We start from the raw sequence: 55907 nt of genomic DNA, 5'->3' as shown, positions 1-55907 counted from the left end.
CTGCCGTGCATCGAACGGATCGCTGACGTTGAAGCGCTCGGCGGTGTCGGGCATCAGCTGCATCAGGCCCTGGGCGCCGGCAATGGAAATGGCGTTGGGCTGGAAGGCCGATTCGGCATGGATCACCGCGCGCACCAGCGCCCGGTCGACGCCATAGCGCACCGATGCAGCCTCGATTTCCCGACGATAGGAGCGGGTGTCCAGGCGCAGTGTGGCGACGTTGAAATCCTTTGGCGCCATGCACAGGTAGCAGCCCTTGATGTAATACACATCGATCACATCGACCCGCGCTGAAATGCCGACGGGGCGGCGGCTCACATACTGGCGAACGCCCTTGTGGACGAAGGTGTAGACCCGAACCCGCCCTGCACCTGGCTCGTCCCTGCGTGCTGACGCTGGCGCGGCCTTTGACCGGGCGCCGGCAGTCGTGCCCGCCTTGCCGGTCTGAGCCACTTTGCCGCCTTGAGGAACGCAGTGGGCGCCGGCAACGGCGTGGCTGGTGTGGCTGACGGTCCCGTCGTGGGCCTGGCATCTGAACAGGGCGTTGGCGTAAAGCGGCGCGACCAGCAATGCCAGTCCGATGCAGCCAGGAAGGCTCCTGCGAGCCCATCGCCAGGTTCTGGAACTCATCAAACCGCTCCGCGCCGCGGGCGCCGATCAGGCTGGGGCGCCTGATCCGGGCAAATGGGGAATGCCAATAGGGGCGGCTGTTGCAGGGTTTATCCCGGGCAGCTCGCCGTTTCGGTTCGCTAGTTATAGCCCTTTCCACCTGCAGCGGAGTTTGTGCAGACGTACGGCCTGCCGGTACTGCGGAAGGCGGAACAGATCGAGGTGTTTGACGGCAGCCATTTAGTAGGAGCGGACTCTGTCCGCGATGGAATCCCCCCGGCTCCCGGGTCGACCAGAGTGGCGGTGAGTCGATCGCGGACGGAGCCCGCTCCTACGGCGCTTGCCAAGCGGCTGTAGGACCGAGGGGGACGCCTAGTCCTTGCTCGCGAACCTATGCAGCAGCGATTCAACCGAGAATGAAATACACCTTGCGCACCGGCGTGAGGTTTTCCCAGGTGCCCTTGAAGCCCGCTGCCACGACGAAGGAATCCCCCGGGCCGAAGGTCTTCGCCACGCCGTCGGCGTCGGTCAGGCGCACGGTGCCCTCGAGGATGTGGCACAGCTCGTCGTAGTCGCACTCGCAGCGTTCCAGGTGCACGCCGGCTTCCCAGATGCCGGCGATGGCGTTCTTTTCCGGGGCGCTGAAGTGCCGCCAGCTGCGGCTCTGGTAGGGCGCATCGACGATGGCCGGGTCGTTGATCTCGCGCTCCTGCGGGGCGAGGTCGGGGTTGGCGAAGTCGATGACGTGGCGGGGCAGGGTGGACATGAAGTTCTCCATCAGGAATCGAAACCGACGCCGAAGGCATCGAAGGTCTTGAGCAGCAGGTCGCGGCGACCGGTGCGGTCTTCCTTGGCCAGCGAGCGTTGCGCCAGGCGCACGCCGAGGTAGCGCAGCGGCTCGGGCGGGAAGGGGAAGGGTTTTTGCGAGGTCATGCGCAGCCGGGTGCGTTCAGTGCTTTCGCCGCCCAGCTGGTCGAGCATGTTCAGCGCCGCGAAGCGGCTGGCCGCCACGCCCTGGCCGGTGAAGCCCAGCGCATAGGCGACGCGGCCGTTGAGCACGCAGCCGGTGAACAGCGTGGTGCGCGCCGAGGTGTCGATGATGCCGCCCCAGGCATGGCTGAACTCGACCGGGCCGAGCTGCGGGAAGGCCTCGCGGAACTGCCCGGCCAGGCGCTCGAAGCTTTCCGGGCGCTGGGTCAGGGCTTCGTCGCGGCGGCTGCCGAAGTGGTAGATGGCGTCGAACCCGGCCCAGAGGATGCGGTTGTCGGCGGTCTTGCGCAGGTAATGGAACTGGTTGCCGGCATCGGCGATGCCGTAGTGGTCGACCCAGCCGATGGCGCGCAGCTGGTCGTCGGTGAGCGGCTGGGTGACCAGCGAATAGTCGTACACCGGGATCACGCTGGAATTCAGGTGGCCGAGCAGCGGCGGTGCGATGTTGGTCGCCAGGGCGATCTGCCCGGCCTCCAGCTCGCCACGGTCGCAGCGCAGCATCAGGCGATCGCCGCGCTGGTGCAGCTCGTGCACCGGGGTGTTCTCGAACAGCTCGACGCCCTGCTCCAGGCAGACCCGGCGCAGCTCGGCGGCCATTTTTGCCGGGTTGAGCAGCGCATAGTTGGGCTCGAACACGCCGGCCTGGTAGGCGGGTGAGTCCAGTTTGTCGGCCAGTTGCGCCTTGTCGAGGAACTCCGAGGCGATGCCAAAACGTTCGTAGTTGCGCTGCATGCTGCGCAGGCCGTCGACCTGCCAGGGTTGGGCGGCGACGCTGAGCTTGCCGCGGCGCTCGAACTCCACGTTCATGCTGAAGCGCTTCAGGTCTGCCTCGAACTCATCGAGGTTCTGACGACCCAGACGTACAAGAGTCTCGGCTTCTTCCGGCCAGCGGCGCAGGGCATTGCCTACGCCGTGGGAAATGCTCGGTGCGCAGAAGCCACCATTGCGCCCGCTGGCCTCGCCACCGCAGCGACGCGCCTCGACCACCGCGATGCTCGCGCCGGGCCAGCGCAGCCGGGCGTGCAGGGCGGTCCAGAGACCGGTGAAGCCGCCGCCGACCACCACCAGGTCGAAGCGGCGATCCGCTTCCAGCGCCGGTGTGGCGGGAGCAGGGTCGAGGGTATCGAGCCAGAAAGGTCGGGGAATGGCGTGCGCAAGAAGGGCGGATGTCATCGGAAAACTCCGGCAGAATGTCGGAAGAAAAAGCGGTCTTCGGGCCGCGTCGAGATTTTGTAATCGTTCCGGGGTGCCCAGGCATACGGCTTGCCGCTCTTTGCGGGCACGCCCGGAGCAGGAAAGGCCGGCCGAGACCGGCAGGGGAACGCAATGATCGAAGAACAGGGCTGGAGCACCTCGCTCGAAGGTACGACTCACCAGCCCGACCCGGCCAGCGCCGCTACTCACGCCGTGGTGATGCGCTATCACCAGGCCTGGCGCCGACATGACATCGAGGCGCTGATGGCGCTGTTCGACCCGCAGGTGGAGTACAACGATTTCTTCCAGGGGCGTCGGATCGCGCCGAGCGAACTGCGCGAGTACCTGCAGACCAGCATGCCGGCCGCGGGGGATGAATCGCAGGTCTACACCGATCGCCTGCGGGTGGACGGCGACACGGCCTTCCTGCAGTACCAGGTGACCCTGCGCGGCACGCAGGGGCTGGTCTCCTTCCGCACCACCGAGGCCTATACCGTGCGCGATGGCCGGATCATCCGGGTCAACGAGCACGCCGCGTTGATCGGCCAGCCGCAGAAGGCGGCCAGTGAGCCGCAACCGCGCATGGCCGATAGCCGGCTGGGGCTTTCAGCGCGGCAGCTCAGCCAGTTGGGCGGTGATATCCAGCAGTATTTCCAGCAGACCCGGCCGTTCCTCAATCCCGACCTGGACATGCCCCAGGTCGCGGCGGCCACCGGCTACACGCGCAACCAGATTTCCTACTTCCTCAACCAGGTGCTGGGCCTGAGCTTCTACCAGTACCTGAACCAGTTGCGCCTGCGCCACCTGCTCGGCCAGCTCGACGGCGCCACCAGCGTCACGCGCATCGATGAACTGGCGCGGGCCGCAGGATTCCGTTCGCTGTCGACCTTCTACCGCTGCTTCCGCGAAGAGACGGGGCTGTCGCCCAAGGCCTATCTGGAACAACAGCGGACGTGACGTTCGTGTAGGAGCGGGCTCCGTCCGCGATGGTCTGGAGCCGCTTCAAGTCATCGCGGATGAATCCGCTCCTACGGGAGTGGTCCTGATATCGCAGCGCGGCCGATTACCTTGCTGCCGCTCCGCGCGTGCCCGCATGCAGGGCGAGCGCGTTATCAACCCCGTGCTCATTTCCCTATGCTCGGCCGACAAGCATTCCAACAAGCTCAGGAGACCTTCGCATGCGCGACCAGCTCTATATCGATGGCCAGTGGCAGGCGCCCGCACAGGGCGGCCGCTTCGAGGTTTACGAACCGTCCAGCGAAGCGGTGCTGACCGAGGTCGCCGCCGCTACCGGTGAGGACGTGGATCGCGCCGTGCAGTCTGCGCGTCGGGCTTTCGATGAAGGCGAATGGGGCCGGAGCACCGGCAAGGAGCGCGCCGGCTACCTGCGTGCCATCGCCGACAACCTGCGTGGCCGCCGCGAAGACCTGGCCCGCCTGGAAGTCCAGGACAACGGCAAGCCGCTGCCCGAAGCGCAGTGGGATATCGACGACGCCATCGGCTGCTTCGACTACTACGCCGAGCTGGCCGAAGGGCTGAACGGCGAGGGCGAAGTGGTCGCGCTGCCGGACGAGCGCTTTGCCTGCCGGGTGCTGCGCGAGCCAGTCGGCGTGGCGGGGCAGATCATCCCGTGGAACTACCCGCTGCTGATGGCGTCGTGGAAAGTCGCTCCGGCGCTGGCTGCCGGTTGCACCGCCGTGCTCAAGCCTTCGGAACTGACTCCGCTGACGTCCCTGGAGCTGGCCGCTGCCGCTGATGCCGTGGGCCTGCCCAAGGGCGTGCTCAACGTGGTCACCGGCCTGGGCCGCGACGCCGGTTCGCCGCTCTCGGCGCATCCGGGCGTGGACAAGCTGGCCTTCACCGGCAGCGTGCCGACCGGGCGCGCGATCATGCAGGCGGCGGCCCAGGACATCAAGAACGTCAGCCTGGAGCTGGGCGGCAAGTCGGCCTTCATCGTCTTCGATGACGCGGATGTCGAAGCGGCGGTGGAGTGGATTCTCTTCGGCATCTTCTGGAACCAGGGCCAGGTTTGCAGCGCCACCTCGCGCCTGCTGGTGCAGGACGGCCTGCATGACCGGCTGATCGAACGCCTGGTGGAAGAAACCCGCCGCATCACCCTCGGCAACGGCCTGGAGCCGGGTGTACTGCTCGGCCCGCTGGTCAGCGCCGGCCAGCACGCCAAGGTGCTGCAGGCCATCGAAGCCGGCGTGCGCGATGGAGCGAAGCTGGCCACCGGCGGCAAGCGCCCGGCGCACCGCGACAAGGGCTGGTTCGTCGAGCCGACGGTGTTCATCGATGCGCCGCTGGAAAGCGCCGTGTGGCGTGAGGAAATCTTCGGTCCGGTGCTTGCCGTGCGCCGCTTCAAGGACGAAGCCGAGGCTCTGCGCCTGGCTAACGACAGCCAGTTCGGCCTGGCGGCAGCGGTAATGTCCGCCGACCCGGCGCGTTGCCAGCGCGTGAGCCGTGGCCTGCGTGCGGGCATCGTCTGGGTCAACTGCTCGCAGCCGACCTTCACCCAGGCGCCCTGGGGCGGCTACAAGCAGAGCGGCATCGGCCGTGAACTGGGCGTGTGGGGCCTGGACAACTACCTGGAGACCAAGCAGGTCACCGAGTACCTCAGCGACCAGCCGTGGGGTTGGTACATCAAGTGATGTGAAGCGCGGCGCGGCGTCGGCCGCGCCTTGCACCCCGGCCTCGACCTGTCGAATGGCCATTGTTCGCGAGCAAGCTCGCTCCTACAGGAAATACTCCGGCGCACACCTGTAGAAGCGAGCTTGCTCGCGAACCCGTCCGGCGCCGAAGTGCGAGTCGGTGCAGGAAGTCGATGGGTATCGCTGCGTTGTTCTGTCATTCGGATTGCCTGGGCATGGCCTGTCCGGGCCTCAGACGCTCAGTGCAACCCGCCCCTTGCCGCGCAGATACAGGCCGTAGACCACACCAACCGCCAGCCAGACGCTGCCCATGGTCAGTGCATGCACGTCCATGCCGTCGAGCACCGTCAGCACTACCGCGATACCAACGATGGGCACCAGCCAGTGGGCGAACCAGCGGCGGCTGCGCCCCTGGATGCCGAGCTTGACCAGTACCGACAGGTGCAGCAGGACGAAGGCGGTGAGCGCGCCGAAGTTGACGAAGGAGGCGAGGGTGTCGATCTTCTCCCGCATCACCAGCGCAATCCCCAGCGACAGCAGCGTCGACAGCACCAGCGCGACATGCGGCGTGCCGTGCCTGCGATGCAGGCGAGCGAACAGCGACGGCAATTGGCGGTCGCGGCTCATGGCGAACAGTACGCGGGACACGCCGACCTGCATCGGCAGCGCGTTGGTCAGGCCGACCATCACCGCGATCACCCAGGCAAGCACCAGCGCGAGCCAGGGGCCGATCTGCGTCGAGGTCAGCTCGTAGATGGCGGCGGAGGCATCCTTGATGGTCACGCCCGGCATCAGGTTGCCCAGCACCCAGGTGGTCACCACGAACAGTGCCGCGCAGATGAACAGCACGGTGAGGATGGCGCGCCCCACCAGCCGGCGGTCGTTGTCCTTCACCTCCTCGGCGAGGGTGGAAATGGCATCGAAACCCAGGAATGACAGCACACAGATGGAGGTCGCGGTGAACACCTTGGCGACATCGAAGGCGCCGCTGTCGAAGAACGGCGCAGCCGTCAGCGTGCCCGCGCCCTTGCCCTGGGACAGCGCGAACAGCGCCAGGCCCAGCAGGCCGAACATCGCGGTGAACTGCAGCACCACCGAGACCATGCTGACCCGCGTGGTGACGGCAACGCCGAACCAGTTGATGCCCAGCGACACCGCCACCAGCACGACCAGGCAGAGCGCGCGGTCCAGGCCGGGGACCAGGACCTGCAGGCCCACCGACATGATCAGGAACACCAGCGCAGGGATCAGCAGGTAGTCCAGCAGGATCAGCCAGCCGGCGACGAAGCCGGGCAACTCGCCCAGGCAATGGCGGGCGAAGCCGTAGACCGAGCCGGCGCTCTGCACTTCACCGGACAGCGTGGCGTAGCTCTGCGCAGTGAAGTACATGCAGATCGCCCCCAGCAGGTAGGCCAGGGCGATCAAGCCGCCTGATGCATCCCAGACGAAGCCAAAGGTGGTGAGGGGCGCCATCGGCGCGATGTAGGCCATGCCATAGGCCACCAGGTCTTTCAGGCCGAGGGTGCGCTTGAGTTGTGCTCCGCTCTGCAGGTTTGCAACGCCCATGATCAGGCTCCGATCTTGTTGTTCTTAAGGGATGCCCGCCCATGCGGCGGGCGCAGTGGCGACGAGGCTCAGCCGGTGAAGGCGGCGTCGCGGTGGACTTCGCGGCCCTCGAGCAGGGTCAGCAGGACCTGGGTCTGGCCGATCTCGTAGGGCGAGATTTCGTAGAGGTCGCGGTCCAGCAGGATCAGGTCGGCGTACTTGCCGGGCGTCAGGCTGCCGGTGCAGTCGTCGCGCCAGGCGGCGTGGGCGGCGTTGATCGTGTAGCCCTTGATCGCGTCGTCGATGCCGATGCGGTGCTGGGCGGTCTGCACCAAGCTGTCGCTGCCCAGCGCCGGGTTCTGCCGGGTGAGGGCGCACTGGATGATCTGGAACGGGTCGTAGCCGGTCACGCCCCAGTCGCTGCTGAGCATGCAGGTCACGCCCTGGCGGACGAACTCGCCCAGCGGGTAGATGTACTGGCTGCGCTCGGGGCCGATCATGGCTTCGACGATGGCGTCGGCTTCCGGGTTGGGCTGCGCCCAGAGCGTCTGGTAGTTCGCCAGCGCGCCCAGTTGCCGGAAGCGCGGGATGTCCTCCGGTGCGACAACCTGCAGGTGTGCCAGCTGGTGGCGCGAATCCCATACGCCGTTGCGTTCGCGGGCGATCTCCAGGCCGTTGAGCGCCGCGCGCACCGCGCCGTCGCCGATGCTGTGCACGTGGATCTGGAAGCCTTCCTTGTCGAAGGCCGTGAAGAACTCGTCGATCTGCTCCTGGCTGAACATCAGTTCGGCATTGCCGCCGGTGTCGCTGCGCGGCGCGGCCAGCACGGCGGTGCCGTTCTCCAGTACACCGTCGAGGAAGAACTTCGCGGAATGCAGGCGCACGCGGTCGCCCTGATAGGTGGCGCGCAAGTCCTTGAGTTCGGCCATCTGCTCGGCCAGGGATTTGTGCGCGAAGACTTTCGAGGTCGCGCAGACGCGCAGGGTCAGGTCGCCGCGCTCGTAGGAAGCCTGGTAGTTCTTCAGGTAGTTGCGCGCCGCCATGGCGTCCAGCACGCCAGTGATGCCGCGGGCGTTGAAGGCCTGGCTGTAGTGCGCCATGGCCTGCAGGTAGTCGTCGTCGGTGTAGCCGGGGGCGATGCGGTTCATCGCCCAGATGGCGTCTTCCACCAGCCAGCCTTTTGGCGTGCCGTCCGCCAGGCGCAGGTACTCGCCATTGTCCGGCTCGGCGCTGCCGGGGCGCACGCCGGCCTTTTCGAAGGCGGCGCTGTTGGCCCAGCCGTTGTGGTAGTCGCTGGCGAACATCAGGGCCGGGCGCCCGTCGGTGACGCTGTCGAGCAGTTCCCTGGTCAGTTGCTCGGGCGTGAAGCGCGCGGAGGAGAAGCCGACGCCGCGAATCCACGGCTTCTCCGGATGCGCCTCGGCAAAGGCACGAATGGTCGCCAGCAGCTCGTCTAGGGTGCTGGCCTCGTACAGCGAGGCGTTGTGGTAGAGGTCGGCGGCGCTCAGCTGGAAGTGCACGTGGGTGTCCTGGAAGCCCGGCAGCATCAGGCGGCCGCCGGCGTCGATGCGCCGGGTGGCGACATCGGCCAGGGCTTCGATCTCGGCATTGCTGCCGACGCGCTGGATGCGCCCGTCGCGGATGGCGATGGCCTCGGCGCGCGGCTGGCGGTCGTCGAGGGTGCGGATGTCGGCGTGAGTGATGATCAGCTCGGCAGGGGTGGGCATAGTGGCTCCAGGCAAGGCGGAAGTTGAGTGGGCAGAGGCGACATCGCGGAGGCCGCGTATCGCCTGGATGGTGGTCAGTCGTCCAGGGTGCTTGGGATGGGCGGGGCGGCTCGGGCTGGACTTGCCAAATCCGTCACCCATTGGTGCGGATGGCAGGGCGGGAATGGCGCGCGGGGACGGAAGGGGCAGCTCATTTTCATTTTCGAGTTCAAAATGCAGGGCGCGGCGTGCGGCGGGATGACCTGGCGTCAGCGCCCGTCGAAAGGCCTTGCCCTTGATTCTTGTTGGTGTGTCGCAGAGGCTAAGTGCCTGGCGAGCGACGAGTAAGCGGCGCGCCGGCACAACACTTGGGAAAAATCGGACTCAATCGTGGACAAGCTCAACAGCCTGCAGCTCTTCGTCATCAGCGCCGAACTCGGCAGCTTCAGCCGTGCCGCCGAAGAGTTGGGCAAGACGCCCTCCGCCGTGGCCAAGTCGGTCGGGCAACTGGAACAGGAGGTGGGCGCGCGGCTGTTCGAGCGCACCACGCGCAGCATGGCGCTGACCGAAGCCGGGCAGCTCTACCTGGAAACCGCTCGGGAAGTGCTGGAGCGCATGCGCGAATCCGAGGAGGAAATCGCCCAGTTGCACCACAGCTTGAAGGGGCGGCTACGGATCAACGGTCCGCTGGCATTCGGCCGGCCGTTCCTCAATGGCGCCTGTGCGAGCTTCCTGCAGAAGCATCCGGACATGCGCCTGCAGGTGGACCTGAGCGATGCCTACATCGACATGCTCGACGGCCGCTACGACCTGGCGCTGCGCCTGGGCCACAGCGACCTGCCGGGGCTGATCGCGCAGCCGGTCGGCGCAAGCCGCATCGTGTTCTGTGCCAGCCCCGACTATCTGCAGCGCCACGGCGAGCCGCAGCGGCCGGAGCAACTGGTGGAGCACGAGTGCCTGGTCTATCGCCACCCGGCGCTGGGGGACAGCTGGCTGATCGAACGCGGTGGCGAGCGCGTATTGCTGCCACGCAACGGGCGCTTGAACAGCGATAACCAGGAACTGCTGCTGGAGGCCTGCCTGGCCGGGCAGGGGATATTGCCGTCGCCTTACTGGAGCGTGCTGCCCCACCTGCGCGACGGGCGACTGCGGACGATTCTCGATGACTGCCATTTCGATCCGAAGGCGCTCGGGTCCGAGTTGCTGGCGGTGTATCCGAGTACGCGGCGGGCGACGCGCAAGATCATCGCGTTCATCGAGCACCTCCGGGATTACCTGCGCCAGCAGCGGTTGGTCTGAGGCCGTTCGCGAGCAAGCTCGCACGGTGCGCTTGCAAGAGCGATCCTGCGCGCGAATGAGCTGCCGGTCAGTGCGCAGAGTTGATGGTTGTCACTGTGCTCCCGATCTTTCGTCGCTCCGCCGTTCCCGCTTGCGTAGGAGCGGACTTCGTCCGCGATTGACTTCGCCGCTGCGCCATTGGCGAGATCAGACCAGCCCCTTCCCCTGCAAATGCTCGCGCAGGTAGTCGATGAACACCCGCACCTTGCGCGTGCTCCTTCGATGCGGCAGGTAGAGCACATGCACCCACGGGCCGAATGCACTCTGGTCGCGCCAGCAATCCGGCAGTTGCTCCACCAGCTCGCCACGTTCGAGGTAGGGCAACGCGCTCCACTGCGGCAGGAATTGCAGGCCCTGGCCATCCAGCAGGCAAGACAGCAGGAAGTCGTAGTTGTCGCTGGCCACGCGCGGTGTCGGCTGGCGGATACGGATGCGCTCGCCATCACGCTGCACCCACCAGAAATTCCGGTTCAGCAACGGGTGGCGGAAGATCAGCCAGTCGTGCTGCTCGTAGTTCTCCAGGGTCACATCCAGCCCCTTGCGCGCCAGGTATGCCGGGCTTGCGCAGAGCAGCAGGCGGTTTTCCAGCAGCGGTTGGGCGATCACGTCCGGGAGGTCGATGGGGCCGTCACGCAGGGCGAGGTCGTAGCCGCCTTCCACCAGGTCGGCGAACTCGTCGGCGAGGTCCACCTCCAGGCGCACTTGCGGGTGTTCGCGCAGGAAGCGGCAGCACACGGCATTGAAGAAGGCCGGGGCGAAGGAGGGCGGGGCGGCGATGCGCAGGCTGCCGCGCAATTCCGTCTGCAGCTGCTCCACTTCCTCCTCGGCCCGCTGCAGTTGCACCAGCGCCTGGCGCGCACCTTCCAGGTAGATGTGCCCGGCTTCGGTCAGCGCCATGCGCCGGGTGGTGCGTTCGAACAGACGCTGACCCAGCTCGGCCTCCAGCTGCGCGACGCCCTTGGTGATCGCCGAGGGCGTCTTGCCCAGCTGTTCGGCCGCACGGCTGAAGCCGCCATGGTCGGCGGTGGCGACGAACATGGTGAGGGCGGTCATCTTGTCCATGGATTGCTTCCTGACAGGAACAGAAGTTGTGCGGGAAGTCGGTGTTAAAGGCGCCGGGGCTTTTGCTTAACCTTCTTCGCAGACCAACAATAACGAAGGCTCTGCGATGAAACTACTGATTCCGGCGCTGGTATCCGCCGCTTGCGCTTTTTCCTCGATGGAAACGATGGCCGCCGCCGACCTGATCCTCCATGGCGGCAAGGTCTACACCGCCGAGCCCGGCCAGGCGCTGCAGCAGGCGGTGGCGGTGGAGAACGGCCGCATTCTTGCCGTCGGTTCCGACGCGCAGATTCTCAAGCTCAAGCAACCGGAAACACAGCTCATCGACCTGCACGGCCAAGTGCTGATGCCCGGATTCATCGATTCCCATACCCACCTGGTCAAGGGCGGCCTGCAGATGCTCCAGGCCAACCTGGACAACCAGGACCTGCCCCTTGCCGAGTTCGAGAGCAAGCTGCGCCAGTGGCGCGAGGATGGCCGCGCGCGACGGGGCCAGTTCCTCTATGTCGGCGGGGTGCCCACGGCGTACTGGGACGAAATCGGTGAGCTGCAGCAGCGCTTCGACCAGGGCGAATGGGCCGATCAGCCGATCCTCCTGGCCGGTGGCGACTACCACACCGGCTGGGCCAACCAGGCGTTGCTGAAACTGGCCGGCATCGATGCCGCCAAGGTCAAGTCACTGCAGGGCGAGGAGCAGGCCACCATCGGCCACGGCGCCGACGGCCAGCCCAACGGCTTCCTGGTGGATGCCGGGCTCTACCCGGTGCAGGCACTGCTGCCGCTGCCGACCGACGAGGAGCTGCTCAAGGCGCTGAAAGGCGCGCAGAGTTATTACCACGAGCTGGGCATCACCGGCTGGATGGAGCCCCTGGCGAACGAGAACCCCGGCGGCGACATCCACAACGACTCTGTTGGCGTGCTGCCGGCCTACAAGCTGCTGGCGGAAGAGGGCGGGCTGACCGCGCACGTCGCCGCCCTGCTGATGGCCGACTCCAAGGCGACCCCGGCCGACCTCGACGAGCTGGACAAGGTGCGCCAGCAGTTCATCGATGTTCCCAACCTGACGCTGCCGGGCATCAAGGTCTTCGCCGACGGCGTGGCCGAGGTGCCGGCGCAGAGCGCGGCGATGCTCGAGCCCTACAGCAACTCGAAGAAGTACGGCGAACTGCTGATCGATCCCAAGCATTTCGGCGAACTGGTCAGCGCCGCCGACGCCCGCGGCTGGCTGGTGCACATCCATGCCATCGGCGACCGCGCGGTGCGTGAATCGCTCAACGGCATCGAGCAGGCGCGCAAGGATCGCCACAGCGGCATCCCGCACTCCATCACGCACCTGCAGATGGTCAACCCGAAGGATTTCCCGCGCTTCAAGGCGCTCGACGTGATCGCTGCCATGCAGCTCTATTGGGCGGCCGCCGACGAGAACAGCGTCGATCTGGTCAAGCCCTACGTCAGCGCCATGGCCTTCCTGCACATGTACCCGGCGCGCTCGCTGCTGAAGAACGGCGCGACCATTTCCGGCGCCAGCGACTGGCCGATCACCACGCCCGACCCGTGGAAGGCCATCTACCAGGCGATCCAGCGCGTCGGCCCGAAGGGCGTGCTCAATGCCGCCGAGGATATCGACCGGCAGACCATGTTCCAGGCCTACACCCTCAACGCCGCGCGCACCATCCGCCTGGAGGACCGCATCGGTTCGCTGAAGCCGGGCAAGCAGGCTGACCTGATCCTGCTCGACCGCGACGTGTTCACCGTCAAGCCGGAGGCGCTGCGCGACACCCGAGTGCTCAAGACCTGGTTCGCCGGCCGCGAAGTCTATAGTCGTTCGAGCGACAAACTCTGATCCAGCCAGAGCGCCGCGGCGCTCTGGCTTCTTGAAACAAAGCAATTGCAGGAGCCTTGCCGTGATCCTTCACACCTTCACCACCGACATCCGCGACCCGCTGCAGCGTGGCCGGCAGATCGGCGAAACCTTTGCCGAGCAGATCCGCCAGAGCGTGGCGCTGTACCTGGACTTCTTCCCGCGCGTCGGCGTGGAGATCGACAAGGCGCGGACCATCGGCGAGGGCAGCCTCGCGGCGCTGGCCGACTGGTGTCCGGCCCTGGCCAAGGAAGTCGAAGGCCTGGCCCTGGGCGTCGACCTGCCGCTGTGGCAGCTGGCGGCGCTGAATGCGCGTACCGAAATTCTCGCAGTGATGCCGCAGCAACCGGTTGAAGGTGAGTGCTCCACCTCCGTCTACGCCCCGGCCGGCGCCCTGGCGCCGCGCAGCCTGCAGACCTGGGACTGGCACGACAGCCTGGTGCCCCACGGCCTGCTGCTGGGCTTCACCGGCAGCACCGGCCTGACCGCCAAGCTGTTCACCGAGTTCGGCATGCTCGGCAAGATCGGGGTGAACAGCGCAGGGCTCGGCGTGCACTTCAACATCCTGCACCACGCCAGTGACGACGGCAGTGCCGGCGTGCCGGTACACGCCATCGCCCGTCGCGTGCTGGAAGAAGCCACCAGCGTCACCGAGGCCATCGACCTGGCGCGGTCGGCGCGGGTCAGCGCCTCCACCGTGCTCAGCGTGTTCACCCGCGACGACGTGCGTGCCCGTGCTGCCAGCATCGAGATGAGCCCCGCGCACACTGCCGTAGTGGTGCCGCGTGAGGATGGCTGGCTGCTGCACACCAACCACTTCCTCGACGGCGAACTGAGCTGGGGTGAGCGCACGGCGGACGTATCCACCACCTACGCGCGCCTGGAACACCTCAAGACCGCCACCGTCGGCATGACCGGCAAGGCCCTGCGCGAGCGCGCCGACGCCTTCTGCGGCGCCGACGGCGACCAGGCGGTGGTGTGCTTCCACCCGGACATGTCCGAGCCGGATACCGAGCGCTGGGAGACCCTGCTGAGCATCGGCCTGGATACCGTCGGCTGCGCGCTGGAATACGTGGCTGGTACGCCGAAGAAAATGGCCGATGAGGGGTTCCTGCGGTTCTAGAGGCAAACGGGTGGGAGCCCCTCACCTTGACCCTCTCCCAAGGGGAGAGGGGGCTGATCGGCAGAGGTTGAAGCGACAGTGTCAGCCGGCACATGCGGCTCCCTCTCCCTCTGGGAGAGGGCTGGGGTGAGGGCAATGTCCGAGCGCTGAAGTTCGCTTCAGCGCCGATCGTAAAACGTCACAACGCAACTTCTCAATTTCAGAACTTACGCCCCCGTGGCAGCCCACCGGCCGCCGCGCGGGTTTCGTATTGCCACAAAAACAAGAGTGAACCGCCATGATCGACCACACGCCCACAGCTCCCGGCTCGCGCTCGGCCTTTCGCACCTTCTGCGTCTCCGGCATGGGCACCGCGCTGGAGTTCTACGACTTCGTCATCTACGGCTACGCCGCCGCGCTGATCTTCCCGCAGCTGTTCTTTCCCGGCATGGATCGCCTGACCGCCGTGCTGGTCGCCTTCGCGGCGTTCGGCGCCGGCTTCTTTGCCCGTCCGTTGGGCGGCGTGGTGTTCGGTCACCTGGGTGACCGCTACGGCCGGCAGAAGGCGCTGGTCACCACCCTGGTGCTGATGGGCCTGAGCACCTTGCTGATCGGCTTCCTGCCGACCCACGCCAGCATCGGTGCCGCCGCGCCGGTGCTGCTGGTGCTCCTGCGCCTGGTGCAGGGCTTCGCCGCCGGTGGCGAGTGGGGCGGGGCGGCGCTGTTCGGCATCGAGGTCGCGCCCAGGGGCCGCCGCGGCCTGTGGGGCAGCTTCACGAGCATGGGCATCGGTATCGGTGGCATCTTCGGTTCGGCGGTGTTCGCCATCGTCAGCTTCGCCTTCGACGATGACCTGAGTGGTATCGCCTGGCGCATCCCGTTCTGGCTCGGCGGCCTGCTGGTGCTGGTCGGTCTCTATGCGCGCCTGCAGAACACCGCGGCGCAGCCCAAGGCCGCGCCGAAAAGCGAGGCGCGCATGCCGCTGATGGAAGCCTTCCGCCGTCGCCCGCGCGAGCTGCTGCTGTGCATCGGCATCGCCTTCGGCTACGTCACCATCGCCTATATCGGCAGCACCTTCTTCCTCGCCTACGCGACCGACATCGGTTACAGCAGCAGCCACGCCCTGCTGTTCGACTTCTCGCTGTCGGTGGCCATCGTCGCGTCCGCGCCATTCTTCGGGCATCTCTCGGACCGCTTCGGCCGGCGTGCGGTGATGATCTTCGGCGCGGCGATCATGGCGCTCGGGCTGTTCGCCTTCTTCCCGCTGATCGGCCTGCACAACCTGCCGCTGGCGCTGTTGGCGTATATCGCCGTGGGCTTCTTCATGGGCGCGACCCAGGGGCCGATCCCGGCGTTCCTCGCCGAGCAGTTCCCGCGGGAAATGCGCTACTCGGGGATTTCCTTCAGCTACCAGATCGGCGCGGCACTGGGCGGCGGCACGGCATCGAGCATCGCTACCGCCATCCTCATCGCCACCGGGCGCAACCCCTTCGGCGTCGCGCTTTACGGTGCGGCGGCGCTATTGCTGGTGGCGGTGTGTTCCTGGCTGTTGCGCGAAACCTCGCATCTGCCGATGGAGCTGATCGACCGCGACGATGCCTCGCCGGGTGTCGCCCAGGCGCAGGTCGGTTAAGTCACGGCGCGGGCCTTGGTGCCGGGCACCAGGCCGAGCACCAGGGCGCAGCCGATCAGGATGATCAGCGCGCCCACGCCCTGCACCAGCGACAGGCTTTCGCCCAGCACCAGGGCGCCGACCAGGACGGCGACCACGGTGACGACAAACTCCACGCTGATGGTTCTGGTGGCGCCGATTCGCGAGACGAGCTGGAAGTAGACGACGTAGTTCACCGCGCTGAATATGCAGCCGCAGATCAGCAGGAAGAGCACATCGATCGGTTGCGGTGTGCCGGGCACAGGCACCCAGATCAGCAAGGGCAGGGTCAGCAGCCCGCCGATCCCGAAGGCGCCGCAGGTCACTTCCCAGGGGCCGGCGGTGCGCAGCTTCAGGCTGGCGTAATTGCTGCCGAAGGCCGCGCAGACGGCGCCGAACACGGAGGCTGCGCTGCCGAGCATGAACTCGTGGGTAATCGGCACCGCCGGGAAGCCCACCAGCAGCACCATGCCGAAGAAGCCCAGCACCAGCCCGCCGAGGCCGCTCCAGGTGATGCGTTCCAGGCCCCAGAGGCGGCCGATGAGCATGGAGAACAGCGGAATCCCGGCGACGAAGATCGCCGCCATGGCGGTGCCGATGCGCGGGGTGGCGTAGGTCATGCCGATCAATTGGCCGGCCACCGTGGTGGCGCCGATAACGCACAGCGGCTTCCACAGCCCTTCGAAGTTCAGCTTGCGCCCGGACAGCCGCGCCACGGCGAACAGGGTGAAGCTGGCGATCAGCGCGCGGAAGCTGACCGCGCCGACCCAGCCGAAGCCGGCGATGGCCTTGAGCAGCACGAGGAAGGACAGCCCCCAGCCGATGGCGAGGAACAGGTAGGCGGCAAGGTCGCGCGGTTGCATACGACTCCGGTGGCACAAGGCAGAAGGGGGCCGCCAAAGCGTGGCGGCGAATGCCGCTATCTTGCCGGGCACGCTTGACGCTTGGGAAGGCAGCACGCCGAGGTTTTTCCGCCGGCCTGTGCCGCCCTGGGCTGGCGGTGGCGGCGCCAGGAGGCGGGTACTATGATTTTCAGGTCCTCACTTCAGCACTTCGCTGTCCTGCCACTCCCGCCAAGCGAGCCTTGTGAAGCCTTCGACCATCTGTGCAGCCTTGCTCTGTTCTTTGCTCAATGCCGGGGCCCGGGCAGGGGACTATCGGGTCGTCACCGAAGAGTGGGCGCCGTACAACTACGTCGAGAATGGCCAGCTCACCGGGATGGCGACGGACATCGTCAAGGCCATCATGGGGCTGACCGGCGATGATTTCGCGATCGAGCTGCTGCCCAGCATGCGCACCAGCCTCGCCCTGCAGTCGCAGCCGAAGACCATCATGTTTTCCATGTTCCGCACGCCGGCGCGCGAGCCGTTGTACCAATGGGTAGGCCCGATCGTCGAAGAGTCGATCCATCCCTATCAGTTGGCCAGCGCGCGTCAGCCGGCGAATACCCTGAGCGACCTGCGGGGCGCCCCGCGCATGACCACCCGGCATGCCGGGCTGGTCCCGGAGACGTTGCAGTCCATGGGCTTCGACAATCTCGACAAGCGCGCCACCGGCAGCCCGCAGCTCTATCTCATGCTGCTGGCCGGGCGCACCGACATCATCGTCGGCGACACCGATGCGGGCGTCGCGTATTACAGTCGCCAGCTGGGCCTGTCGCCCGGCACATTGCGCCGGGTGCCGGTCGAGCTGTTTCGCTCCAGCCTCTACATCGCCTTCAGCCGCGACAGCGACGACCAGCGAGTCGCCGCCTGGAGTCGCGCGCTGGAGCAGTTGCGCGAGTCCGGCGAGCTGGCGCGCATTCAACGCCGCTACGAGAGCCTCGACCGTCAGTGAGAGGGGCCGGGTACCCGGCTGCGCCTCGTCCGGCGATGCTTGAACGGGCCTGGGTGTGCGGGAGGCTCAGCCCGCGATGTCCCGATTCGGCGGCACCTCTTCGAAGGAGATCGCCGTTCCACTCACGATCGGTGCATAGATGGCCTGGATTGCTGGCGCATCCTCGGGGCGCGCCTCCCTGGTTTCGATGGGCATGATCACCTCAGATCGAGCGTTGATTCACACGGGCGGACAGCTGCTCGGCGCTTTCCTTGCGCTCCGAGTAACGATCCACCAGGAACTCCTGGCGATCGCGCAGCAGCAGGGTGAACTTCACCAGCTCCTCCATGACGTCGACCACGCGGTCGTAGTACGCCGAGGGCTTCATCCGGCCCGCCTCGTCGAACTCCAGGTAGGCCTTGGGTACCGAGGACTGGTTGGGGATGGTGAACATGCGCATCCAGCGGCCAAGTACGCGCAACTGGTTGACCACGTTGAACGACTGCGAGCCGCCGCAGACCTGCATCACCGCCAGCGTCTTGCCCTGGGTCGGGCGCACGGCGCCAAGGGCCAGGGGAATCCAGTCGATCTGTGCCTTGAACACCGCCGAGAGTGCGCCGTGGCGTTCCGGCGAGCACCAGACCTGGCCCTCCGACCACTGCACCAGGTCACGCAGCTCCTGCACCTTCGGATGCTCCACCGGCACGTCGTCCGGCAGCGGCAGGCCCGAGGGATTGAAGATACGCGTCTCGGCACCGAAGTGCTGCAGCAGCCGTGCGGCTTCCTCCACCAGCAGGCGGCTGAAGGAGCGCTCGCGCGTCGATCCGTAAAGCAGCAGGATGCGCGGTTTGTGCTCGCTGGCATCGGGGGGGGTCGGTAGCGGATCGATCAGCGACAGATCGAGGTTGGGCAGTTGTTCGGACATGTGTCCTCCTGATCAAAGAGCGCCGATACGATCCAGCTCGCGCTTGAGTTCGTCGCGGCCGAGGGTGGCGAAGGGCAGGGCGAGGAAGGCCCGGCAGCGCAGCTCGATGCGCGCCAGCGTGGCGCGGAAGGCCGCGTCAATTGCCGACTCGTCACCAACGACATCGGAAGGGTCTTCCAGCCCCCAGTGGGACTTCAGCGCCGGACCGAAGTACACCGGGCAGGCTTCGCCGGCGGCCTTGTCGCAGACGGTGATGACGATGTCCGGCGGGTTGCCTTCGAAGGCGTCGTTGCCCTTGCTGCTCAGGCCTTGGGTAGAGATGCCGGCCTGTTCCAGGGTTACGAGGCTGCGGGGCAATACCCGGCCCTTGGGAAAACTGCCGGAGCTGACCGCCTCGAAGCCTTCGGGCGCCAGGTGATTGAACAGCGCCTCGGAGAGGATGCTGCGGCAGCTGTTGGCCGTGCACATGAACAGGACTCGCATGGAAGGCTCCTCCGCTTCTGGGCGGGACGTCAGAGGCTCAGGCGCAACGCCAGGGCCGAAAGGGTGATCAGCAGCACCGGCAAGGTCAGGAGGATGCCGACCTTGAAGTAGTAACCCCAGGTAATCCGCACGCCCTTGCGTTCCAGCACATGCAGCCAGAGCAGCGTGGCGAGGCTGCCGATGGGGGTGATCTTCGGGCCGAGGTCGCAGCCGATGACGTTGGCGTAGATCATCGCCTCGCGCACCAGGCCTTCCGCGCCGCTGGCCTGGATCGACAGGGCCCCGACCAGCACGCTGGGCATGTTGTTCATCACCGAGGACAGCAGCGCCGAGAGCAGGCCGGTGCCGAGGGCGGCGCTCCACAGACCCTGTGCGGCAAGGCGGTCGAGCAACTGGGCAAGGAAGTCCGTGAGGCCGGCGTTCTTCAGGCCGTAGACCACCAGGTACATGCCGAGGGAGAAGATCACGACCTGCCAGGGCGCTTCGCGCAGTACGCGGCGGGTGGAGATGCGCTGGCCGCGGGCGGCGACGGCGAAAAGGAGCGCGGCACAGGCGGCGGCCACGGCGCTGACCGGGATGCCCAGCGGCTCCAGGGCGAACAGGCCGACCAGCAACGCCAGCAGCGTCCACCCGCCGACGATGAAGGTGGCGCGGTCATGGATGGCGGCCCTGGGTTCCTTCAGCGCATGGAGCGCGTATTGCCTCGGGATGTCGCGGCGGAAGTACAGGAACAGCACCAGCAGGGTGGCGGCAGTGCTGGCGAGGCTCACCGGCAGCATCACCGAGGCGTATTCGGCGAAGCCCAGGTCGAAGTAGTCCGCCGAGACGATGTTCACCAGGTTGGAGACCACCAGCGGCAGGCTCGCGGTATCGGCGATGAAGCCGGCGGCCATGACGAAGGCCAGGGTCGCGGCGGGGGAGAAGCGCAGGGCGAGCAGCATCGACATGACGATGGGCGTGAGGATCAGTGCCGCACCATCATTGGCGAACAGCGCCGAGACGGCCGCGCCGAGCAGCACGCAGAAGGCGAACAGGCGCTGGCCGCTGCCGTTCGCCCAGCGCGCCACGTGCAGTGCGGCCCACTCGAAGAAGCCGGCCTCATCCAGCAGCAGGCTGATGATGATGACCGCGATGAAGGTGGCAGTGGCGTTCCAGACGATGGCCCAGACGGTCGGGATGTCGTGCAGGGAAACCGCACCGGCAGCCAGGGCGATGATCGCGCCCAGGGCCGCGCTCCAGCCGACGCCAAGCCCCTTGGGCTGCCAGATGACCAGGACGAGGGTAAAGACGAAGACGCTAACGGCGACCAGCATGGAGGACTCGCTCGAAGGGATCAGCAGCAGGCGGCGTCACGGACGGGGCGGCCGTCCATGTTCTGCAGGCGCAGGGTGTTGTCGGCCAGCCACTGCTCGTTGGCCAGCAGGGTGACCTGCAGCAGGTCGTGCACCCAGGCGGGCAGCTCGGGGTTGAGGCGGTAATACACCCACTGGCCCTGGCGGCGATCCAGCAGCAGGCCGCTGCTGCGCAGTTGTGCCAGGTGGCGACTGATCTTCGGCTGGCTGTCGTCCAGCGCGCACATCAGCTCGCAGACACACAGCTCGCCCAGGCTGGCGATGAGCAGGGTGGCGCGAGCGCGAGTCTCGTCGGCCAGGTTCTTGAAGACTTCGGGTGGAGTGATCATGGCTTCACCTTACATATGGATAATCGAATATACGGATTTCCATATGTAAGGTAAAGCCTCGTTGCATTCGAACGTCCGCTGATGGCCGCTGATGGCCGCTGGCGGACGCTGTATTACCGAATCCCCAGGGCGCGATCCAGCGACCAGTTGCCGGCTCCGCGTCCGATCACCAACAGCAGCAGGCCTGCCCATACCAGGTGGGTGGGCCAGGCATCCGGGTAGACGAATACCTCGATCACCGTGGTCATCCCCAGCAATGCCAGGGCCGAAAGGCGGGTGCACAGGCCCAGCACCAGCAGCAGTGGGAAGAGGTGTTCGGCGTAGGTCGCCAGGTGAGCGGCGATCTGCGGAGGCACCAGCGGCAGCATGTACTCGGTGCGAAACAGCTCATAGGTGCTCGGGGTGATGGTCAGGAGGCCTTCGACCTTGGTCCGCCCGGAAAGGAAGAAGGTTGCGGCAATCCCGACGCGCGCTACCAGGCAGAGAACCGAGTCGCCGAGCAGCTGCTGCAGCAAGTCGGCCATACGATTCCAGCGTTGGCGCAGGCCGGTGCCGGTGGGAGTAGTGCGAGCGATGTCCATGTTGGCCCCTCACGCGAGGTTGATGGGACGGAAAACGCCGGCGCCGAGGAGGCGGCCGAACAGGTCGTGGAAGTCGAGGTCCGGATGCGCCTGCAGTGTCAGCGCCGACGCCTGACCGAGGTCGCTACCCTTCGCGCAGGCATCGAGGAAGGCGCAGCCCCCAGCTTCCAGCGCGTGCCAGGCAACGCCCTCGGCATGGCCGACCAGCAAGGCTCCTTCACTTTGCCAGGGCAGCTCCTCCGGTATCGGCAGGGCCTCGCGGTTGTAACGCCAGATGCTGTAGATCGGCTGCTCGGAAAACCAGCGCCAGCGTACGCAGGCGCGCGGTTGCAGGTAGCCGGCGGCAAGGTCCGAGGCGGTCATGCCAGCCAGGCTGGCAAGGTCCAGCATCGCTTCCTGGGGCGCGACGAAGGCCTCTGTCCACAGTCGGTCCAGACGCGCCACGGGGCCAAGGTAGGGCAGCTCACGTGCGGGTTCGAAAGTCGTGAGGAAATCGGCAAAGCTCTCGCCATAAAGGATCAGGCGAGCGTCATCCGGGGGAACCTCGCGGGCGTGAATTGCCGCCGCTGCGCGGATCCAGTCCGTCCCGACCAGGCGTTCGACGGTTGGGAAGTTGTCGCACAGTGCGTCGACACAGCCCTTGAACACGGTGTTGCGATAGACCTCGAAGGCCGCCTGTGTGGTCACGCCTTGCAGCGCAGGAGCAGGGCGCCGGTAGAGCGCTTCGACGAAGGCATCCTGGAAGGTGCCGAGTGAGGTTTTCATGGTTTCACCTCTGCCAGGTTGAGGATCGCCTGCGCGATCTCGCGCTCGGCCAGCAACTCGTCGAAGGCAGGCAGATGGTCGTCGCGCTCGATCAGTGTCGGCCTCGGGCCGATGCGCTGGATCAGGTGCTCATAGAGTGCCCAGACGGGCTCGGCGACCGGCGCATCGTGGGAGTCGATCAGCAGTTCGCCGCCCTCGTCGTGGCTGTATCCGGCCAGGTGGATCTCGAGGACGGCCGCCGCGGGGAAGCGGTCGAGGTAGCGCCTCGCATCGAAGCCGAGGTTTTGCGAGCTGACGTGCACGTTGTTGACGTCCAGCAGCAGGCCGCAGCCGGTGCGTAGCGCAAGCTCCGTGAGGAATTCGATTTCGTCCCAGTCGTGGCCCTCCAGGCGCAGGTAGTGACTGGGGTTCTCGATGGCGATGCGCCGGCCCAGGGCTTCCTGGGTGCGCTGGACGTTCTCGGTGATGCGCGCCAGGGCCGCATGGCTGCGCGGGAAGGGCAGCAGGTCCGGCAGGTACTGGCCGCGCCAGGTCGACCAGGCCAGGTGCTCGGAAATCAAGTGCGGTTGCACGCGCTCGACCAGCGCGCGCAGGTGCCGGAGGTGTGCCTCGTCAGGTGCCGTGTCGGCCGCCAGGGACAGCGAGACCCCGTGCAGCGACAGCGGGTGTCGTTCGGCGATTCGTTCCAGCCAGGCAAGGCGGGGACCGCCGACCATGTAGTTCTCCGGATGCACTTCGAACCAGAGACCCTGGGCGGAGCAGGCCAGGGCCTGGGCGTAGTGTTCGCCCTTCAGCCCCAGCCCGGCGCCCGGTTGATGGAATGCGTTCATGGTCGGCGGCCTTGGCTCAGGCTTTGCTCGGCGTCAGCGAGCCCATGCCATTGGGCGTCTTGATCGTGGTGCAGGTGCCGGCCGGGACGTTCTTCCAGTGCATGCCGTCGTAGTCCTTCTTGGCGCTGCCTGCGCAGGTGGTGCCCGCACCGGCCTTGCAGTCGTTCTTGCCGGCCATGGCGACGCCGTAGCATTTCTCCATGGCCGCGCCATTGCTGGCCTTGGTGTTCATGTCGTCGGCCAGGGCGCTACCGGTGATGGCGGCAAGCGCGATGGCGGCGGTGGCGAGGGTCAGGGTTTTCATGGTGCGGTCTCCCGTTCGATTGAGGGGCCGTGGAAGGCTTTCCGGCGGCTCGATGAGTAGTTCGCCGGGGGAGCTGATCCGGTTACAGCGCGACGAAATTTTTTTGAGAATTCTTCGGCGTGGCCCTAACGTATTGAACGACGGCCTGTTTTCTCCGCAGGCCAGCAGCACGCCAGCAGGCTGGGGCGGGACCGGGAAAGAATTCACCTTGGGTGTAACCAGGACGGCCGATGCAACGAACTACCAGCCAGGAACTGTTGATCGCGCGCGAGGCGCAGCTGCAGGCGTTGCTGCTGCGTGGCATGGACGGCGATGGTCAGGCGTACCGTGAGTTTCTCGGCGCACTCGGCACGCACCTGCGGGCTTTCCTGGGGCGGCGCCTGAGCCAGCGCCCCGGCGAGATCGAAGACCTGCTGCAGGAGGTGCTGCTGGCGGTACACAATGCCCGCCACACCTACCGTGCCGATCAGCCATTGACTGCCTGGGTGCAGGCCATAGCGCGTTACAAGCTGGCGGACCATTTCCGCGCCTTCGCGCGGCGGGAGGCGCTCCACGATCCGCTGGCGGATGACGAGGGAGAGCTGTTCGCCGCCGAGGATGGCGAGCCTGCACAGGCCAGCCGCGATCTCGGCAAGCTGCTGCAACAGCTCCCCGACAAGCAGCGCCTGCCGATTGTCCATGTGAAGCTGGAAGGTCTGTCGGTGGAAGAAACCGCCAGCCTGACCGGGCTTTCCAGTTCCGCCGTAAAGGTCGGCATCCACCGCGGGCTCAAGGCCCTGGCGAAAATCATTCGAGGGTTGCGAAGCGATGAAGACCAATGAACTGATCGACCTGCTGAGCGCTGGCGAGGGCGCGGTGGACCGTCATGCTCTGGCTAAGCGCTTCGCCGTCGCCTTGCTGGCTGGCACCTTGGGCGCGCTGCTGCTGATGACTGCGATCTTCGGCGTACGGCCCGACCTGGGCGAAGTGGCACGCACGCCGCTCTTCTGGGCCAAGGTGGCGCTGCCTGGCAGCCTGGCTCCCCTTGCCCTGTGGCTGAACAGCCGCGTCGCGCGGCCAGGAGTGGGCGGCGGCGCGGCCTGGGCGCTGCTGGCGCTGCCCGTGCTTCTGGTCTGGATAGGCGGCGCCGTGGAGCTGGCCGGCGTGCCCGCCGAAGCCCGCGCCGGCCTGGTCCTGGGCAAGACCTGGCGCACCTGTCCGCTGAACATTGCGCTGCTCTCGGTGCCGACTTTCATCAGCGTGTTCTGGGCGCTGCGCGGCCTTGCGCCAACCCGTCTGCGCATTGCCGGCGCTGCCGGCGGGCTGCTGGCGGGAGCCACGGCGACATTGGCGTACTGCCTGCACTGTCCCGAGATGGGCATTCCGTTCTGGGGCGTCTGGTACTTGCTCGGCATGCTTCTGCCAACCGGGCTGGGCGCGGTGCTCGGGCCACGACTGCTGCGCTGGTAACTGGACGGCAACCGATCCGGGAGCTGTGTTTTCCATGCCGGGCCCGGATCGCCTTCGCCGCATTTGATTGCCTTCAGGTCCTTGCCTTCGTTCCGCGGCCGCTTCGAAGACAGCGGGGCCTTCCCAAGACATATCCTGCTTCCGTTTCCTGGACGTCCAGAACCTGACTACGCTTGATTCAGTTTGTTCTCGGCCGGTTGGCTGTGCTTCCAAGGAGCGATGGGATGGGGTGTTGGATCGGCGCAAGGCTCAGTTTGGTGCTCGTTGTGTTGGGGTTGGTCTGTGCGGCTGCGGTCAGCGCCGAACCTGCGGCGGGCACCGATGCAACCGAGGGCGTCGCCGCTGACCCCGTGGAGTTGAAGATTGCCAACCGCAGCATCGTCGTGTTCCGCGCGACCTTGCTGGGCGAGACGCCGGCGGGCCGGCAGCAACGGGCCAAGGCAGTGATCGAGGATGTGCTGCAAGGGACTGACGACCTGCAAGTCAGCACTGCCCCCATCCTCCACAGCTACATGGTGCTGCTGGGCGGCCGGCGTGCCTTTATCGTTTCGCCACTGGACGTCGATTCGCCGGAGGGTTCCGTGCAGGAGGCCGCAGCACGGGCTGCCGCGAATCTCAAGGTGGTGGTGGAGGAGACCGGCCAGGCTCGCAGCCTTCGATTCCTGCTCAAGGCCCTGGGCTACTCGGCCGTTGCCACCGTCCTGTACGTACTGCTGCTGAGACTGGTGCATTTCCTCAGGCGCAAGCTGCGTGGGCGGCTGCCTCAATTGATGCGCGAGCGGGCCCGACAGATCAGGTTCGGGCAACTTCAGCTGTTCGACATGCAGTACCTGTACTACCTGGCGGACCGACTGATCTGGCTGTTCTTCTGGGCAGTCGTGTTTCTGCTGAGCTATGAGTGGCTCAGCTACGTGCTGTCACAGTTCCCCTATACCCGGCCCTGGGGGGAAAGCCTCGACGTCTACCTGTTCCGGCTGCTGGATTACCTGCTCAGCGGGATCGTCAGCGCGATACCGGGCATTGCGGTCGCCGTGATGATCTTCTTCATCGCCCGGGGCATCAGCGGATTCAGCAAAAGGCTGCTGGAGCGACTGGCTCGGCCCGGCACCATTCGCTGGTTGACCCAGGAAACCCTGCAGCCCACGACGCGCCTGACCTCGCTGGCCATCTGGCTGTTCGCCGTTGTGATGGCCTATCCCTATCTACCTGGCTCGGGTACCGAGGCGTTCAAGGGGCTTTCGGTGCTCGTGGGCCTCATGATCTCGCTGGGGGCTTCCAGCGTCGTGGGGCAGGCTGCCTCCGGCCTGATCCTGACCTACTCGCGGACGCTGCGTGCCGGGGAGTTCGTGCGCATTGGCGACCACGAGGGCACGGTGACGGAAGTCGGTATGTTCAACACCACTATCCGCACTGGCCTTGGAGAGGTACTGACGCTGCCGAACTCGATGATTACCGGATCGGTCACCAAGAATTACTCACGGATAGTCCAGGGGCAGGGTTACGTCGTCGACACCGTGGTCACCATCGGCTACGACACGCCCTGGCGTCAGGTGGAAGCGATGCTTGTCGAGGCCGCCCGGCGCACGGATGGCATCTTGCAGGTTCCACCGCCTTGCGTGTTCCAGACGGCCCTGTCGGATTTCTATCCCGAATACCGACTGGTCGCCCAAGCCATCCCCAGCGAGCCGCGTCCACGGGCGCAACTGCTGAGCCTGCTGCATGCCCACATCCAGGATGTGTTCAATGAATACGGCGTGCAGATCATGTCGCCGCACTACCTGGGAGATCCTGCCGCGGAGAAGGTGGTGCGCCCGGAGAACTGGTACAGCTCGCCGGCCAGTCGCCCGGCGGCAGACGTCGATGATATCGACTCGCCGGCTTCCTAGAGTGGATGAAGGGACGGCGCGTCGTTATCCGATACGAACCGCCTAGCCTGTCATGACCGTAACGATGATCGGGCCGCACACGGCCAGAAGGACATTGGAAATGGCGTAGCAGACGGTGAATCCGATTACGGGCGTGTTACTCCCGGATTGCTCGATGATCTTGTTCATCGATGCCGCCTCGGTCTGGGCTCCCGCCAGCGCACCAAGCAGGATCAAAGGGTGCAGGCGCAGCAGGTAGTGTCCGACATAGAGCGTCACCAGCGGCGGAACGATGGTCACGAATGCGCCTGAAATGACCAGCGCCAGACCTTGGTCGCGGATCGCCACCAGCGCCGCTGGGCCGGCCAGCAGACCAACCACCGCGCCAAAGGCTGTGAGGCCGAACTCAGAGAAGGCCCATTGTGCGGCAGGGGGGAGATTGCCGCGCTCGGGATGGCGAGAGTTGAACCAGCCAATCAGCAAACCGGTGAGCAGGACACCGCCACCAATTCCCAGCTCCACTGGAATCATGCCGATGTGGGTGGAAAGCATGCCCGCCAGCGAACCGAACACCAGCCCCAGGGTGTGGACGGCAATGTCGCTCTTGTAACTGGTCTCCCTGATTCGGCCGATCTGAGCGGCCAGGGCTTCCACGCTGGCGCGGCGGCCAACAAGGGAGATGACATCGCCTCGACGCAGGACTGTATCCGGCAGCAGCGGAAGATCGAGGTCCTGGCGTGTCAGTCCGGTGATGTAGCAGCCCATGCGCTCAGCGCCAACCAGCTCGCGCTTGATCTGATGCAGAGTCTTGCCGGCCAGACTGCGCGAGGTAAGTACGATGTCTGCCGTGCGGGTAGGAAAGGACAGGCTCTCCGAGTGGTCGACTTCCGGCCCGATCCAGTCGCGTAGACCTGCTACCGCTTCACGCAAGGCGTAGAGCCCCACCACATCGCCGCTCTCCAGGCGAAACCGAGGGTCGCGCTCGATGACTCGGTCGCCACGCACCACGCGCTCAACACTGAGCGCAGGATGCAGTCTTTCGATATCGGCAATGCTCATTCCCCCGCACGCCAGTTGATGAGCACGAACGACCACGCGGGTGTAGGGGATGCTGATGGCGAATTCTTCCCGTTCGATACCGAGCTCGCGTTCCAGCTCGCGGGCCGAAGCACGCAGATCGACGCGCAATAGCTTGGGCGCGATGCTTCCGACGAAGACAATCAGACCAATAGTCCCGAACAAGTAAGTGATTGCGTATGCCACAGCCATATGGCTGTTGAGTTGAGACTTCGCGGACTCCTCGAGCGCCAGCTGTGCAATGGCGCTGCTGGCCGTCCCCATGATTGCGGTGTCGGTCAGTGCTCCAGCGCCGAGCCCCGCGGTGAATCCAGCATCGAAGCCGTAATAGCGCCCGGTCACAAGGATGGTGACCAGCGCGGTAGCGCAGAGCACTACGGAAAGCAGCACCAGCTTGAGTGTGCCTCGGTTCAGGCTGCCGAAGAACTCCGGGCCGCTCTTGAAACCCACCGCATAAATGAACAACGCGAAGAAGATCGACTTCAGCTCATGAGGCACCTCGATGCCGATCTGTCCGATAAGCAGGCCCATGAGCAGCGCTCCGGCGACGGAGCCCAGGTGGAAACTCCCCAGTTGGATTCGACCCAGCAATACGCCCAGGCTGATTGCCAGAAACACGGCAATTTCCGGGTTGGCACGCAATGCATGCAGCACGAAGTCAAGCATCGACGTTCTCCCCGTCGAGTGTCGGTCAGGCGTTGGTGAACATGAAGTATGGCCGCAGGCAGCCAATTCGCCCGGCAGGCCATGAAATGAGTGGAATGCTTGGCGAAGCCCGGGTGCTGCTTCGACTGCGTCGCCTTTGCACCAGTCATGGGCCGACCTAATGCCAGGTGGCGGAGTGTCTGCCTCCCATACCCATCATTGGCAGGTCCGGAGGCTCCTGGAGCAGCGACTTTCCGGCGTACCGCGTTCTCGACGAGCCCTTCGATCCGGCGATGCTGCACGACATCGTTGCCGTGATGCCCAGCGAGAAGACCAAGATCAGACGCTTGACGTTACCGGCCTGCATGGCCTCGATCGCGCTGTGTGCCCGTTCCTCCAGAACGTCGCCGCTGAGCATCGCCTAGACAACGTCCCGGCCAGCCATGACTGCTCGTGGCAGCGCCTGATCCAGCACGTTGCCGATACCACTCGCGCATTGCCGGGCTCCGTGCCGGAGAGCTTTCCGGGGGCTAGTAGCTGTTGCGTCTGCTGCACCTCGTCCAGTTGCCCAAGCCCTCGGACGATCCACGAAGCGATCTTCCCGGTGGCACCGAGGATGAGGGCATTGTTCATGAGGCGCTTCGCGTCTGCGATTCGCGAGGATTACAGGTATTCCTTGAAGAAGGGCGCGACCTCCGCCATGACCAGGGCCACCGGTTCCGGCTTGTTTTGGAGGTCGTCGCGTGACCAGCCTTCGGCGAGGAATAGCTGCTTGGCCGCCGACGCTGCCCGACCGTGGATCTCCCAGCCGTCGCGGTAGGCACCAAGGCTCCGGGCTTGTCACCGCTCACCACCAGCAGCGGTTGGGTCAGCAGCGTTTCGGCATGGGCGAATGCACCCCAGGCCATCGCTGCGCTGTTGCAGGAGAACAGGCCGCTGGTGGCACCATTGGGATGGTATAGGCACCGCCGCCGCAGATGCCGATGGCGCCAATGCGTTAGGTATCCACGCGCGCGCAGAGGCCGGCCAGGGTAGGGGCGCTGATCGACTTTCTGGTGGAGAACGTGGGGGCCTGGGCCGAATCGGGCAGGGCTGCCCGATCTCCGCGCCTGGCCGAAAGCTGCCTGCGGTCAGCGGCAGCTTCTGGCCTGAACGGGCTGCCGCATCGGACAGTCACCCAGCCGGGTGATGGCCGATGCGGTGCAGTACGCGGCCAGGTTCAGTCCGAAGACTGAGCCTCGGTGGTATCGGAGGTGACGGTGGTATCGGCGGCAGCGGCGGGAGTGCGGTTTTTCAGTTTCTCGCGATTCCGGCGCTCCTGGCTGCGTTGCCGGGAAGCCTGCTGCTTGGCGTGCAGCGCCTGGGCGGCGGTCACGGTGCCGACTGGCTGGCCGTTCAAGTCCAGGCGCGGCGCGTTCTCCACCATGCTGGCCCAGTATCGGGCGCCCTTGCACCAGGCCGCGACGCCCAGTTTGAGCTGCTCGCTGGTAATCCCGAGTTGCGCCAGGTGTTGCTCGGCATCCTTGAGAATCCCCTCCTTGAGCGGAACCTTGGGCGCCGGATTCACCGGGAAGGCCAACGGAAAATGCCGCTGCAAACGCCAGATCGCTTCCAGCGCAGGATCCTGCTCGCGAGGTTTCTCCTGCGGTGTGGTCTTCGGCTTGCGGCGCTTCTCGTTAGCGGCCTTTGCCTGCTCTTTTTCAGCCCGCAGGCGGTCACGTAGCCCAGCTAGTTGTTCAAAACCCATCGTTCAATTCACAGCTTCGAGGTTGATTGCGTGGTGCAAGGTTATTCCATACAGCCCTCGGGTTCACCTGTATCAGCACAAATCGTCTCTGTTTTCGTCGGCAAAGGTGGAATCCGCAGCCGGCAGATGCTCTGCGCAATGCGTTTCCGAGGGCCGAGATAACTGATTCCGAAGCCGTCGCCGGGGCGCAGTTCGTCGTGAATACTAAATTTAAATTGAATTTAGAGTTTGCCTGCGTCAGTCTGATCGACATCGTTCTTGCGCCCAGGAAAAGCCATGGCCTCCCGCGAATCCCGTAAAGACGGCGAAGCGACCCGTATCCGCATCCTCGAAGCCGCTGGCGAGCTACTTGCGACCCTCGGCTTCGCCGAGACCAGCAACAAGGCGGTGGCAGCGAAGGCGGAAGTGGACCTGGCCTCGATCAACTACCACTTCGGCAGCCGCAACGGCCTTTACCAGGCGGTGCTGGGGGAAGCCCGGCGGCGCTTTCTCGATATTGCCGACCTGCAGCGGATCATCCAGGCCGAGCAACCGGCGCCGGACAAGCTGCTCGCGTTGACCGAGCTGGTGGTACGCAAGGCGTCGCGCGGACGGGAGAGCTGGCATCTGCGCGTGCTCGCCGCCGAAGCCCTGGCGCCCAGCAGCCACGGCCAGGAGGTGCTGCATCCGCAGAAGGCGCTGAAGCTGACGCTGCTCAAGCAGCTGTTCAGCGAAATCACCGGGATACCGGCAGACGATCCCTCGCTGGTGCCCTGCATCCTCAGCGTGACCGCGCCTTGGGCGATGCTGCTGATCGGCCCGCGCGGCGGGCAAGGCGCCCTGCGCGACATCCTCGACATGCCCGGTGAAGTGGTCACCGCGCAGCTGTACAGCTTCACGCTGGCCGGCCTGCGGGAGGTGGGCCGGCAGTACCAACTGCGGGCCGCAGCGGCGGACTCCTGAGCCCGCTGTATTTCTGTTCAACGACATTTCCTCTCTTCAGGTCAGCCCCATGCAACCGGCTTCCGATCAAACCCTGGCCAGCCACGCGAATCCCGCAGCCGACGCCGGGGATGCACAACCCTCCATTCCCTTGTTGCTGGCGGCCTTGCTGCTGGTGATGTTTCTCGCGGCGCTGGACCAGACCATCGTGTCCACTGCCTTGCCCACCATCGTCGGCGAACTGGGCGGCCTGCACCTGCTGTCCTGGGTGGTGACCGCCTACCTGCTGGCGTCCACCGTCGTGGTGCCGCTGTATGGCAAGTTCGGCGACCTGTATGGCCGCAAGCTGGTGCTGCAGACCGCCATCGTGCTGTTCCTGGCGGGTTCGGCGCTCTGCGGCCTGGCGCAGAACATGACCCAGCTGATCCTCCTGCGCGCGCTCCAGGGCCTGGGCGGGGGAGGTCTGATGGTGGTGGCGATGGCGGCCATCGGCGACGTCATCCCGCCGGCCGAGCGCGGTCGCTACCAGGGGCTGTTCGGTGGTGTGTTCGGCCTCGCCACCGTGGTCGGCCCACTGGTGGGTGGCTTCCTGGTCGAGCAGTTGTCCTGGCGCTGGATCTTCTACATCAACCTGCCGCTGGGACTGCTCGCCCTGCTGGTGATCGGCAGCGCGTTCCGCCCCCATGTGGCGCGGGTGAAGCACGTCATCGACTACTTCGGCGCCTTCTTCCTGACCCTGGCGCTGGCCTCGCTGGTGCTGATCACCAGCCTGGGCGGCAGCACTCTGAAATGGACCTCGGTCGACATCATGGTCCTGGCGCTCTTCGCCGTCGTCGGGCTGGTCGGCTTCGTCCACGAGCAGCGCATCGCCGCCGAACCGATCATGCCGCTGCACCTGTTCCGCCACCGCACCTTCGTGCTGGCGGGGCTGATCGGCTTCACCGTCGGTGTTTCGCTGTTCGGCTCGGTGACTTTCCTGCCGCTCTACATGCAGGTGGTCAAGGACGCCACGCCGACCAGCGCGGGCCTGCAGATGCTGCCGCTGATGGGCGCGATGCTGGTGGTCTCGGCGATCACCGGCCGGCTGATCAGCCGCTGGGGGCGCTACCGGGTATTCCCGATCCTCGGCACCCTGCTGCAGGTCGTCGCCCTGGGGCTGCTCAGTCGTCTCGACCTGCAATCGTCCATGCTCCAGCTGAACCTCTACATGGCCTTGCTGGGCGCCGGGTTGGGCATGGTCATGCAGGTGCTGATCCTGGCGGTGCAGAACAGCGTCGAGTTCCGCCACATGGGCGTGGCCACCTCGGGCGCCACCTTGTTCCGCTCAATCGGCGGCTCCATTGGCGTCTCGGTATTCGGCGCGCTGTTTACACACGAACTGACGAGCCGGCTCGCGAGCAGCTTCCCGGCTGGCTCCGGCTCCGCGGCCAACCTGTCGCCGGCCGATGTGCATGCCTTGCCGGTGGCCCTGCAGCAGCTCTACCTGGGGGCTTTCTCCGGGGCGATGCACTGGGTTTTCCTGGTGGCGTGCCTGGTCAGCGGCGTGGCCTTCGCGCTGTCGTGGCTGCTGCGGGAAGTGCCGCTGCGCACGGCCTGACCGGGCCGTGCTGCTGGCTACCGGTCAGGGATAGGGCGGAGGGCGGCGCTCCGCCGCCGCAGGAGGGAGACGGCCAGCGCATAGGAACCTGCGGCGGGTAACCCACAGATCAACACGGCGCGCCAGACATAGTTCAGCGCCGGGAGGAGGCTCATCGTCTTGCTCTGCATGGTGTAGGGGACCAGGCCGAGACTGCCGCACGCGGTGAACCCGGCGACGGCGCTGACCATGTACAGCAGAAGAATCAGCAGCTGCCCGCGCAAACCCTTCGCCGCGTGGTTCATCAGGAGGAGGGCGTAAGCGAGGGATATCAGGAGCAGGCCCAGTAGCCCCGCCATCAACGGCAGGTGGTTGGTGCGGACCCCGATGAGCAGGTTTATCGCGCCCAGCAGTGCGCTGATGACTGCCACTGCAAGCATGACCACGAGATTTACAGTACGCATGACACTTCCTTGTGCGGCGATTCTTTGTACGGCGACAGGTACTTGAAACGAACTGGGCGGCCGTTCGTGGTGAGCGTTGCTGCGGTTCCTGGAGCAACCCTCGCCGACACGCTTGCCGATGATTCACGACAGCAGCCGGTTGCGCGCAGCTTATGCAGTCAAGGGCCGCGAAGGCATTGGCCGAGCCGCCGGGGACTCAGTCGGCCAAGGCCTGGTTCCCGCCGCCCGCGTCCTTGCGAAAGTGCATAGCGACTTTGCCCGGCCGCCAATAGCCTTGGTGCCGACGCTGGCATATAGTCGCGCCCCCCAGCGAAACCGCCAGTGCCCTCAGGGCCTGTTGCCGGCGACGCAATCACTCAAGGCGCGAGGAGCACGCCAGTCATGAAAACAGAACAGGGCATCCTGCGGCTTTCCATCATCGTCACCGTCCTGCTGGCCGGTTTCGGGATCATCGTCGGCCTGCTTTCGGGATCCTTTTCCATCGTCTTCGACGGCGTCTATTCCCTGGCCGATGCCAGCATGAGCGGCCTCGCACTGATGGTGGCCACCCTGATCCGCCGCCATACCACCGAGGGCGACGCCAGCCGGCGCCTGGCCGAGCGGTTCAACATGGGCTTCTGGCATCTGGAACCCATGGTGCTGGCACTCAACGGCACGCTGCTGTCGGGCGTCACACTGTACGCGCTGATCAACGCCATCGGCCGGCTGCTCACGGGCGGTCATGCGCTGGAGTTCGGCTTCGCCATTCTCTATGCAGCGGTCGCCACGCTGGTCTGTTTCGCCCTGGCGGCGGTGCAGTTCCGCGCCAACAAGCGCATCGGCTCGGACTTCGTCGCCCTCGACGCGAAGTCCTGGGTGATGTCCGGCAGCATTTCCCTGGCCTTGCTGATCGCCTTCCTGGTGGGCGACGTCGCCACCGTGAGCGGCTATGCGCACATCGGTCCGTATGTCGACCCCGCGGTGCTGGCGCTGATCTGTCTGGTGATCCTGCCGATTCCCTTCCTGACCATCCGCCAGGCCTTCAAGGACATCCTCCTGGTCACCCCGCCGGAGCTCAAGGAGCACGTCGACGAGGTGGCGGCGGCCACCGTTTCGCAGCACGGCTTCGTGGCGTACCAGGCCTACGTCGCCAAGGTCGGGCGCGCGCAGCAGATCGAGCTGTACTTCATCGTCCCGCCGAACTGGCCGGCGCAGACGCTCGCCGAATGGGACAAGCTGCGCGACGAGATCGGCGAGGCCATCGGCGGCGAAGGCCCCAACCGCTGGTTGACCATCGCCTTCACCACCGATCCGCTCTGGACCCGCTGAGCGGATTACGCCCCGCCGATCGTGGCGGGGCGGGCCGCGCTCAGCCTTTGCGCAACCGCGCCTCGCGCCAGGCTCCCGGACTGCTGTCGTACCAGCGGCCGAAGGCCCGGGAGAAACTCTGCAGGTCACCGTAGCCGAGCAGGTCGGTGATCTGCGCGAGCGACAGCGCCGCATCGTCCAGCAGATCGAGCGCCCTGTAGCGGCGCTGCTCGTCAAGCAGCTCGCTGTAGCGCCAGCCTTGGCTGAGCAGCCGCCGTGCGGCAGTGCGCTCGGTCAGGTGACGCGTCCTGCAGAAGGACTGGAAACTCGCGCCTTCTGCCAGGGTGGCGGCGATATGGTCGGCGGCTTCGTCCAGCAGGGTTCGCTGGGTCTGCCCGAGCGCCTGCTCGACGATGCCGACCAGGGTGGCTTCCAGCTCGGGGTTGGCGGGAGAGAGCGGGTGGCGGAACAGCGCTGGCTGCAGTTGCAGCACCATCTCCGACGCATCGCTGCGCCAGTGCAAGGGCGCGCGCAGTGTTTGCTCATAGCGTTCGGCGTTCGCCGGCGCGTGGCCGGGTAACTGGATGCCGAGCAGCGGGTCCTGGGCAATGCCGCTGGCCAGCAGCTTGCGCCGCAGCAGGCTTAAGATGCCGACCAGGGTGTACTCGCGGCTCTGCCGGCCGGACAGCAGCGCGCCGCATTCGGAGAGAACCAGGGCGACGCTGTCACCTTCGGTGCGCAGTTCGATGTGCAGCGAGCCGTTGAAGTAGGGGAAGTACCGGGCGAAGTAGGTGCAGGCCGCTTCCAGGGTCGGCGCCACATCGAACAGGTAGGTCAGGCCGTTGGTCAGGGTCGACACGAAGCGCCTGCCCGCCAGCAGGCCGATGGCGGCGTCGCCACTGGCATGTTCGGCGAGGTCCCAGAAGCGCCGGGAGAGAAACAGCGGCACGCGTACCAGCGGCGTACGCAGCTCCAGCAGCGTCCGGCGCATGCAGGCCTCCAGCTCCGTGGCGGCGACACCGCGGGCGAGCAACTCCTCCATGGCCGGCAGTAGCGTCGGCGCGTAGAAGGCGTTGGACGGAGGGGCGGAAGCTGGGCTCATTGCGTGAGAGGACTCGGTGAGGCGGGCGGGACGACCTTACGCATTGCGCCCGGCACCGACAAGCCCGCGCGGCAGGCGCTGGTCCGCCGCGAAGATCGCCTCGACCATCGCCTGTGCGGCCGGCGACAGGCTGAAACCGGCGCGGCTGACGATGCCGTAGTGCAGGCGCAGCTCGGGGCGGTCCTGGGGAATGTCGGTGATCTGCAGCAGGGCCACTTCGCCGCGCTGCACCGGGTCGTGCAGCGCCTCCACGGCGGCCAGGCCGACTGCATCGGAGCGCGCGACGATGTGCAGGATCGCCGCGAACTGCGCGCACTCGATGTTCATGTGGAAGTCGCGCTCGCCGATCACCTCGGCCAGCACCTTGCGCAGCGGCGGCGGAATGCGCGTGCCGACGCGCGGGTAGTCGAGCAGATCGGCCAGCTTCAGCGGCTCCGCGCCGGCCAGCGGATGGCCGGCGCGGCAGAAGAAGCGGCCGGGGCGGAACTCCATCCAGCGCACCTGGTACTCGGGGTCGCCGGCGAACTCGCGGGCGTCGCCGACGAAGAATTCCACCTGTTCTTCCCTGAGCAACTGCGCCATCTGTTCCCAGTCGCCCATCAGGAAGCCGACATCGATCGCCGGGTGGGCACGGATGAAATCGGCCATCGCCTCGGGCACCAGCAGTTGCGCGGGATAAGGGCCGCAGCCGAAGCGCAGCTCACCGGCGTCGAGGCCGTTGTACTGTTGCAGTTCGTTGCGCAGCGAACGGGTGCCGGCCAGCAGGCGCCGCGCGTGCTGCAGCACCAGTTCGCCCTGGCCGGTCAGGCGGAAGTCGCGGCTCTGGCGGTCCACCAGCAGGCAGTCAAGGTCGCGCTCCAGGGACTGGATGCTGCGACTCAGCGCCGACTGGCTGAGGCCAATGGCGTCGGCGGCGCGCTGGTAATTCTGGAAGTCGGCAAGGGCGGCCAGGTGGCGGAGCTGTCTGAGTTCCATCATGCGTCCTGCGCATAAAAGGGTTGAGTCGAATGAATTTGATGGATAGCAGAGTCAGCTGGTCTAGTAAACCGCCTGCCGAACCGGACCCATCCCATGTCGCCCTTGCTGTTCGCCTCCAGCGCCTTCGCCAGCACCATCCTCCTGCATGCCGCCCGCCTGGGGTTGTGCGCGGCAGAACTGCGCCTGCGCGCAGGGATTGCCGAGGCGCAGCTGGCGGATCATCGCGCGCGTATCCCGGCAGACCAGGTGGAACGCCTGTGGAGTGAGTGCGAGCGCGCCAGCGGCAACCCGCAGTTCGGTTGCGAGCTGCTCAACAGCATGGCCACCCATTGCCTGCAGGGGCTGAACATCCTGCTGGATTCCGCGCCTGACCTGGGCACCAGCCTCGCCGCCTTCTGCCAGCACCTGCCCACGGTGACCAACTGCGTGCAGGCGCGCCTGGAAGAGGAGGGCGAGGTCACCCGCCTGACCCTGGAGCTGATGCGCGACGACCTGCACCACTTCGGCCTGGATGCCGCGGTGCTGACCCTGATCCGCAACATTGCCCGGCGTGTCGGGCTGCCGGCGGCACAGGTGTGCCGGGAGGCCGGTATCGCCGCGCAACAGCGCTGCACATCGACGCTCGGCGAGTGGGGCGTGCCCTGGCGGGTGGCGCCTTCGCCGTTCCTGCTGCTGCCCACGGCGCTGCTGGCCACGCCGTTGGCGGGCGCCAACGAGTTCCTCTACCAGAGCCTGCTACGCCAATGGGGCGATGCCCGCAAGGACGGGGAGGGTGACGGCCTGAGCCTGGCGCGCATCTGGTTGCGCTCTTCCGACCAGCCCATCGAGCGTATCGCCGAGCGCATCGGCTACCGGCAGAGCGGCAACTTCATCCGCGCCTTCCGCAAGCGCTTCGGCGTTACGCCCAAGCAGTTTCGCCTCGGCCAATGCCCGGCATGATCGAATTTTGTCGGGCCCGGCTTGTGGCCGCCGAGCCCGCTCCCTTCATGGTTGGCCGGCGGTACCCATCCTCCGGAGCCCATAATGACAAGAATCCATCCGGCCCCTGTCCCCCTCGCTTTCGTGGGGCAGCGCCAGCACTGCATTGCCAGACCTCTACTGCTTGCCCTGGCGGTCAGCAGCGCCTTTGGCGCACAGGCCACCACCTTTGAGCTGAACGAAGACTGGAGCCTGTCCACCAAGACGACCCTGAGCCTGGGGGCGAGCTGGTCGGCGCAGGACCCCGATCGTCACCTGATGACCCACGCCAACGCCGTCCAGGCCCAGCACATCGACAATGCCGACGGCACCAGCGTGAGTGCCGACGACAACCGCCTGAACTTCAAGAAGGGCGACCCCATCTCGCAGATGTTCAAGGGCCTTACCGACTTCAGCCTGGAGGGCGACGGGCAGGGCGCCTTCATCCGCTTCAAGTACTGGTACGACCACGCCTACGAAACCGGCGACGGCCGCTTCAAGGACTTCGACGACAGCGGCTGGCCGACCCTGGCGCGCTACCACGGCTTCGACACCCTCGACGCCTACGTGTGGAAGGACTTCGATGTCGACGAGCACCCGCTGAACCTCAAGCTCGGCAAGCAGGTGCTGTCCTGGGGCGAGGCGGTGCTGATCCAGAACGGCATCAACGTGATCAACCCGCTGGACTACAGCGCCTTCAACAAGCCGGGCGTGGACATCAAGGAAGGCCAGCTGCCAGTGGAGATGCTCTCGTTCAACCTCGGCCTGACCGACAAGGTCAACCTGGAAGGCTTCTACCAGTACAACTGGCGGCCCAGCGTGCTCGACGGCTGCGGCACCTTCTTCGCCACCAGCGACGCCATCCAGCCCGGTTGCGGCCCGCTGTACCTGAGCCAGGTGCAGACCGATGCGCAGATGCAGGCCGGCGGCCTGTATGCCGCCCACGGCGACGACCAGGACCCGTCCGACCAGGGGCAGTGGGGCGTCGCCCTGCGCACCCTGATCAGCTCGCTGAACGACGCCGAGGCGGCCTTTTACTACGTCAACTACCACGCGCGCCTGCCGTACCTGCAACTCACCGCGCGGGACAACAGCAAGCCCGGCAACTTCCCCCTCGGCCGCGTACAGGGCCCGGTGTACGCCGCCGCTTTTCCGGAGAACATCCACCTCTACGGCCTGAGCATCAACGGCGCGCTGCCCGGCTGGGGTACCTCGCTGGCGGCGGAACTGAGCTACCGGCCGAACATGCCGGTGGCGTTCAACGGCCCGGACATGAACGTGGCGATGATCACCGGCCCCGGCGGCAGTTCGTCGATCACCGACGTGCCGGCCAACGCCTCCACCACCGGCCAGACCCTGGACGGCTGGGAGCGCAAACCGGTGTGGCAGATGACCGCCTCGGCTACCCAGATCATCGACAACGTGCTCGGCGCCACCCGCCTGACCCTGCTCGGCGAAGCCGGCGTGGTGCACGTGGGCGATGTCGGCGACGAGCGCCTGGGGCGCAACTCCGCCTTCGGTCGCAGCGCGCCGCTCAACGGCACGAAGTGCAACACCGCGGCCAGTGGCGTGACCAACCGCTACTGCACCGACGACGGCTTCACCACACCCTGGTCCTGGGGCTACCGCCTGCGCGCCGGCCTGGAATACAGCGACGTGCTGCCGGGGGTGAACATGCTGCCCAGCCTGAACTTCCGTCACGACGTGGAGGGTTACTCCTACGATCCGGGCGGTCCGTTCCAGGAAGGGCAGATGGCCGCCGGCCTTTCGCTGGCCTTCAACTACCTGAACGATTACAGCCTGGAGTTCGGCTACAACAGCTTCTTCGGCAACAACAAGTACAGCACGCTCGACGACCGCGACTTCTACAGCGTCAGCGCCAAGGTCGACTTCTGAGGAACCGCCCCATGCACCTTTCGAACATTTCCGCCCTGGCACTGGCCATGGGCCTGGCGTTCTGCGCCCACGTCCATGCATCTGCCAATACGCCAGCCGACCTCGGCAACAGCCTGACACCGGTCGGCGCCGAGAAGGCCGGCAACGCCGACGGCAGTATTCCTGCCTGGGATGGCGGCCTGAAACCCGACGCGGGGCAGGTCGATGCGAAGGGCGGCTACGCCGATCCCTACGCCGCCGAGAAGCCGCTGTTCAGCATCACCCCGGCCAACGCCGGGCAATACAGCCAGTGGCTCAGCCCCGGCGAGCAGGCGATGCTCAAGCGCTATCCGACCACCTACCGGATCAACGTCTACCCCAGCCACCGCAGCGCGCGGTTGCCTGACGAGATCAACGCGGCGACTCGCGACAACGCCAGCAAGGCCAAGCTCGCCGACGGCGGCAACGGTGTCCTGAACTACCAGCGCGGCGTGCCTTTCCCGCTGCCCAGCGAAGGCGTCGAGGCGATCTGGAACCACATCACCCGCTACCGTGGCGGCAGTATCGAGCGCACCTTCAGTTCGGCCAACGTGAAGGAGAACGGCGTCTACAGCCTGGTCCGCTCGCAGACCGACATGAACTACGCGGAGACCGTCGACGACCTGCCGCCGGGCGCCAACCTGCTGTACCTGTTCAAGACCCGCGTGCTGGAGCCGGCACGGTTGTCCGGCGAGGCGGTGCTGACCCATGAGCCGATGGACCAGGTCGCCGAACCGCGCGCCGCCTGGCAGTACATTCCCGGCCAGCGCCGGGTGCGCCGTGCCCCGCTGATCGCCTACGACAACAGCGCGCGCTACAGCGACGGCATGGTCACCGCCGACAGCCTCGATGGCTTCAACGGTGCGCCGGACCGCTATGACTGGAAGCTGCTGGGCAAGCAGGAGCTGTTCGTGCCCTACAACAGCTTCCGCCTGTACGACCGCACGGTGAAGTACGCCGACATCCTCAAGACGGGCCATCTGAACCCCGACCTGGCGCGCTTCGAGAAGCACCGTGTCTGGGTCGTCGAGGCGACCCTCAAACCGGGGGCGCGCCATGTCTACAGCAAGCGCCGCTACTACCTCGACGAGGACAGCTGGAACATCCTCCTCGGCGAGCTCTACGACAGCCGTGGCGAACTGTGGCGCAACTACCAGTCCCACGCCATGCCGTACTACGACAAGCAGTTCACCTACGAGGCGCTGGCGGCGGCCTATGACCTGATCAGCGGGCGTTACTTCGTCAACGGCCTGATGAACGAAGAGAACAGCGGCCTGAAGACCGGCCAGCACGCGAAGATGAGCGACTACACTCCGTCCGACCTGCGCCGCTGGGCGAAGTAGCGTTGCGCTCCTTGCCCCGGCCGGGCGTGGCCGGGGTTCTTGCGCCATCCCGGCAAGCTGGGGATGGCGTTGTTGTTTGGGAGCCGGCCAGCCAGCGGCGCGCGTGATCGCTTTTTGTCCGCTGGGGCTGACCGCCGCCCGCGCGGAATGCCGCACTCTGGCCCGATACCCGCCGTCGGCGCCGCATGGCCGGGCGGTCCAACAAGAAGAACGAGGAATTCCCCATGCGCCACTGGCTGCCCGCACTCGCCATCCTGCCCCTGTTCGCCGGCCACGCCTGGGCCGTAGCGCCCACTGCGCAGCAGGCGCGTGACCTGGCCGAAGAGGCCTACCTGTTCGCCTTCGCCACGGCCGAACACGGCAAGACCCTGCAGGCCATCGCCGCCAAGCTGCCGGTCAACTACCTGTACAACAAGACCACGCTGCTCGGCCCGGAAGACCGCACCGTGGTCTCGCCGAACAACGATACGTTGTACTCCTATGCGCTGCTCGACCTGCGCGAGCACCCGGTAGTCCTCGACGTGCCGGCGGTGCCGCAGCGCTACTACAGCTTCCAGCTGATCGACATGCGCACCAACAACCTCGACTACATCGGCACCCGCGCCACCGGCCGGGAGGCCGGCAGCTTCCTGATCGCCGGCCCCGACTGGGATGGCCGACAGCCCGAAGGCTTCAGTGGCAAGGTGATCCGCTCGCCCAGCCGCATCGTCTTCCTGCTCGGCCGTACCGCCGTGGAGGGCGAGGCCGATCTCGACGCAGCCAAGGCCGTGATGGACGGCTACAAGTTGCGCAGCACCCAACCGACGCTGCTGCCGCACAAGATGGATGTGCCCGAGTACCTGGCGACCAAGGAAGGCCCGGCGGAAAACGCCTTCATCGATTTCAACGGGCTGTCGACATGGCATGCGTGGAATGCTGACGAGCAAGAGCGCCTGAAGCAGTTCGCGCAGATCGGCGTGGGCACCGGCAAGCCATTCGACGCGAAGCAACTGCCGGCAGACATCGCCCAGGCCGTGCAGCAGGGTGCCGAGGCCGGGCGTGAAAAGATCCGCTCCGCCACCGAGCGCTTCGCCGCTCCGGTCAATGGCTGGCAGAGCTCTCCGGCGAACATCGGGCACTACGGCAATGACGACCTGACGCGGGCGGCGGTCGCCTGGAAGTACATCTACGCCAACGACCCGGCGGAGGCGATGTACCCGCTCACCCGTGTCGATGCTGCCGGGCAGGCGCTCGATGGCAGCCGCGCGTACAGCCTGCACTTCGCTCCCGGCCAGTTGCCGCCGGTGGACGCTTTCTGGTCTCTCACGCTCTACGACGGCAAGACCCAGATGCTCTCGGCCAACGCACTCAACCGCTACGCCATCAACAGTGCCAGCAATCTGAAACGGGATGCCGACGGTGGCCTGACCCTGAGCATCCAGCATGCCCAGCCGGCCAGCAGCGACAACTGGCTGCCGGCGCCGCAGGGGCCGTTCAACCTGATCCTGCGCATGTACCTGCCGCAGGAGAAAGCGCTCAAGGGCGACTACCAGCCGCCGGCCGTGCAGCCCGTCAACAGCCAGGAGTAAGCCATGCCCCCGATTCTGACCCGCCGCCGCTTCCTCGGCGCCAGCGGCGCGCTCGGCCTTGGCCTGGGCTGCATGCCGAGCTGGCTGCTGGCTGCCCCCGCCGCACTGGAGAGCGACCCGGCCGAGTACCAGGACATCGTCCGCCAGACGTGGATCTACGCCTACCCGATGCTGATGCATTACCAGACGATGCAGAAGCAGGCACTGGATGCCGCTTCGCCCGAGTACGTCGGCGGTTTCGGCGTGTTCCGCCATTACAGCGAACTCTTCACCCCGAAGAATCGCGACGTGGTAACCCCCAACAACGACACGCCGTATTCCTGGGCCTGGCTCGACCTGCGCGCCGAACCCTGGGTGCTCAGCGTGCCCGCAGTGGCGGACGATCGTTACTACGTGCACCAGTTGGTGGACCAGTACACCTTCAACTTCGGCTATGTCGGCGTGCTCAGCACCGGCCGTGCCGCAGGCGACTATCTGATTGCCGGGCCTGACTGGCAAGGCGAGACGCCCGCCGGCATTCGCCAGGTGCTGCGCAGCGAGACGCAGATTGCCATGGTCCTGGGGCGCACCGGCCTGCGCAGCGCCGACGACCTGCCGGCGGTACGCGAACTCCAGCAGCAATACCGGCTGCGCGCGCTGCATGACTTCGCCGGTCGCTCGGCGCCCGCTGCCGCGCCGGCGGTGCAATGGCTGCAGTGGGAACTGCCGCGCGATCTCGGCGCGGGATTCATTGCGCACCTGAACCAGATCCTCGCCTTCTGCCCGGTGGACCCGAGCGAGGTGGAGCTGCGCCAGCGTTTCGCTCGCGCCGGCATCGGAGCGGGGCTGCCGTTCAACCCCGCCACACTGGGCCCGGCCCAGCGCCAGTCACTGGCCGCCGGCATCCAGCAGGGCGTGGAGGAACTGAAGGCCAAGGGCGCCACCCTGCGCTCATCCGCCGGCCTGTTCGGCACCCGCGCGGCGATGCACAACGACTACCTGAGCCGCGCCGCGGCGGCGGCCAGTGGCATCTATGGCAACAGTGTGGAAGAGGCGATCTACCTCGGCAGCCGCAAGGACAGTACGCAGCAGCCGCTGCAGGGCGGACAGCGCTATCGCCTGCGCTTCGCACCGGGGCAGTTGCCGCCGGCCAGGGAGTTCTGGTCGCTGACGCTCTACGATCTGCCCGACCGCCAGCTGGTCGATAACCCGATCCAGCGCTACTGCCTGAGCAGCCGTGATCCCCTGGTGCACGATGCCGATGGTGGGGTGACGCTGTACATCCAGGCTGACTCACCCGGCCAGGACCATCAGGCGAACTGGCTGCCGTCGACCCGACAGGGGCCGTACAACCTGATCCTGCGCCTCTACGGACCGGAACAGCGCGTGGTGGATGGGCAGTGGCAGATGCCGGGCATCGAGCGCGTCTGAACTCGGCTAGTCGCCCGCGGCGCTTGTCCAGCGTTCGCGCGGCAGCTCATAGCAGAGCCACGGCGTGGGGGTGCCGGAGAGGTCCAGTTCCGCCTGGTACGCCAGCGTCGCGCCCAGCTTTGCCGTGCCCTTCTGCGAGCGGATATTGCTCGGCGCGATGTGGAACCACACGCGCTCAAAACGCTGGAAGGCGTGGCCGAGCATCAGTGTCTTCAGCTCGCGGTTGGTCGCGCCGCCCCAGTAGCGGTGATTGATGAAGGTGAAGCCGATGCCGATGTCGGCCGGCTGGTCCGGCACCGGGTAGTAGCGCGAGCAGCCGATGGCTTCGCCGCTCTGCCGGTCGACGACCAGCAGGCAGCCCCCGGCCTGTGCCAGGAACTGGAAGTAGGGCTCGAACACCTCGCGCCGATAGCGCTCGGTGGCCGGGTGGCCGGCCCAGGTTTCCGGCGAGTTGGCGGCGGCGAACCGCGCGTCGAAATCATCGGCGCGCAGCGGGCGCAATTGCAGGGTGTCGCCGAGCAGGGTCGGCTGGTCATCGAAGGCGGTCATGCCGGGCTCCAGGGTGGCTGGAGCCCAGCTTACGGGTGGAATGGTCCGTGGCAGAGAGCCAATCGCGGGCACTTCGACAGTGCCAATCAGTGCTCAGTCAGCGCAGATGCCGAGGATCGCCCGCGCCGCGGCTTCGGTGCCGCGCGAGGCCTGCATCTGCTCGCGCACGCTGCCGAGGCGTTGCGCCATGGCCCTGTCCGCGAGCAGTTCGGCGAGGGCGGCGGGCAGCGCCGCCAGCGGGTTCTCGAAGCGCGGCAGGTAGCGCGCCACACCGACTTCCTCGGCGCGCCGGGCGTTGTCGTGGCCGTCCCAGCAGTAGGGAATGATCACCGACGGCAGGCCGAAATACAGCGCCTCGCAGAAGCTGTTGTTGCCGCCGTGGTGGATGAACAGCTGGCACTCGCGCAGCACCGCCGGCTGCGGGTACCAGCTGTCGAGGTAGACGTTGTCCGGCACCGTGTCGTAGTGCTCGCGGTAGGCGCCGACGTTGATCAGGAAGCGGTAGGGCAGTCGGGCCACGGCGTCGATCAGCCGGCGCATCATCGCCACGTCGGCGGCGCCCAGGCTGCCGAAGCTGACGTAGATCAGCGGAGCATCGTCGTGCCGCGGGAACTGCGGCGGGATATACGGCGCCTCGCTGCGCACGCAGCCGTCGAGGTACAGGTAGTGCTCGGCCGGCAGCGGTTTCTCGCGCTCGTAGCGCACCGGCGTCGGCGACAGCAGCAGGTTGAGCCAGGGTGAGTCCTCGAGGAACTGGCCGGCGGGCAGGGCGGGGTGGCCGCACTCGGCGAGGAAGCGGGCGAAGCGCTCGTGTGCCGGCTTCGTCGCTTGCAGGTAGTGCTCGCGATAGGTCTCGCAGGCCTGCGCATCGCTACTGCTGGCACCGGACAGGTAAGGCGGCACGGCGGCGTCGGGCAGCTCGGTTTCCGCGCAGGAGACCATGCGCACCCAGGGGCAGCCGGCGGCGGCGATGGCCGGGAAACTGACCACGTTGTCCAGCACGATGGCGTCCGGCTTGAGGCGGGCGAGCAACTGCTGCAGCGGTTTCTCCGACTCGATGGCGGTGTCGATGATGGCTTCCCAGGCCGGCGCCACGTAGCTGTCGATCTGCGCCAGGGGCGGCTGGTCGAAGTAGGGCACGTTGCGCTCGATGAAGCGCTCCCAGTAGTGCTGGTGGTCGGCGGCGGAGAGTGGCGAGTCCAGCTGCAGCGGGTACTCGGCGAAGCCGTACTCGGCGAAGATGCCCTGGAAGTGCGCGTGGCAGATGAACACCGGGCGCGCGCCGAGTTCGCGCAGGGCCTGGGCGATGCCGATGCAGTTCAGCGCGGCGCCGAAGCTGGCCTCGGGGAAGAAGGCGATGGTTCTTGTTCTTTGCGTCATGGGCACATCCGGGTGTTGCTCACGGGCACTGCGTGAAACTGATACTGCATTTTTTCGTTAAAAAAAACACCGTGACGTAAAAATATTCAGCGACGGCCCAGGGCGAACGACTGCGGAATCCCGCGGTTGGCGGTCTGCGGGCGCTGTGCGAAGGACAGCCGCAGGTGCAGGCGCATGAGGTCCGCGGCGACTTCCAGCTGGCCACGCTCGATCTGCTCGATGATCTTCAGGTGCTCGCGCAGGGCTTCCTGCAAGCGGTGCACGCTGACCATCGGCAGCAGGTTGGGCAGGCGGCGCAGGCGCTGGTGCTGCAGCAGCGAGTCACCCACGAAGCGATTGCCGCAGCCCTGTGCGATCAGCTCGTGGAAGCCGATGTCCAGTTCGCGGAACTGCGCCACGTCGAAGCGCTCGATGGGCGCGCCGAGCAGGTCTTCCATGGCGCCGCGCAGCAGGGCGAGGCGCGCCAGATCCGGGTCGAAGCCGGGTGCCAGCAGTGCCTCGGGCTCCAGGATCAGGCGGTAACGCAGGCTGTCTTCCAGCGCCGCGAGATTGTTCAGCAGCGGGCGGAACGACCAGCTCTGCCCGGCGCCGCGCTCCAGCACCTGGTCTTCGCTGAGCTGCGCCAGCACCTTCTGCGCGGCGGCGCGGCCGATGTCGTAGCGGCGCATCAGCTCGCTGGCGCTGAGGCTGTTGCCCAAGCGCCCGGCCATGCGGTCGCGCAGCACCGAGGCGGCCAGCGCTTGCTCCTCGGCCTGGGGCAGGGCGGGGCCGAGCACCTGGGCGGAAGGGTCGGCGGCGAGGCGGTAGCCCTTGCCCGGCTCGTGGGCCACCAGTTGCTGTTCCAGCAGCAGGTCCAGCCCGGCGCGGATCAGCGTTCGCGACACGCCGAAGGTGCGCGCCAGCTGTTGTTCCGAGAGCGCGTCGCCTTCGCCCAGCCCGCTGTCCTGGGCGTGCTCGATGACACGCCGGGCGAGTTCCAGGTGGTTGGTGCGCGGTTTTTTCTCAGTGACGTTGCTCAAGCCGATGCTCTCCAGCGGGCCCTTGGTACGGGCGAGCCCCTTATGCCACAGCGTGGGTGGTCCAACAAGAATGCAAGAAATGGTTGACTTCGCCAGTGGTTCGGTTTTTATTTTGAAAAAAAGACATGTAGTACGCTTTTCGTTCCGCTGCCGTCGACACAACAACAACCAATCGTCAGGTGCGCAAGATGAAGCTGAAGACCATGCTCTACGCAGGGGCAACCCTCGCGCTCACGCTGTCCGCCACCACGGCCAGTGCCAAGGATCTGGTGATCTCCATCTGGGACGGCTACATGGCCCCGGACAATCTGGAGAAGTTCCAGAAGGCCACTGGCCTTGAAGCCGACAAATCCCTCCACGCCACCAACGAAGAGATCATGGGCAAGCTCATGGCCTCCGGCGGCGAAGGCTACGACGTGGTCTTCGTTTCCTCGCCCTTCGCCGAGATCCTGCACAAGCAGGGCCTGCTCGCCGAGATCGATCCGGCCAAGGTGCCGAACCTGAAGAATCTCTACCCCGAAGCGCAGAAACTCGAGTACGACGTCGGCAACCATTTCTCCGTGCCTTACACCTGGGGCACCACCGGCATCTGCTACCGCTCGGACAAGGTCAGCCCGGCGCCTTCGAGCTGGAGCGACCTGCTCAAGCCCTCCGACGCCCTCAAGGGCAAGACCACCATGCTGGCCACCGACCGCTGGCTGCTCGGCGCCGGCTTCCTGGCCAACGGCTGGTCGGTGAACGATGGCAACCCGGACCAGATCAACGCGGTGCGCGACCAGCTGATCGCCACCAAGAAGCGCCTGCTGTCCTTCGACGACACCACCTTCTACTCCAAGCTGGCTTCGGGCGAGGCGCTGATGGCCCACGCCTGGGACGGCTGGTGCAACTACGGCACCCAGGCCAACGAGTCGATCAAGTTCGTGGTGCCCAAGGAGGGTTCCGATCTTTGGGTGGACACCATGGTCGTGCTGAAAAGCTCGAAGAACCCCGAGGCCGCCTACCGCTTCATCAACTACATGCTGGAGCCGGCGAACCACGCCTGGGTCGCGGAGAACATCCTCTACAAGGTGCCCAACCAGGCGGCGATGGCGACCCTCAAGCCGGACCTGCTGGCCAAGTACCCCAACCTCACCACCACGCCGGCCGAGCTGGTCAAGCAGCAACAGCTGCGTGACGTGGGTGGCTCGACGCAGAAGGCCTATACCCGCGCCGTGACCGAGATCATGGCGGCCCAGTAGTAGGGCCGGCTGCGCGTCGGCGATGCTGCGTTGAGAACAAGCGCGGGCTTGCTTATTTACGCCGCGCCCACGCTTGTTCTCGCCTTGCCTCGCTCTAGCTCGCTCGCCCCAGAAGTTCACTGCATTTAATAACCCTGAAGCACCCCGCCTGGCGTGGGGTTGGGGGAACTACGCATGACCGCTTTATCCGCCGACCGCAAATTGTCGGCCTGGCTGCTCGCGCCCGGTCTGGGCTGGCTGGCCTTGTTCCTGCTGCTGCCGTGCCTGCTGGTGCTGGTCTACAGCTTCCTCGAGCGCGGTGCCTATGGCGGCATCGACTATGTGTTCACCTGGGAAAACTACCGCCGCGCGGTGGACCCGCTGTACCTCGACATCCTCCTGCGCTCGGCGAAGATCGCCGGCCTGGCGATGCTCTTCGCGGTGCTCATCGGCTACCCGGCGGCCTACGCCATCACCCGGACCACACCGCGTCGGCAGGCCGTTTACCTGTTCCTGGTGATGCTGCCGTTCTGGAGCAACTACCTGATCCGCACCTACGCCTGGATCGTGCTGCTCAACCGCGAGGGCCTGCTCAACCGCCTGTTCAGCCTGCTGGGCTACAGCGGCGAGCCGATCAGCCTGCTCTACACCGACGCCACCGTGGTGCTAGGGCTGGTCTACAACTACATCCCCTTCGTCATCCTCGCCATCTACAGCTCGCTGTCGCGCATCGACAACGAGCTCTGGGAAGCCTCGCGGGACCTCGGCGCCTCCGGCTGGACCACCTTCCGCCGGGTGATCCTGCCGCTGTCGGTGCCGGGCGTGGCGGCCGGCGCGGTGTTCGTCTTCGTGCTGTCGATCGGCAACTTCATCACCGCCGACCTGCTGGGCGGCAAGCAGGTGCAGATGGTCGGCAACCTGATCTACGCGCAGTTCCTCACCGCGCGCGACTGGCCCTTCGGCGCGGCGCTGAGCTTCTTCCTGATCGGCATCATGATGCTGCTGCTGTTCATCCAGGCCATGGTCTCGCGCCGGGCACAGGGTGCGGAGGGCGAACGTCATGCGTAATTCGTCCGGCATCGCCCTCGGCGCGCACCTGTGGCTGGTGTACGCCTTCCTCTATGTGCCGATCCTGGTGCTGATCCTGCTGTCGTTCAACGCCAGCGGCCTGCCTACCGCCTGGGGCGGCGCTTCGCTGAAGTGGTACGCCAAGCTGCTGGCCAATGCCTCGATCCAGCACGCGGCACTGAACACCCTGATCGTCGCGCTGACCTCCACCTTCATCGCCTGCGTGCTCGGCACTTTGCTCGCATTGGGTGTGGAGATGCGTGCCCGCAACAACCCCGGCAAGAAGGGTGCGAACCTTGCCGACACCCTGCTGATGGCGCCGATGATCATCCCCGACATCGTCCTGGCCATCGCGCTGCTGAGCTTCTTCAACCTGCTGAAGATGAGCCTGGGGCTGCACTCGATCATCCTCAGCCACGTGGTGTTCAACATCGCCTTCGTCTGCGCGGTGGTGCGCACGCGGCTCAAGCACTTCGACTATTCGATCCTCGAAGCCTCCATCGACCTGGGCGCCGGCTGGTTCACCACGGCGCGCCGCGTGCTGCTGCCGGCGATCTTCCCCGGCGTGCTGGCCGGCGGGCTGCTGGCGTTCACCCTGTCGGTGGACGAATTCATCATCGCCTTCTTCAACTCCGGTTCCGGCAGCGCCTCCACCACGCTGCCGATGCAGATCTACTCGATGATCCGCTTCGGCGTGACCCCGGAAATCAACGCCCTCGCCACCCTGGTGATGCTGGTCAGCTTCACCGCGCTGTTTGCCTCCCAACGTCTGAACAAGGTGCCCAAAGCCCATGACTAAGTCTTCCGACCTGCTGGTGCTGGACCAGGTCAGCAAATCCTACGGCGAGGGCCTGACGGCGGTGGACCAGGTGTCCCTGGCGATCCGCGAGAACGAGTTCTTCGCGCTGCTCGGCCCCTCCGGGTGTGGCAAGACCACCCTGATGCGGATGATCGCCGGCTTCGAGACGCCCAGTTCCGGCGCCATCTGCCTGGGCGGCCAGGACATCTCGCCGCTGCCGCCGAACAAGCGCCCACTGAACCTGATGTTCCAGTCCTACGCGCTGTTCCCCAACATGACCGTGCGCAGCAACATCGCCTACGGCCTGGAGATGGAGAAGCTGCCGGCCGGCGAGATTCGCCAGCGCGTCGACGCGGTGCTGGAAACCGCGCAGCTCGGCCCGCTCGCCAATCGCCGTCCGGACCAGCTCTCCGGCGGCCAGCGCCAGCGCGTCGCCCTGGCCCGCGCGCTGGTCAAGCGCCCGCGCGTGCTGCTGTTGGACGAGCCCCTCGGCGCGCTGGACAAGAAGCTGCGCGAGAAGATGCAGCTGGAACTCAAGCGCCTGCAGCACGAGAGCGGCATCACTTTCATCATGGTCACCCACGACCAGGAAGAAGCCCTGGTCATGTCCGACCGCATGGCCGTGCTGCGCGACGGCAAGGTCTGCCAGTGCGGCAGCCCCAGCGAACTCTACGAGAACCCAGGCAGCCGCTTCGTCGCCGACTTCATCGGCGTCAGCAACCTGATCGAGGGTCGCCGCGTGGGCACCAATCGCCTGCAGGCCGGCGACCAGGTGCTGAACATCGAGACCACCGCCGAGTCCAGCCCCGAGAGCGTGACGCTGGCGTTGCGCCCGGAGCGCCTGCGCGTGCTCACCGACGCCACGCCGGCCACCGACAACCAGATCCAGGGCGAGGTGGCGGAAGTCGCCTACCACGGCCTGGACACCAACCTGCACGTGAACACGGCGCTGTCCAGCAAGCCGCTGATCGTCCGCGTGCCGTCCTCGGACTACGACTTCTTGCGCCTTGCCGCCGGCATGCCGGTGCGCCTGGGCTGGGATGCGCGGCACGGCCGCGTGCTGACTCACTGATTGCTTCAAGAACAAGACCTACAGGAGAGCACCATGAGTAGTGAACGCAAGGTCATCGCCTTCTTCCCCGAGGCCGCCTACGGCCCGGCCCTCAACTCCGTCGGCATCGCCCAGGCCTGCGAGGCGCTGGGGCACAAGGCGGTGTTCCTCACCGACCCGGGCATGACCGGGGTGTACTCGGCCTACGGCTTCGAGGAGCACTACGTGAACATGTCCGAGCCGATGCCGGCCGAGGAGATGGCGCGCTACTGGACCGACTTCATCAACGGCCACATCCCCAACTTCCGCAAGGCGCCGATCGACCAGCTCGACAACTACGTGAAGGAGTGCTGGGAGGCCATCGTTTCCACCTCCAAGTGGGCGCAGAAGGAGCTGCCGGCGATCCTCGACCGGATCAAGCCGGACCTGATCTGCGTGGACAACGTGATCCTCTTCCCGGCCATCAAGCACTACGGCAAGCCGTGGGTGCGGATCATCTCCTGCTCGGAGAACGAAGTGCATGACCCGGACATCCCGCCGTACCTGTCGGGCATGAGCGTGGACGACAAGGAGGGCCATGCGCGCTTCCAGAAGCGCTTCGAGGAAGTGATCGCGCCGATCCATGCCGACTTCAACGACTTCCTCGCCGAGTGTGGTGAGCGGCCGTACCCGCTGGGCACCTTCTTCGAAGAGTCGCCCTACATGAACCTGCTGCTGTACCCGGACCCGGTTAAATTCGAACGCCGCCACCCGCTGCCGGCGCGACAGTTCCATTACCTGCAGGGCTGCGTGCGCAGCGACAAGCCTTACGAAATCCCGCAGTTCAAGGCGCACAACGACAAGCCGCTGCTCTACGTCAGCTTCGGCAGCCTCGGCTCGGGCGATGTCGAGCTGCTCAAGCGCCTGGTCACCACCATCGGCAAGCTGCCGTACCGCGCGCTGTTCAACGTCGGCGAGCACGTGGAGAAGTACGACGACCTGCCGGACAACGTGATCGTTTCCAACTGGTACCCGCAGCCCTCGGTGATCGCCCAGGTCGACGGGGTGATCCACCACGGCGGCAACAACAGCTTCACCGAGTGCCTGTTCTTCGGTAAGCCCGCCATCGTCATGCCCTATGTCTGGGACGGCCACGACAACGCCATGCGTGCCCAGGAAAGCGGCCACGGCCTGCGCATGGATCGGTACGACTGGAGCGAGGAAGACCTGGCACGCAACATCGCCCAGCTGCTGGGGGACGAGCTGATGCAGGGGCGCCTGGCGCGCACCAGCGACTACATGCGCTCGCGCAAGGGCCCGGAGGATGCCGCGCGCATCCTCGACCAACTGATGGGCGGCAAGGCGGTGAACCATGGCTGAGTTCAAAGGCGACAGCACCGCGCCGCACATCCGTGGCGCCCGCGACTATGACGACCTGGTGGACTGGGGCGTGCAGTCGGATGCGCTGGAAGGCGTCTCGCACTCCAGCGGCCGCCTGCTGTTCAAGGGGCCGAACAACAGCCCCGAGACCGGCCTGTGGGTCTGCACCCCCGGCCGCTGGCGGCTGTCGATCCCGCGCGACGAGCTCTGTCATTTCGTTTCCGGCCGCGCCACCTATCGCTCTGATGAGGGCGAGGTGATCGAGGTCGAGCCCGACACCCTGGTGCTGTTCCCCGCCGGCTGGACTGGCGAATGCACCGTGCACACCACGCTGCGCAACCTCTACATGCTGGCCTGATTTCGTAGGGCGCATAACGCCGCAGGCGTTATCCGCCATCGACCTTGCGCCGAATTTATCGGCGGATAACCGCAAGCGGTTATTCGCCCTACGCCTTACCCGGTCGCCCGTGCGGGCGGCCATCGAAGGAGATGTCCATGAAGACCCCCGTTATCCATCGCCCGCTGCAAGTCACCGAACTCAAGGACTGGGGCGTGATCCCGACCATGCTCGAGGGCGAATCCCACGTCAGCGGCGTGGTCCTGCACAAGGGGCCTGAAGGCCAGTCCGAATGTGGCATCTGGCACTGCACGCCGGGCAAGTGGTTCTGCCACGTGACCAGCGACGAGTTCTGCCATTTCCTCGAAGGCCGCTGCACCTATGTGCACGAGTCCGGCGAGGTGATCGAGATCGAGCCGGACACCGCGGCCTTCTTCCCCAAGGACTGGAAGGGCGTGTGCACCGTGCACGAGACCATCAAGAAGGTCTACATGATCCGGTGATGCCATGAACCTGCCTTGTGAAACCACCCGCGCCGCCGCCCGCGAGACCTTCCTCGCCGGCAGCGGTCTCGCCGAAGCAGCGCTCACTGCGCTGCCGGCCGACGCCTCGGCGCGGCGCTACTTCCGCGTTGACGGCAAGGGCCTGCTGCTGATGGATTCGCCACCCGGCGCCGAGCCGCTGGCGCCGTACCTGCGGGTGGCACACCTGCTGCGCGACTGCGGGCTGTCGGCGCCGAACGTGCTGGCCGCCGACCGTGAGCTGGGCCTGGCGCTGATCGAGGACTTCGGCGACGCCACCTACACCCGGCTGTTCGCGGCCGGCCACAGCGAAACGGAGCTGTACCGTCTCGCCGTGGATGCCCTGGTGCGCCTGCACCGCGCCGGCCCGCAGGCGGCCGAAGGCGTGCCGGCCTACGACGGGCAGAAACTGGCGGACGAGGCGGCGTTGTTCATCGACTGGTACGCGCCCTTGCTGGTGGGCGAAAAGGCCGCCGCGAAGCTTCGCGAGCGCTATCTGGCGGAATTCGCGGCGCTCTGGCGAGACGCCTCGATGCGCCGCGAAGTGCTGGTGCTGCGCGACTACCACGTCGACAACCTGATGCTGCTGGAGGGCAGGGCGGGCGTGGCCGCATGCGGGCTTCTGGACTTCCAGGACGCGCTGTTCGGCGCGCCGGCCTACGACCTCATGTCCCTGCTCGAAGACGCGCGGCGCGACATTCCCGAAACCTTGCGCGTGACCCTGCTCACCCATTACCTCAGCCAGCGCCCGGAAGTGGATGGCCGGCGCTTCATGGCCGACTTCCAGGTGCTCGCCGCACAGCGCCACGCCAAGGTGCTGGGCATCTTCGTGCGCCTGGCCAAGCGCGATGGCAAGCATGGCTACCTCAAGCACCTGCCGCGCGTTCTGCGGCTGTTCCAGCGCGCGCTCGACAGCGAACAGCTGCGCCCGCTGGCAGCACTGCTCGACGCTCACTTGCCGAACTGGCGCCAACCGCTGGAGAGCGACGTGATCGCCCAGCGCCTGGCTTCACCCGAATCCCTGCGGAGCATTCCATGACCGACTTCCACAGCGACGTGCCCCTGCGCTTCATCGGCCCTCACTACCAGGGCGTGGCCACGCAACGCCTGCGCGACATCATCAACCCCGCCGACCTCACGCCCGTGGGCCGCATTGCCCTGTGCGACGCGGAAGACGTGGACGCCACCATCGATGCCGCCAACGCCGCCCAGCGCGAGTGGAAACGCGTGGACGCGAAGTCCCGCGCGGCGATCCTCCATCAGCTGGCCAATGCCATCGAAACCGACCAGGCTACACAGCGCGAAGTCGCGCGGCTGATGACCCTGGAAATGGGCAAGCCGTTCCCCGAGGCCATGGGTGAGCTGGCCAACTGCGCGCCGATCTTCCGCTACTACGCCGAAATGGCCCGCGATGAAGCGGGCAAGGTGGCCGGTACCACCCAGCTCGGCTCGTTCCAGCATGTGCGCTATGAGCCCTACGGCGTCAGCGTGCACATCATTCCGTTCAACTTCCCCATCCTGCTGATGTGCTGGACCCTGGCCGCCTCGCTGGCGGCGGGCAACGCCTGCATCGTCAAGCCGGCGGAAAGTACCACGCTGTGCACGCTGAAGTTCATGGAGCACTTCAAGGTGCTGCCGCCGGGCATGGTCAGCTGCGTGCCGGGCGATGCCAGCACCGCGCAGCGCCTGGTGCAATCCGAGCGCACCCATGCCGTGGCCTTCACCGGAAGCGTCGCCGCCGGCAAGGCAGTGGCGGTGGCCTGTGCCGAGCGGATGAAACCGGCGGTGATCGAGGCCGGCGGCAGCGACCCGATGATCATCTCCCGCCACGCACCGCTGGAAGTTGCCGCGGCCGGCGCAGTGACCGCGGCGTTCCACCTGAGCGGGCAGATCTGCACCTCGGCCGAGCGCTTCTATGTGGTCGACGAAGTGCATGACGAGTTCGTCGCGCGCTTCGCCGAACGCACCCGAGCGCTGCGTATCGGCCATGGCCTGGAGCGCTCCGAGATCGGCCCGATGGTCAGCGAGGCCGCGCGCGCCAAGGTTATCCGCCTGGTGGACGACGCCATCGCCAAGGGCGCCACGCTGGTCTGCGGCGGGCGTATTCCCGAGCAGTTCCCGGTGGGCTGGTACTACGAGCCGACCATCCTCACCGACGTCACCCCGGCCATGGCGATCTTCCACGAGGAATGCTTCGGCCCGGTGGCGGCGATCTGCAAGGTGAAGGACTTCGACGAGGCCGTGCGCCTGGCCAACGACTCCCCCTTCGGCCTGGGCGCCTCGCTGTTCTCCACTGACCTGGCCGAAGCCATGGAAGCGGCGGACCGCCTGGAAGCGGGCATGGTCTGGGTGAACAACCCGCTGATCGACAACGACGCCTTGCCCTTCGGCGGCTGGAAGATGTCCGGCATGGGCCGCGAACTGGGTCGCCAGGGGCTGGACGCGTTCCGCCGCTCGAAGATGGTGATCATCGATCACCAGCCGCAGATCCATTCCTGGTGGTACCCGTACAGCGACGAGGTGTTCTACCAGGGCTGATCCTTCAAGCCGTGGCGCGGCCCAACCTTTGCTGGAGTCGCGCCTTCACCTCGGGCCATTCGTTGTCGATGATGCTGAAGCGCACCGAGTTGCGCTTGCGGCCGTCGGGCATGATGCGCTCAAAGCGGACGATGCCTTCCTGCACGGCACCCAGACGCAGGATGGCGGCGCGGGACTTCTCGTTCAGCTCGTCGGTGGTGAACTGCACGCGCACGCAGTCGAGTTCCTCGAAGGCGTAGGTGAGCAGCAGGAGCTTGGCCTCGGTGTTGATCGGCGTGCGCTGCGCCGACAGCGCGAGCCAGGTGTGGCCGATCTCCAGCTTGCGGTTGGCGCGGTCGACCTTCCAGAAGCGGGTGCTGCCGACGATCCTGCCCGTGCGCCGATCGAGGATGGCGAAGGGCAGGACGGTGCCTTCCTCCAGGCCCTTTTCGGCCTTGGCGATGTAGCCATCCACGGTGTCCGGGCTGGGCACGACCGTGACCTTGAGGTTCCACAGTTCGCCGTCGGTGGCTGCATTGAGCAGTGCGTCGCGGTGTTCCGCGCGCAGAGGAATGAGTTCGACGTGCTGGCCGATGAGGTGGGGGCAGGTGAGGGCGGGCATGCGAGAAGCTCTGGGTTGGACACCCCACAGCCTACCGGATGCCGACGCTTTTCTGTAGGAGCGGGCCATGCC

51 protein-coding genes and 1 pseudogene (1 of these 52 running past the window's edge) are annotated in these 55907 nt (G+C 66.3%); 27 read left to right on the top strand and 25 right to left on the bottom strand.

Annotated elements, in window-relative coordinates:
* The 3 genes from UB43_RS01440 to UB43_RS01430 all read right to left on the bottom strand — a co-directional run.
* Positions 1–630: the 5' portion of a lytic transglycosylase domain-containing protein gene (locus tag UB43_RS01440; protein ID WP_045207668.1), read on the bottom strand. Its footprint begins 195 nt before the window's first position; only the first 630 of its 825 coding nucleotides appear in the window; its start codon is at positions 628–630; its stop codon lies off the left edge, out of view.
* Between the two features lie 385 nt (positions 631–1015).
* The gene (locus UB43_RS01435; protein ID WP_045208850.1) at positions 1016–1375 is read right to left on the bottom strand and encodes a cupin domain-containing protein; all 360 of its coding nucleotides are present in this window, start codon (positions 1373–1375) and stop codon (positions 1016–1018) included.
* A gap of 11 nt (positions 1376–1386) precedes the next feature.
* Positions 1387–2772: an FAD-binding oxidoreductase gene (locus UB43_RS01430; RefSeq protein WP_045207666.1), complete on the bottom strand. Its 1386-nt coding sequence runs from the start codon at positions 2770–2772 to the stop codon at positions 1387–1389.
* Positions 2773–3012: 240 nt separating this feature from the next.
* Between UB43_RS01430 and UB43_RS01425 the strand changes: the two genes are divergently transcribed.
* Both UB43_RS01425 and UB43_RS01420 read left to right on the top strand, forming a co-directional pair.
* Positions 3013–3750, top strand: coding sequence for a nuclear transport factor 2 family protein (locus UB43_RS01425; protein ID WP_045208848.1), 738 nt, complete (start codon positions 3013–3015; stop codon positions 3748–3750).
* A 221-nt stretch (positions 3751–3971) separates the two neighbouring features.
* Complete coding sequence (locus UB43_RS01420; RefSeq protein WP_045207664.1) at positions 3972–5444, top strand: aldehyde dehydrogenase family protein; 1473 nt, start codon at positions 3972–3974, stop codon at positions 5442–5444.
* Between the two features lie 231 nt (positions 5445–5675).
* Here UB43_RS01420 and UB43_RS01415 read toward each other — a convergent pair whose 3' ends face one another.
* The gene (locus UB43_RS01415) at positions 5676–7010 is read right to left on the bottom strand and encodes an APC family permease (protein ID WP_045207662.1); all 1335 of its coding nucleotides are present in this window, start codon (positions 7008–7010) and stop codon (positions 5676–5678) included.
* A 68-nt stretch (positions 7011–7078) separates the two neighbouring features.
* Positions 7079–8716, bottom strand: a complete 1638-nt coding sequence (locus tag UB43_RS28755) for an amidohydrolase (RefSeq protein WP_052969478.1) — start codon at positions 8714–8716, stop codon at positions 7079–7081.
* Positions 8717–9085: 369 nt separating this feature from the next.
* Between UB43_RS28755 and UB43_RS01400 the strand changes: the two genes are divergently transcribed.
* A complete protein-coding gene (locus UB43_RS01400; protein WP_045207659.1) occupies positions 9086–9994 on the top strand; it encodes a LysR family transcriptional regulator in 909 nt (302 codons plus the stop codon).
* A gap of 186 nt (positions 9995–10180) precedes the next feature.
* Here the strand turns inward: UB43_RS01400 and UB43_RS01395 are convergent, their stop codons facing one another.
* On the bottom strand, positions 10181–11095 hold the full coding sequence (locus tag UB43_RS01395; protein WP_045207658.1) for a LysR family transcriptional regulator: 915 nt from the start codon (positions 11093–11095) through the stop codon (positions 10181–10183).
* 106 nt (positions 11096–11201) lie between these two features.
* On the opposite strand from UB43_RS01395, the gene UB43_RS01390 reads away from it, so the two are divergent.
* From UB43_RS01390 to UB43_RS01380, 3 genes are all read left to right on the top strand, one after another.
* On the top strand, positions 11202–12938 hold the full coding sequence (locus UB43_RS01390) for an amidohydrolase (RefSeq protein WP_045207655.1): 1737 nt from the start codon (positions 11202–11204) through the stop codon (positions 12936–12938).
* A gap of 61 nt (positions 12939–12999) precedes the next feature.
* The gene (locus tag UB43_RS01385; protein ID WP_045207654.1) at positions 13000–14079 is read left to right on the top strand and encodes a C45 family peptidase; all 1080 of its coding nucleotides are present in this window, start codon (positions 13000–13002) and stop codon (positions 14077–14079) included.
* A 277-nt stretch (positions 14080–14356) separates the two neighbouring features.
* Complete coding sequence (locus tag UB43_RS01380; protein ID WP_045207652.1) at positions 14357–15691, top strand: MFS transporter; 1335 nt, start codon at positions 14357–14359, stop codon at positions 15689–15691.
* Here the strand turns inward: UB43_RS01380 and UB43_RS01375 are convergent.
* On the bottom strand, positions 15688–16572 hold the full coding sequence (locus UB43_RS01375) for a DMT family transporter (protein ID WP_045207650.1): 885 nt from the start codon (positions 16570–16572) through the stop codon (positions 15688–15690). The genes UB43_RS01380 and UB43_RS01375 overlap by 4 nt on opposite strands.
* Positions 16573–16795: 223 nt before the next feature.
* Here UB43_RS01375 and UB43_RS01370 point away from each other — a divergent pair, with 223 nt between their 5' ends.
* Positions 16796–17545, top strand: coding sequence for an ABC transporter substrate-binding protein (locus UB43_RS01370; RefSeq protein WP_045207648.1), 750 nt, complete (start codon positions 16796–16798; stop codon positions 17543–17545).
* A gap of 84 nt (positions 17546–17629) precedes the next feature.
* Here UB43_RS01370 and UB43_RS28990 read toward each other — a convergent pair.
* From UB43_RS28990 to UB43_RS01330, 9 genes and pseudogenes are all read right to left on the bottom strand, one after another.
* Positions 17630–17740: pseudogene (locus UB43_RS28990) on the bottom strand (N-acetyltransferase family protein); the annotation flags it as partial.
* 7 nt (positions 17741–17747) lie between these two features.
* The gene (gene arsH, locus UB43_RS01365; RefSeq protein WP_045207647.1) at positions 17748–18449 is read right to left on the bottom strand and encodes an arsenical resistance protein ArsH; all 702 of its coding nucleotides are present in this window, start codon (positions 18447–18449) and stop codon (positions 17748–17750) included.
* Positions 18450–18461: 12 nt separating this feature from the next.
* The gene (locus UB43_RS01360; RefSeq protein WP_045207646.1) at positions 18462–18932 is read right to left on the bottom strand and encodes an arsenate reductase ArsC; all 471 of its coding nucleotides are present in this window, start codon (positions 18930–18932) and stop codon (positions 18462–18464) included.
* 29 nt (positions 18933–18961) lie between these two features.
* The gene (locus UB43_RS01355; RefSeq protein WP_045207644.1) at positions 18962–20245 is read right to left on the bottom strand and encodes an arsenic transporter; all 1284 of its coding nucleotides are present in this window, start codon (positions 20243–20245) and stop codon (positions 18962–18964) included.
* A 20-nt stretch (positions 20246–20265) separates the two neighbouring features.
* A complete protein-coding gene (locus UB43_RS01350) occupies positions 20266–20613 on the bottom strand; it encodes a metalloregulator ArsR/SmtB family transcription factor (RefSeq protein ID WP_045207643.1) in 348 nt (115 codons plus the stop codon).
* Between the two features lie 113 nt (positions 20614–20726).
* Positions 20727–21194 carry a DoxX family protein gene (locus UB43_RS01345; protein WP_045207642.1) on the bottom strand — a complete coding sequence of 156 codons (468 nt, stop codon included), beginning with the start codon at positions 21192–21194 and terminating at the stop codon, positions 20727–20729.
* 9 nt (positions 21195–21203) lie between these two features.
* Positions 21204–21959: a DNA-binding domain-containing protein gene (locus tag UB43_RS01340; RefSeq protein WP_045207639.1), complete on the bottom strand. Its 756-nt coding sequence runs from the start codon at positions 21957–21959 to the stop codon at positions 21204–21206.
* A complete protein-coding gene (locus tag UB43_RS01335) occupies positions 21956–22789 on the bottom strand; it encodes a DUF692 domain-containing protein (protein WP_045207637.1) in 834 nt (277 codons plus the stop codon). The genes UB43_RS01340 and UB43_RS01335 overlap by 4 nt, the downstream gene beginning before the upstream one ends.
* A gap of 16 nt (positions 22790–22805) precedes the next feature.
* Complete coding sequence (locus UB43_RS01330) at positions 22806–23093, bottom strand: DUF2282 domain-containing protein (protein ID WP_045207635.1); 288 nt, start codon at positions 23091–23093, stop codon at positions 22806–22808.
* Positions 23094–23323: 230 nt separating this feature from the next.
* Between UB43_RS01330 and UB43_RS01325 the strand changes: the two genes are divergently transcribed.
* The 3 genes from UB43_RS01325 to UB43_RS01315 all read left to right on the top strand — a co-directional run bounded on the left by UB43_RS01325 (position 23324) and on the right by UB43_RS01315 (position 26428).
* Positions 23324–23914, top strand: coding sequence for a sigma-70 family RNA polymerase sigma factor (locus tag UB43_RS01325; RefSeq protein ID WP_045207634.1), 591 nt, complete (start codon positions 23324–23326; stop codon positions 23912–23914).
* A complete protein-coding gene (locus tag UB43_RS01320; RefSeq protein WP_045207633.1) occupies positions 23901–24542 on the top strand; it encodes a DUF1109 domain-containing protein in 642 nt (213 codons plus the stop codon). The genes UB43_RS01325 and UB43_RS01320 overlap by 14 nt, the downstream gene beginning before the upstream one ends.
* A gap of 224 nt (positions 24543–24766) precedes the next feature.
* Positions 24767–26428, top strand: coding sequence for a mechanosensitive ion channel family protein (locus UB43_RS01315; RefSeq protein WP_045207632.1), 1662 nt, complete (start codon positions 24767–24769; stop codon positions 26426–26428).
* A 42-nt stretch (positions 26429–26470) separates the two neighbouring features.
* Here the strand turns inward: UB43_RS01315 and aspT are convergent, their stop codons facing one another.
* Positions 26471–28150, bottom strand: a complete 1680-nt coding sequence (gene aspT / locus UB43_RS01310; RefSeq protein WP_045207631.1) for an aspartate-alanine antiporter — start codon at positions 28148–28150, stop codon at positions 26471–26473.
* 1198 nt (positions 28151–29348) lie between these two features.
* Positions 29349–29876, bottom strand: a complete 528-nt coding sequence (locus UB43_RS01295) for a ProQ/FinO family protein (protein WP_045207628.1) — start codon at positions 29874–29876, stop codon at positions 29349–29351.
* 276 nt (positions 29877–30152) lie between these two features.
* Here UB43_RS01295 and UB43_RS01290 point away from each other — a divergent pair, with 276 nt between their 5' ends.
* The gene (locus UB43_RS01290) at positions 30153–30818 is read left to right on the top strand and encodes a TetR/AcrR family transcriptional regulator (protein ID WP_045207627.1); all 666 of its coding nucleotides are present in this window, start codon (positions 30153–30155) and stop codon (positions 30816–30818) included.
* Between the two features lie 49 nt (positions 30819–30867).
* Positions 30868–32394: an MDR family MFS transporter gene (locus tag UB43_RS01285; RefSeq protein WP_045207626.1), complete on the top strand. Its 1527-nt coding sequence runs from the start codon at positions 30868–30870 to the stop codon at positions 32392–32394.
* Positions 32395–32411: 17 nt separating this feature from the next.
* Here the strand turns inward: UB43_RS01285 and UB43_RS01280 are convergent, their stop codons facing one another.
* The gene (locus tag UB43_RS01280; RefSeq protein WP_045207625.1) at positions 32412–32837 is read right to left on the bottom strand and encodes a hypothetical protein; all 426 of its coding nucleotides are present in this window, start codon (positions 32835–32837) and stop codon (positions 32412–32414) included.
* Positions 32838–33218: 381 nt separating this feature from the next.
* Here UB43_RS01280 and UB43_RS01275 point away from each other — a divergent pair, with 381 nt between their 5' ends.
* Entirely contained in the window at positions 33219–34145 is a 927-nt protein-coding gene (locus UB43_RS01275) for a cation diffusion facilitator family transporter (RefSeq protein ID WP_045207624.1), read from the top strand.
* Positions 34146–34185: 40 nt separating this feature from the next.
* On the opposite strand, the gene UB43_RS01270 is transcribed toward UB43_RS01275, so the two are convergent.
* Together UB43_RS01270 and UB43_RS01265 are read right to left on the bottom strand one after the other, a co-directional pair.
* Complete coding sequence (locus tag UB43_RS01270; RefSeq protein ID WP_045207623.1) at positions 34186–35226, bottom strand: AraC family transcriptional regulator ligand-binding domain-containing protein; 1041 nt, start codon at positions 35224–35226, stop codon at positions 34186–34188.
* Positions 35227–35262: 36 nt separating this feature from the next.
* The gene (locus tag UB43_RS01265; protein WP_045207622.1) at positions 35263–36201 is read right to left on the bottom strand and encodes a LysR family transcriptional regulator; all 939 of its coding nucleotides are present in this window, start codon (positions 36199–36201) and stop codon (positions 35263–35265) included.
* A gap of 96 nt (positions 36202–36297) precedes the next feature.
* Between UB43_RS01265 and UB43_RS01260 the strand changes: the two genes are divergently transcribed.
* The 5 genes from UB43_RS01260 (at position 36298) to UB43_RS01240 (ending at position 43396) form a co-directional block, all read left to right on the top strand.
* Positions 36298–37143, top strand: coding sequence for an AraC family transcriptional regulator ligand-binding domain-containing protein (locus tag UB43_RS01260; RefSeq protein ID WP_045207621.1), 846 nt, complete (start codon positions 36298–36300; stop codon positions 37141–37143).
* An 84-nt stretch (positions 37144–37227) separates the two neighbouring features.
* Positions 37228–39057, top strand: coding sequence for a DUF1302 domain-containing protein (locus UB43_RS01255; RefSeq protein ID WP_256204872.1), 1830 nt, complete (start codon positions 37228–37230; stop codon positions 39055–39057).
* An 11-nt stretch (positions 39058–39068) separates the two neighbouring features.
* Entirely contained in the window at positions 39069–40418 is a 1350-nt protein-coding gene (locus UB43_RS01250) for a DUF1329 domain-containing protein (RefSeq protein ID WP_052969477.1), read from the top strand.
* Positions 40419–40642: 224 nt separating this feature from the next.
* Positions 40643–41986: a DUF1254 domain-containing protein gene (locus tag UB43_RS01245; protein ID WP_045207619.1), complete on the top strand. Its 1344-nt coding sequence runs from the start codon at positions 40643–40645 to the stop codon at positions 41984–41986.
* Between the two features lie 3 nt (positions 41987–41989).
* Positions 41990–43396: a DUF1254 domain-containing protein gene (locus tag UB43_RS01240; protein WP_045207618.1), complete on the top strand. Its 1407-nt coding sequence runs from the start codon at positions 41990–41992 to the stop codon at positions 43394–43396.
* Positions 43397–43402: 6 nt separating this feature from the next.
* Here UB43_RS01240 and UB43_RS01235 read toward each other — a convergent pair whose 3' ends face one another.
* The 3 genes from UB43_RS01235 to UB43_RS01225 all read right to left on the bottom strand — a co-directional run bounded on the left by UB43_RS01235 (position 43403) and on the right by UB43_RS01225 (position 46344).
* Positions 43403–43945 (bottom strand): GNAT family N-acetyltransferase, encoded by a 543-nt coding sequence (locus tag UB43_RS01235; protein ID WP_045207616.1) that lies wholly within the window; start codon positions 43943–43945, stop codon positions 43403–43405.
* Between the two features lie 93 nt (positions 43946–44038).
* On the bottom strand, positions 44039–45325 hold the full coding sequence (locus UB43_RS01230) for a glycosyltransferase (RefSeq protein ID WP_045207614.1): 1287 nt from the start codon (positions 45323–45325) through the stop codon (positions 44039–44041).
* An 86-nt stretch (positions 45326–45411) separates the two neighbouring features.
* Positions 45412–46344, bottom strand: coding sequence for a GntR family transcriptional regulator (locus tag UB43_RS01225; protein WP_045207612.1), 933 nt, complete (start codon positions 46342–46344; stop codon positions 45412–45414).
* Between the two features lie 188 nt (positions 46345–46532).
* Between UB43_RS01225 and UB43_RS01220 the strand changes: the two genes are divergently transcribed.
* The 9 genes from UB43_RS01220 (at position 46533) to UB43_RS01180 (ending at position 55234) form a co-directional block, all read left to right on the top strand.
* On the top strand, positions 46533–47582 hold the full coding sequence (locus tag UB43_RS01220; protein ID WP_045207610.1) for a spermidine/putrescine ABC transporter substrate-binding protein: 1050 nt from the start codon (positions 46533–46535) through the stop codon (positions 47580–47582).
* A 174-nt stretch (positions 47583–47756) separates the two neighbouring features.
* A complete protein-coding gene (locus UB43_RS01215; protein ID WP_045207607.1) occupies positions 47757–48629 on the top strand; it encodes an ABC transporter permease in 873 nt (290 codons plus the stop codon).
* Entirely contained in the window at positions 48622–49428 is an 807-nt protein-coding gene (locus UB43_RS01210; RefSeq protein WP_045207605.1) for an ABC transporter permease, read from the top strand. Before UB43_RS01215 ends, UB43_RS01210 begins: the two co-directional genes overlap by 8 nt.
* Positions 49421–50500: an ABC transporter ATP-binding protein gene (locus UB43_RS01205; RefSeq protein WP_045207603.1), complete on the top strand. Its 1080-nt coding sequence runs from the start codon at positions 49421–49423 to the stop codon at positions 50498–50500. The genes UB43_RS01210 and UB43_RS01205 overlap by 8 nt, the downstream gene beginning before the upstream one ends.
* A 33-nt stretch (positions 50501–50533) precedes the next feature.
* Positions 50534–51838 (top strand): glycosyltransferase, encoded by a 1305-nt coding sequence (locus UB43_RS01200; protein ID WP_045207601.1) that lies wholly within the window; start codon positions 50534–50536, stop codon positions 51836–51838.
* Positions 51831–52196, top strand: a complete 366-nt coding sequence (locus tag UB43_RS01195) for a cupin domain-containing protein (protein WP_045207599.1) — start codon at positions 51831–51833, stop codon at positions 52194–52196. The genes UB43_RS01200 and UB43_RS01195 overlap by 8 nt, the downstream gene beginning before the upstream one ends.
* A gap of 137 nt (positions 52197–52333) precedes the next feature.
* Entirely contained in the window at positions 52334–52678 is a 345-nt protein-coding gene (locus UB43_RS01190) for a cupin domain-containing protein (protein WP_017519228.1), read from the top strand.
* A 4-nt stretch (positions 52679–52682) separates the two neighbouring features.
* A complete protein-coding gene (locus UB43_RS01185; protein ID WP_045207597.1) occupies positions 52683–53735 on the top strand; it encodes an aminoglycoside phosphotransferase family protein in 1053 nt (350 codons plus the stop codon).
* Entirely contained in the window at positions 53732–55234 is a 1503-nt protein-coding gene (locus UB43_RS01180; protein ID WP_045207595.1) for an aldehyde dehydrogenase, read from the top strand. Before UB43_RS01185 ends, UB43_RS01180 begins: the two co-directional genes overlap by 4 nt.
* Before the next feature lie 4 nt (positions 55235–55238).
* Here UB43_RS01180 and UB43_RS01175 read toward each other — a convergent pair whose 3' ends face one another.
* The gene (locus tag UB43_RS01175; protein WP_045207594.1) at positions 55239–55835 is read right to left on the bottom strand and encodes a GNAT family N-acetyltransferase; all 597 of its coding nucleotides are present in this window, start codon (positions 55833–55835) and stop codon (positions 55239–55241) included.
* Between the last annotated feature and the right edge of the window lie 72 nt (positions 55836–55907).

Source organism: Pseudomonas sp. 21 (assembly GCF_000955805.1).
Classification (GTDB): Bacteria; Pseudomonadota; Gammaproteobacteria; order Pseudomonadales; family Pseudomonadaceae; genus Pseudomonas.
This window is presented reverse-complemented; position numbering and strand designations above follow the sequence as displayed.

Coding starts and splice junctions, on each gene's coding strand:
- UB43_RS01435 (WP_045208850.1), bottom strand. CDS start 1,375: ATGTCCACCCTGCCCCGCCACGTCATCGACTTCGCCAACCCCGACCTC.
- UB43_RS01430 (WP_045207666.1), bottom strand. CDS start 2,772: ATGACATCCGCCCTTCTTGCGCACGCCATTCCCCGACCTTTCTGGCTC.
- UB43_RS01425 (WP_045208848.1), top strand. CDS start 3,013: ATGCGCTATCACCAGGCCTGGCGCCGACATGACATCGAGGCGCTGATG.
- UB43_RS01420 (WP_045207664.1), top strand. CDS start 3,972: ATGCGCGACCAGCTCTATATCGATGGCCAGTGGCAGGCGCCCGCACAG.
- UB43_RS01415 (WP_045207662.1), bottom strand. CDS start 7,010: ATGGGCGTTGCAAACCTGCAGAGCGGAGCACAACTCAAGCGCACCCTC.
- UB43_RS28755 (WP_052969478.1), bottom strand. CDS start 8,716: ATGCCCACCCCTGCCGAGCTGATCATCACTCACGCCGACATCCGCACC.
- UB43_RS01395 (WP_045207658.1), bottom strand. CDS start 11,095: ATGGACAAGATGACCGCCCTCACCATGTTCGTCGCCACCGCCGACCAT.
- UB43_RS01390 (WP_045207655.1), top strand. CDS start 11,202: ATGAAACTACTGATTCCGGCGCTGGTATCCGCCGCTTGCGCTTTTTCC.
- UB43_RS01380 (WP_045207652.1), top strand. CDS start 14,357: ATGATCGACCACACGCCCACAGCTCCCGGCTCGCGCTCGGCCTTTCGC.
- UB43_RS01375 (WP_045207650.1), bottom strand. CDS start 16,572: ATGCAACCGCGCGACCTTGCCGCCTACCTGTTCCTCGCCATCGGCTGG.
- arsH (WP_045207647.1), bottom strand. CDS start 18,449: ATGTCCGAACAACTGCCCAACCTCGATCTGTCGCTGATCGATCCGCTA.
- UB43_RS01360 (WP_045207646.1), bottom strand. CDS start 18,932: ATGCGAGTCCTGTTCATGTGCACGGCCAACAGCTGCCGCAGCATCCTC.
- UB43_RS01355 (WP_045207644.1), bottom strand. CDS start 20,245: ATGCTGGTCGCCGTTAGCGTCTTCGTCTTTACCCTCGTCCTGGTCATC.
- UB43_RS01350 (WP_045207643.1), bottom strand. CDS start 20,613: ATGATCACTCCACCCGAAGTCTTCAAGAACCTGGCCGACGAGACTCGC.
- UB43_RS01345 (WP_045207642.1), bottom strand. CDS start 21,194: ATGGACATCGCTCGCACTACTCCCACCGGCACCGGCCTGCGCCAACGC.
- UB43_RS01340 (WP_045207639.1), bottom strand. CDS start 21,959: ATGAAAACCTCACTCGGCACCTTCCAGGATGCCTTCGTCGAAGCGCTC.
- UB43_RS01335 (WP_045207637.1), bottom strand. CDS start 22,789: ATGAACGCATTCCATCAACCGGGCGCCGGGCTGGGGCTGAAGGGCGAA.
- UB43_RS01330 (WP_045207635.1), bottom strand. CDS start 23,093: ATGAAAACCCTGACCCTCGCCACCGCCGCCATCGCGCTTGCCGCCATC.
- UB43_RS01325 (WP_045207634.1), top strand. CDS start 23,324: ATGCAACGAACTACCAGCCAGGAACTGTTGATCGCGCGCGAGGCGCAG.
- UB43_RS01320 (WP_045207633.1), top strand. CDS start 23,901: ATGAAGACCAATGAACTGATCGACCTGCTGAGCGCTGGCGAGGGCGCG.
- UB43_RS01315 (WP_045207632.1), top strand. CDS start 24,767: ATGGGGTGTTGGATCGGCGCAAGGCTCAGTTTGGTGCTCGTTGTGTTG.
- aspT (WP_045207631.1), bottom strand. CDS start 28,150: ATGCTTGACTTCGTGCTGCATGCATTGCGTGCCAACCCGGAAATTGCC.
- UB43_RS01295 (WP_045207628.1), bottom strand. CDS start 29,876: ATGGGTTTTGAACAACTAGCTGGGCTACGTGACCGCCTGCGGGCTGAA.
- UB43_RS01290 (WP_045207627.1), top strand. CDS start 30,153: ATGGCCTCCCGCGAATCCCGTAAAGACGGCGAAGCGACCCGTATCCGC.
- UB43_RS01285 (WP_045207626.1), top strand. CDS start 30,868: ATGCAACCGGCTTCCGATCAAACCCTGGCCAGCCACGCGAATCCCGCA.
- UB43_RS01280 (WP_045207625.1), bottom strand. CDS start 32,837: ATGCGTACTGTAAATCTCGTGGTCATGCTTGCAGTGGCAGTCATCAGC.
- UB43_RS01275 (WP_045207624.1), top strand. CDS start 33,219: ATGAAAACAGAACAGGGCATCCTGCGGCTTTCCATCATCGTCACCGTC.
- UB43_RS01270 (WP_045207623.1), bottom strand. CDS start 35,226: ATGAGCCCAGCTTCCGCCCCTCCGTCCAACGCCTTCTACGCGCCGACG.
- UB43_RS01265 (WP_045207622.1), bottom strand. CDS start 36,201: ATGGAACTCAGACAGCTCCGCCACCTGGCCGCCCTTGCCGACTTCCAG.
- UB43_RS01260 (WP_045207621.1), top strand. CDS start 36,298: ATGTCGCCCTTGCTGTTCGCCTCCAGCGCCTTCGCCAGCACCATCCTC.
- UB43_RS01255 (WP_256204872.1), top strand. CDS start 37,228: ATGACAAGAATCCATCCGGCCCCTGTCCCCCTCGCTTTCGTGGGGCAG.
- UB43_RS01250 (WP_052969477.1), top strand. CDS start 39,069: ATGCACCTTTCGAACATTTCCGCCCTGGCACTGGCCATGGGCCTGGCG.
- UB43_RS01245 (WP_045207619.1), top strand. CDS start 40,643: ATGCGCCACTGGCTGCCCGCACTCGCCATCCTGCCCCTGTTCGCCGGC.
- UB43_RS01240 (WP_045207618.1), top strand. CDS start 41,990: ATGCCCCCGATTCTGACCCGCCGCCGCTTCCTCGGCGCCAGCGGCGCG.
- UB43_RS01235 (WP_045207616.1), bottom strand. CDS start 43,945: ATGACCGCCTTCGATGACCAGCCGACCCTGCTCGGCGACACCCTGCAA.
- UB43_RS01230 (WP_045207614.1), bottom strand. CDS start 45,325: ATGACGCAAAGAACAAGAACCATCGCCTTCTTCCCCGAGGCCAGCTTC.
- UB43_RS01220 (WP_045207610.1), top strand. CDS start 46,533: ATGAAGCTGAAGACCATGCTCTACGCAGGGGCAACCCTCGCGCTCACG.
- UB43_RS01215 (WP_045207607.1), top strand. CDS start 47,757: ATGACCGCTTTATCCGCCGACCGCAAATTGTCGGCCTGGCTGCTCGCG.
- UB43_RS01210 (WP_045207605.1), top strand. CDS start 48,622: ATGCGTAATTCGTCCGGCATCGCCCTCGGCGCGCACCTGTGGCTGGTG.
- UB43_RS01205 (WP_045207603.1), top strand. CDS start 49,421: ATGACTAAGTCTTCCGACCTGCTGGTGCTGGACCAGGTCAGCAAATCC.
- UB43_RS01200 (WP_045207601.1), top strand. CDS start 50,534: ATGAGTAGTGAACGCAAGGTCATCGCCTTCTTCCCCGAGGCCGCCTAC.
- UB43_RS01195 (WP_045207599.1), top strand. CDS start 51,831: ATGGCTGAGTTCAAAGGCGACAGCACCGCGCCGCACATCCGTGGCGCC.
- UB43_RS01190 (WP_017519228.1), top strand. CDS start 52,334: ATGAAGACCCCCGTTATCCATCGCCCGCTGCAAGTCACCGAACTCAAG.
- UB43_RS01185 (WP_045207597.1), top strand. CDS start 52,683: ATGAACCTGCCTTGTGAAACCACCCGCGCCGCCGCCCGCGAGACCTTC.
- UB43_RS01180 (WP_045207595.1), top strand. CDS start 53,732: ATGACCGACTTCCACAGCGACGTGCCCCTGCGCTTCATCGGCCCTCAC.
- UB43_RS01175 (WP_045207594.1), bottom strand. CDS start 55,835: ATGCCCGCCCTCACCTGCCCCCACCTCATCGGCCAGCACGTCGAACTC.